The following is a 57671-nucleotide window of genomic DNA, read 5'->3' on the forward strand; positions in this document are numbered from 1 at the left end:
GAAAAGATTTTATTTTCGTTATCAAGTTTGAGCATTTCTTGAGTAACTTTTTCCCAATATAATTGGTCTACTTTTCGTGAATGCCCAAAAGGTTGCAGTAGACGATTTAAACATAGTACCAACCACTCACCACCTGCAAAAAAATCACCCAGTATTTCGCGGTTATAAATCCACATATGCAAACACGCAGCAGCAGCGTGTAAAGCACAGTATTTTTTAGCTATTTCAAATAATTCTGGTGACTGGTCGTGACCAAACTCAAATGCTGAATTAGCAATTTGTTGGTCGTGAGCGTTTACTTCTTCAATAACACACTCAGTCAGTGTAGTAATTTGCTCTAAAACTTTAGTATTTATGTTAGCAGTTTTTAAAGCTTTTAACTGTTCTAAAGCAATTTCTAATCCTTGTAAAGCATCATCAGATCCCCGTCCTACAATTTCCAGTTTTTCTGGTTCAAAAGTAGGCAATTGTTTCTCCAAGGAAAAGATTATTTCCAGACGAGATTTAATTGCTTCCATCTTAGCATAATTCCGTCTAGAACGTTGTTTTGTTAACTGACGAAACTGTAAAATTAGAGAATGCAAATTAACAACTGTACTACCATCAAATACACTAATAATTGAGTTATCTCTCAGCACTTTTTGAAACATTCCCCAGTCATGTTCTTCCCGCATATAAAAACGAGAACCTAACACCACTGAAATATTATTAATCATCGTTTCTAGCTGAGTAGTAACAAAATATTTCACCACTGCACCCCAGACACTAAATTGTCCAGGAACAACATGAAATCCTCTCGCTGCTCCAATTGTTTCACAATCACCAATTAAGATGTCTAAAAAAGCTTCAGTCAAAGTTCTGCGAGGTTGAGGAATATCTAAAACTTTTTTGTTGTAAACAACTCGATTGATCGCAAATTTTAATGTAGTTCTTAAGGCTGTGTCAGCAGCTCCAAGAGAAAAAGCTGCACACAAAGTTCTGGTAATTTGAAATCCTTTCAGAGCTACTTCTAGACCGGATCCTTCTCCCTTAATCAACATATCTTCAGGAACAAAGCAATCCTTAAAACCTATCCCACTCATATCAGAAGCACGAATTCCGTGGGTAAGGATTTTTGGTAAATTGTAGTAATTTGCTGGGTCTAGTCGGCTTTTTTCTACCATAAATAAAGACAGACCTCTAGCTCCTCCATCCTCTTGGTCTGTCTTTGCTAATATATAAGAAACTCCAGAAATAGTTGCACGATTTATCGGCCACTTTTCCCCATTAAGTAGATAACCTCCAGGAACTTTTGTTGCGTTCAAATCTCCACCAATTAGGTCTGCACCATGTTCCTTCTCTGAGTAACCAAGGCACATTGCCCCATGTTCATCTTTAATATAGGTTGCTAACTTTTGCTTTTGTTCGTCCGTACCTGCCATCCAGGTAATAAAAGACCAAAATAAGGTAGTAAAAGCAATTCCAATTGTTTGGTCGCGTCTACACAAAACTCTAACGAAGGCCACAAACTCTTCAAAAGAAGTAAACTCCCCCCCACAATTAACAGGGATATAGTGATGTTGTAGCTTCCAATTATAGAGCCATTCAATTTCCTGGTGTGGAAATTCTTCACTCTCATCAATTTCAATTACTCTCTTGAAAGACATTGTACTGTCTGGATTTTGTGGATCGCCAAGAGCACGCTCTAACTCTTCAGCTACCCAATATTGCTTGAGTTTATCCATGCTAAATCTCCTATTTATCTAGGTTTAATTTCTAGCTATTTTTCATTTGGGATGCTAATGACTCAACTTCTTCTTGTAACTTTCGATACTTGGAGGTTAGTTGAGGATTTTCACTCCAGTCAGATATCACGTCTAGGGTTCCGGCCAAAAAATTGGAACGACAAGCACGACGTTGAATCTTGCCACTAGCAGTCTTAAGAATATTTCCTGACTTAGCCAAAATTACAGCATAAGCTTGTAATTCATGGTCTTCTGAAACAGCTTGGCGGATATCATTGATGACTTTCTCCGTATCCAAATCTTGAGTGCGACGTTCTACCTCTTGAACAATGACTAAATGTTCATCACCCCTAACTTCGACTGAAAAAGCAGCACCATAATCTGGACGAAGTGCCGGATGAACCTGTTGTACTGTCCACTCAATATCTTGGGGATAGTGATTTGTACCTCGGATAATAATTAAATCTTTAATCCTACCCGTAATATACAACTCCCCATCTTTCATAAATCCCATGTCTCCAGTCCGCAAAAACGGACCCTCTCCACTATCTTTGATGTAACCTTGGAATGTTTCCTTGGTAGCTTCCGGGCGTTCCCAGTATCCTTGAGCTACACTGGGGTCCGATACCCAAATCTCTCCCACTTCATCAGTAGCACATTTTGCTAAAGTTTCTGGATTGACAATGGCTACCTGAGTTTCACAAACTAAGCGACCACAAGATGGATAAGCTCTTACCCCTGCTGCATCGGGAGAAACTTTTACAATTTTATTTTTTTCTACTAGAGCAGTTGCATCTATAGTGCAAAGTACGGGTTCTGTGAGTTTAGGTTTAGCTGAAACCAGTAAAGTATCTTCTGCTAGTCCATAACATGGAGCAAAAGCATTCCAACGAAAACCACAAGCTGAGAAAGTTTTGTAGAAACTCTCCATAACTTTTGGGTTAATAGGTTCTGCTGCATTACCTGCTGCTTCCCAATTACTAAGGTCTAAAGTAGATAGTTGTTTTGGCTTAACTCGGCGAACACAAAGGTCATAAGCAAAGTTAGGTGCTTGAGAGTGGGTCGCTTTATAATTTGACAGAGCTTGCAGCCATCTCAGAGGTTGCTTCACAAATGAGAATGGGGACATTATGTAGCATGGAGTTCCGTTGTATAGGGGTTCCATCATTCCTTCCACTAACCCATAATCATGGAAGAAAGGCATCCAGGTAATAGTTTTGCTTTCTGGTGTGTACCCACAAGCTCTCTGTAGATAGCTTAAGTGGTGAATTAAGTTTTTGTGGGTCAGCATTACCCCTTTTGGAGTAGAAGTAGAACCAGAGGTATACTGCAAATACGCTAGTGTATCGCCAGTAATACCTGGATCTTTCCATTCCTGAGCTATTTCTAAATCAACAGATTCAGTATCTATCCAGCGCATTGTCTCGAACTCAGGAAATTCATCAGCCACTTCTTCCACAAGGGAAATAATTGTGGCCGTCGTGAGAACTAGGGAAGCTTGAGCATCTTGAACTATAGCTCTGAGTCTAGGCAAGGTTCGTTTGAGACGACCTGCTTCTGGAGGAGGTACTGGAATTGCGATAACTCCAGAGTATAGACAACCACAGAAAGCTGCTATTGCTTCTAGTCCTTGTGGATAGAGTAGTAAACCTCGCTCTCCTTTGACTTCATTTTTCTGTAAAAATGCTGCAATAGCTCGTACTCGATGCTCTAGTGAAGCATAGGTAAAGTTTTCCCCTTCTTTTTTGCCGTCAACCAAAAAAGTGTATGCTAGTTTTTCTGGTTGTTCTGCTGATAAAGTCTGAAGTAGGTCTATTAGGGTGGAATATTTCACTGTCTCACTCATTAGAATAGGAGAAGTATTGGCTCATTTTATGTATTCAGATATTATTTGGTTATCTGGATTGGACTTAGGATTTTACTTTAGATGATTTATCCTGAGTAATACACCTATTATAATGTAATTTTAGTGACATTTACTTATTTTGCTTGAGCCTCAAAGCTTGATAAAGCGCTGCAATAAGTGGGTTTTCAACTATGAGGTGGTAATTTTTTTTACTATACTCTTAGCCAATCTGTTTTATTTTGGCATAAGTTGATCGACGATTGCAACTTTTAGGTTGGTTCTTTACAGAATCTTTAAGTAATCGGATAGGCTTGCAGAGAATTTTATCCTACTTTATATTTTGCACGTCAATCTTTAATACTAAAAGTAGTACGGCAAGAGCAAGAGTGGTTAAATACTTAACTTTGGCTTCCAAATCAAAAAATCCTATTCAACTGAAAGCAGGAGAGCAGGGTAGGGGAGCCATAAGTTTGACCAAGTAAGGAGGCAGTCCAAAAATCCAGGGCTATTTCATTCTTTATAGATTACCTGGGTGTTGGGAGTATGGGAAGTGTAGAGAAAAACTACAACTTTTTTATGGGTTGAATTAACTGTTTGGGGGTTTGCATTTTCCCATATCCCCCACCAACCCATACCTCTAAAACTCACTCCCCCCAATAAGTTTCAGCCTTAATGAAACAGCTATGCCAAAAATTGGATATTTAATTTTTTGTTATTTCCTGATGTAGCAGTCGAAGCAGAACTTAGGACATTCCTAAATGCTCCAACCCAGTCATAGATTACGTATGCACGGGCGAATGGCCATTCACCCGTACTGACTTCTGACTTCTGACTTGCGCGTAGGGCTATACTTGGTCAATCATCTCAATATTCTATATTTTAGATAAAAATATAGAATATTGAGAATTTATAGTAGTCGAAGGAAAGGTTAGGACAGATCAAAAGCTTAAAACTCAGACAACGTAAGATTTTTCCTTTTTTCTTCCTTCTTCCTTCTGGTATATAATTATTCCTGAGCAAATATTATCTATAATTTGATGAGTTAAAGTAAAACTTTTTTTAGATGAATAATTACAACAATAATAACTTTAAAAAAAATCCCGAAGTAGACCAGGGATATGTACCAAATGTATTGATCCCTCTATCTAATATTTTTAAGTCTATTCAAGGTTTTTATTACCAATTGTTAGAATGGTTTAAGGAACTTCCTCAATGGGCAAAAATTATAAGTTTAATTATTATTCCTCTATTCATAATCAAAATATTAGAGGCGATTATCAGTTTAGTTTCTTTGTTAATTACTATAGCTGTGTTTGGAGGAGCGATTTATATAGGATATAAATTTTTATTCTTACCTAATTATTCAGAAACAGGTAAATATGAAGGTGAAAGACAGAAATGAATTATGATTATTGCTGCAAACTATTAATAAATACTCAAAAATATAGGTATTATTGATACATTAAAAAATATATAAATAAAGACGAATACTAGATTTATTGGCAGTCTTAGTCTGAGTAAAATTTGCTCAATTAGATTAGTTATAGTATTTACCTAGTGTAGTGTGAAATAAAGTATCAAAATTAGTTTGACCACAAAACAATAATAGTATATAGTATTTATGCGATCGGTTACCAGCACTGTATGAATTGATTACAGGTTTTATCTGTTAATAAAATTTAGACATAACGGATAAGTTTGGAAAGTATGGGAAAATAAATATAGAACCAGCTTAAATGTGATATTAGCTCCTTATTTGTTCCTAGTTAGGAAACTAAAAAAAAGGGTGAAAACAGGTGGCCTTAATAGTAATACCATACTTAACGGTGCAAAATAATTAGTCTAAAAGTTGAGAATACTAGAGTAAGCACATCAATATGACAAGCCCAACTTTTGGTTCAGATATTTCAGATATCAATAATAGTAATAACACAGAGGCATCGTGGCAACAAAAATCCCAGCAATTACCTATCTGGGTCCGTAGATGTGGTGCTTGGACTACAGAAGTATCCCTGGTTGTTCTTAGTGGAATAGTTCCATTTTGGCTTGGTCACTTGGGTAATATAGGCAACAAATCTGTTCCTCTCAACCCAGTAGTAGCAACCACCACAGAAGCAATTGCCAATACTTTAGGAATTCCTTTACGAAACCGTGATCAGAAAGTAACACCTCTGGCTAATCTATTTTGGTCTGGAGCATTATTAGCTCCTTTAGCAATTGTAGGTTGGCAATTATTTTTGTTAGCTAGAACAGGTCAAACATTGCCTAAGCGTTGGTTTGAAATCAGAGTTGTGACAGCTTTAGGAACTTCTCCAGGCTTGAGAAGAACCCTAGTCCGTGAGGGTTTTGCTAAATGGGGATTACCTATGGGAACTGCCTACTTGATTTGGTATCTAACTGGGGCATTTCCTTCTTTAGCAATTCTATTAGCATTGTCAGGGTTAGCATTACTAGGTGATATTTCTTTGATTCGTTTCAATAAACTACGCCGCACAGGACACGATCAATTAGTAGACACTTTTGTTGTAGATGCTCGCTCTGGCCAATTAGATTCTAATCCTTTTAATTTTATCGATACTCAGACACAAGCTTCAATAGCAGCAATTGTTACTACTCACAAAAAATCAGAAGGTTTTCATCTTTGGCCTTGGATGCGAAAAAATCCAGGTATGACTTTACTGATGATAACTGCTTTAGGTATGGTCTCGGTTTTGGGGACAATTTTTGGTACTCATGTTTATATTCAAAATCAAGCAAATTGGCGGGAGTTTAAACAACAAGATAATGATATGTTTCTGGCTCTTGTGAATAAGTTGTCCCTGACTTCGAGTAAACCTCAGCAACGACAAGTGGCAGTTTTAGCTTTGGGTTCTACTAAAGATCCTCGTGCCATACCATTATTAGTTGATTTGTTGGGGCAAGAAAATGAACCAAGTATACTTGATGGAATTCAACAATCTTTAGTTAGTGCTGGACCAACGGTAATACCGGAACTACATCGCTTAAATCAAGCCCTCAAAAATGATCTAGATTCTCTAAGTTATGGAGGCAACTCTCAAGAACAGCTTCTGGTATCTCTGCGACTACGAGCTACTCAAAAGGCGATCGCTAAAGTCCTCAAAGTTTACAGTGGGTCGGTTAAAGAGGCTGACTTAAGTGGCGTTGATTTAGGTCAGATAACTTCTGGCCCTGCTAGCTTTACTTTGATATTAGAAAATACTGATTTGTCTGGAGTGAAATTTAGAGGCGCTACTCTTAATCAGGCTAGTTTTAAGAATAGTCGCTTTTATGGACCAGGAAAAGATAATCGCTTAGGAACTTTTGACGATTTGATTGCTGATTTGAGTGGAGCAAATCTGATAGAAACCAATTTAACGGGTGCGGTATTTGGCCCAGTGGTGATGAAGCGTGCAGACTTATTTAGAGCAATTCTAAATAAAGCAAAAATGCCTGATTCGATTCTGGCAGAAGCAAACTTAAGCAGTGCTAAGTTAATTGAAACTGATTTACAGCGAGCAAATTTAACAGAAGCAAGTTTGACTGGTGCAGATTTAGGAAGTGCTAATTTATCAGAAGCTAATTTACACAGAGCTCATTTAAGTAAAGTTAAGGCTGAAGGAGCTAGCTTTCAATCATCTAATTTAATGGAGTCTAATTGGCAAGGAGCAAATTTATCAGGGGCAAACTTCAGTAAAAGTAATTTGAGAAAAGCAGATTTGAGTTTGGCCCAACTAACTAATGTTAATTTTCGGAATGCTCAACTACAGAATGCTAATTTACGAAACGCAGATTTGAGTTTGGCAGATTTACGAGGAGCAAATTTGAGTGGAACTGATTTAAAAGGAGCCAAATTAGTAACTCCAAAACCGGCTCAATTAGATCAATTTTTGGCCAGTCCACTTGATACATTCAAATCCGATTATTTAAGGGGAGTTAATTTTAATTTTGCCAAAAACTTAGATCCTAATCAAATTAATTACATTTGTAAACAGGGGGGAATTCACGAGCAATGTACGAATAATTAATTAAATTAAATAAATTAGTGGGTTTGTTAATCGAGCAGTTAAGAATGCTAAAAAAAAATGAGAAACCCTAATTATTTTCAGGGCTTCTCATCAATTAAACTAATTAAATATTTCAGAAGCTTAAATGTAGAATTCTGATTTTGTTATCAACTAGACTGCTACAGCCTTTTTAGTAGTAGCAGCTAATTCTCCACTAGCATATTTAGCAGCAAACTCATCCAAAGTTTGAACCTTAATTTTGCTAGCGTTACCAGCAGTACCAAATTGTTGATAGCGATCAGCACAAACCTGTTTCATGTACTTGATAGAAGGCTTCATAAAGTGACGAGGGTCAAAGTTAGAAGGATCTTGAGCAGCAGCTTCACGAATAGCAGCAGTAATGGCCAAACGGTTATCAGTATCGATGTTTACCTTACGAACACCACTCTTGATTCCTTTTTGAATTTCTTCTACAGGTACACCATAGGTTTCTGGAATTGAACCACCATATTTGTTGATCATTTCCAACAAGTCTTGAGGTACAGAAGAAGAACCATGCATAACCAAGTGAGTATTGGGTAGGCGACGGTGAATTTCTTCAATACGGCTAATAGCTAGAATTTCTCCTGTAGGCTTACGGGTAAACTTGTAAGCACCATGGCTAGTACCAATAGCAACTGCTAGAGCATCTACTTGGGTACGTTCTACAAATTCTACTGCTTCATCTGGGTCTGTCAAAAGTTGTTCGCGAGAAAGGACACCTTCTGCACCATGACCATCTTCTTTATCGCCCATGCCAGTTTCTAGAGAACCTAAGCAACCTAGTTCTCCTTCGACACTTACACCAATGGAGTGAGCAACTTTAACTACTTCAGCAGTAACATTAACGTTATAGTCGAAGCTAGCAGGAGTCTTAGCATCTGCCTCTAGAGAGCCGTCCATCATCACGCTAGTGAAACCATGGCGCATAGCAGAATAGCAAGTAGAGGGTGCATTACCATGGTCTTGGTGCATGGCGATGGGAATATGAGGATATGTCTCTACGGCGGCTATAATTAAGTGACGTAGAAAAATTTCACCAGCATACTTACGCGCTCCACGAGAAGCTTGGAGAATTACAGGACTGTTTGTTTCATCAGCCGCCTGCATAATGGACTGAATTTGCTCCATGTTGTTGACATTATATGCAGGAATTCCATAACCGTTTTCTGCTGCGTGGTCTAATAATAACCGCATTGGTACGATAGCCATACCTTGTCCTCCTATATTTTTTGTTATTAGCCGATGGGTAAATTTGATTTACTTAAGTTTAAATCTTACGACAATATTAAGACAAATTGAAGATTCTGTCTATCAATATAATATTTTAGATATAAAAATTATTATGGCAAATAATATCTACCGCTTTAACGAAGTCAAAAGTCAGAAGTTATAAGTCAGAAGTGATTTTTGTAACGGGGATTTGAGCAAAGCTCCAAAAATATTTCGTCTTAAAAGACGGGGCTGCGCGACCCAATTAGGGTCTGCTGAAAAAATTGGTTGGTGGGGGTAGGACATGGGGACGCAGAGACACGGGGACGCGGAGATGGAGGAACAGGCAATGGTTTCAGCCATTTTATGTGAAGAAATCTTCTTGATTTTCAGCAGAAAATTTCAGTAAATTGATGCCAATAAGAGCCATAAACTTAGAGATAAACTGAATATCAAAAGCTCCATTACCTTAGCTATCCTGACTTTTAGCTTTATTCAGCAAGCCCCAATTATTTTGATAAGTATAAAGGCAGAAATTTTATAGAGCAGTGGTGAAGCTCTGAATTAATTATTTTTAAGATTTTAACATTAGTGGGTCGCCCGGGATTCGAACCCGGAACAAATCGGTTAAAAGCCGAGTACTCTACCGTTGAGCTAGCGACCCCTATTAATTTTGTTTTATTTCACACTTCCGCTAAGTATAGCATAGTCATAATTAATATTGCAATAGCTTTCAGAAAAAAATTTGAGATATTGTGAAACCTTTATGGACAATTTAGTTCTTCTCTATAACATAATTAAGTTCATACCTAAGGGACAAATCAACACTAATCTCACTAACTATTAAATGTAGCAGTGTGCGGTAGTATATTTACAAATTGCAGGAACTGCCCAATAGCTAAAATTCTTATATTATCGGCTTTTTATTGCCCCTATTGCCTGTTGCCTGCGCACAGCTCTATATATAGCGTTTATCAAGTTACTCAAGTACAGTTATTTTTCTTCTTTTCTATTACTTACTACCTACTGCCTGCTCTCTACTCCCGCGCAACAAACGAATTTTGTACCTCACAAGTATGGGAATTGCTATATGATAGTTCTAAATATTTGACATCCTCTCAGGCCTGAAGGGGCCGGGATTCTCCTGAAACCAGGATTCTTGGTTTGCTGAAGCAAGGCTACGCCAACAATGAGTCCACTTAAATCAGATATGCAAGTGATATCTAAGCCAGAGATGGTTTTCTTCTCAAGGGTTTGCTCTATTGCCTCCTGCGGAGGAGCTGCGCTATCAATATCCTGTGGAATTATGCCCTACGGTACAGTTCAAACCTCAAAACTTTGGTTCTCTGATACTTGATGCTTAGAGTTTTTCCATGCACAAGCATTACTGTCAAAAAAACTATAACTCTTCTCTTGTCTTCTCTTGGTCAACATTTCCTTGCGCCTGACGGCGACGCGGGGTCTGACCGCAGTTTTAAGGTGCTAGTTCTAGTATTAGTAGCTAGGTTTTTAGAGTGGTTGAATACCTTCCAACTTTTTCTAGTATAACACAAATTCTAGTATAACACAAAGTTGCCCTAAAAGGGCAAGGCTTTAAACCCAATTTTTCGGTAAAATCATTACTTGTTTACCACTACCAAATATATAATATGCAAGCATTACAAAAATGTTGCAGTGAGCCTAACTAGCATTTCACAGGAAGACCCAGGCTCTAAATCAATCAAATGAGAACCTGTATTTAGGGAATTTGGAGTAGCTGTCCATGGTTCTAAACAATAAAATTCTTCATTTTTAACCGTCCAGAAAGCCATAGTTGAATAAGAAGATGTATAACTCAGAAGAATCTTGAGACCACGACTTCGATCGTAGACTGTAGTGGCCAACCCTGTTAATTTTTCAAATATTGCATTCACTTCATCTTGATTAAGATCAAATTTACCATTATTATAGTGGACGATTCCTGTTTTTGGTTCCACATATTGCATTGAAGGGATATCAAAGTGAAGCTGATACTTGTTTGGAGCAAAGAAATAAGGATGTAGTCCTGTTGAAAATGGCATCCTTTGTGTATTGTTCAAATTGGTGTAAACTTGGAATATTTCTATAGAATTACCTTTGATTTGATAAGTAAAAGTTAATTTAAAATCAAAGGGATAAACAGTTTTTGTGAATCTATTACTGGTTAAAACTAGAGTTATTGAAGCTCGGTCTTGAGTAGACTTTTCTATGACTTCCCAAGGTAGTTCTCGTGCAAATCCATGTTGTCTGAGAGAGTAACTATTACCATTATATTTGTATATGTTATTAGGCAAGTTGCCACAAATGGGAAACAGGATAGGTATACCACCTCTTACTATTAATTCTGGATTTTCTAACCTTTTGGAATCACAGTAAAGTAGCTCCTGATTATTAATACACCAACTTGTAATTATTCCTCCTCTCTCTGGAACGACATTTATACTAGAATTAAATCCTAAATCAGAGAGGGTATAAGTCTTGTATTGTTTTTGTTGAAGTGCGATGGCAAACACAGTTTTTAATTCAGGAATTGATTATTTAATATTGGGCATAGGGTGATGATAACTAGAAATAAAAGTCAACTTTTTTGGTTATTTGCCCAATAATTATTTAGACCTCTAGTTTTTATATGATTACAGTATAGTAACTTCCGATATACCATCAATTTTTTTTAGATAATATTTTCATTTTGCACTTTACTCTACGTCATTCTATACCTCGTATTTTCATCATCATTGAACAGGAATAATTGAATAGAAAAAACAAAGTATCTAGCAATAGTTATTATAGTTATTAATGTTTGTATGATTTTAATTAAATTCTTAAACGTGGCAATTCAATAAAAGGTTCCTTGATAAAAGGTTTTTTTATAAAAGGTTCTCTTTCTTCTTTAGCAGTTGCTTCAGGATTTAATATTGGTGGTAAAGAAAAGCTATTCTGACTATCTACACTAGCTTCTCCTTCAGACAAATTCTGAGAGTCATCTGTGGAATTTTGCTCATTTTCTATACTTCTAGGTTTAGGTGGCAACTCAGGTAAAGTTGGAGTTGATAAAATATTAGAGTTCGATCTACTTGGACTAGAGTCACTACCAGCAAACTTTACAGAAGAATCGATCTTATCTATCTTGAGAGGGGTTCTCATGGGTTGATGGAAAACACTAGAAATTTGAGCAATGTGGCTGAGAATTTCCTCTCCTTTTTTACCTACAACAACTTGAGGTTGGTATTTGCTCACCACTATCGGCAAAAACTCAATCTTCATTTTGCCTGGTTTTAAAGAGACTTTCAAGATTGCTGTGTCATAATCACTCTCTTGATTAGAAGTATCTCCAGAAATCAAATTACCCAAAGAATATATAATAGGTTGCCCCTTATAAATTTCTGCCCCCTGCAATACCTTAGGATGATGTCCTACAACTAAATCAGCACCTTGATCGATTGTTGACCTAGCTATATCCATTTGCCAGTCTCCAGGATATTCTGATAATTTTACTCCCCAGTGATAGTTAACAATAATCCAGTCTACCTGCTTTCTCAGAATTTGAATATCTGTAGCTATCTGGTCTTTATGGCGACTGTTAACTCCTACTATCCCAGCATTTGGTTGAATATCTGTATCATCATAGCTTAGGTAGGCAATCTTTTGGCCTTTAACCTTAATAATCTTGGGTTTTCTGGCCTCATCTTTTGTTTTGCCCGCTCCTACAGAGTGAATATTTGCCTGCTCTAGAATATCTATTGTTTCAACTAAGCTTTGTTGGTTATTGGCCTTATTATGGTCGTTGGCCAAATTCACTAGATCCACTCCTCCAGAAGTCAAGACATTGACATAGTTAGAATCTACTGCTAGTTTATTCTGACTGTTTGTACTATTGATGGTAGAACGAGTCAGAGGATTTTCCAGATTAACCATTGCCAGATCAGCTTTTCTATACTCATCCATTTTGGCAAAAGGTAACTTATAATCCTCTTTTACTACATCAGAAACTGGATGAGATAAATTGACATCTCCACCAAACATTAAGGTAACCGTAGGGTCGTTTGGGTTTGTGAGTTTTATATCATTAATTACTCGTACTTTTCCAGCAGCAGTTTCCACTGATGAAATTGAATTTCGCACTAGCACTTCATAATAACTTACCCAACAACCCAATATAAAGGTAGCCACCACTGAACCTATTAATATGAAAGAGCGGAATATTTGAAATTTAAAATTATTACTTTTGGTGGGAATATTAGATTGATTATTTAATGTTCTTTTTAGTGGAATTCTAACAGATTGTTTCCAGAGGATATTGGGTGAACCCCTAAAACGTCCTATAATGTTTACTCTTTCTAGCAAAGGAGAATTAAGTTGATAAAGTTGCTGACAAATAAACTTGATTAATTTCTCTGTTGGAGGTTCCTTCTGAAACTCTACTAAAACTTGTAAATATCCAGTGGTTTCTTTAGCTACACGAGCTGATATCCCTTGAGGTTTTAATTCTTTATTTATCCAGTAACTAATTGCCTTAAAATCACCGGATCGTGCTAATTCTAAAAGAGATGGTGGAGTTAAAGTAGGTGTGTAAGTCATATTTTAACCTAATAGTTAAAGCTTTCAGATAGTAGGTACAAAAGTTTGAAAAAATCAACAATACTGTATTTTGTCTAAACAAGTATGTCATCCTGACTCCGGTCGTAAGTTTTGCCTAAGTCTGTATCAGTAAAATTGACATAGGTTAAACAACAATTTTAATATTTATGACAAAAATTATCTGTAGTTTAGTATGGAAGTCAAAAAAAAATATTTAAAGAATTAAATCAGGAAGATACTTAAAGATATAAATAATATAGGTAGTCCTAAATATGTAAGGATAGAAGGAAAATATCCAAAATATAGTGTGTTGATCTGATGTCAATAATATTATATCTTGTCCCAACTGTACCTCAAACCAGATTGTCAAGAACGGTAAAATTCACGGTTGGCAAGCAAAACTTTAGATGCTGAGACTTTGGCCGACAATTTGTCCAAAATCCCCAAGGAGGAGATGACTAACCAAGAAATTAAAGAGTTGATTGATAAACTCTTGCAAGAATTGCTACCCTTAGCTGCTATTGCTCGCTTCACGGAAGTCTCTGAGCCTTGGTGACAAAGATATGTGAATCACCTTGATCAAATAGTACCCATACAGGTAAAAGTGGGAGTCAAAAAAAGGACATATGACCATCCAATGTGATGAGATGTGGTCATTCGTTGGACATAAAGGAAAAAAGCAATGGGTTTGGTTAGCTATAGATTTTGTGACTCGAGATATTGTAGGAGTGTATATCGACTCCCAAGGTATTGAGAGGGCAGAAGGATTATGACGTTCGCGGAGCGTGGCGGAGTGCCCTATTACACATCTGGTAAAAATCAAAAATAAAATCAATTCTTATCCATAAATTATCAATTATTTCTCCCTTTTGCCAGATCAGCTGTTGCCTATTGCCTCTTTTCTGGATATGTCTATATGCTACCACAAGTGTATAGACAATGTGCTGTTTGTTACACAGATTTTTGGTCTGGTTATCAAGAGATTTTTCCCAGCAAGGGACATCAGACTCTAGGAAAAGAAACTCGATCAACAAGTTACATTGAGCTACTAAATAATACTTTATGCCAAAGGATTTCTCCCTTGCTCAGAAAGACTATCTCCTTTTCCAAAAAGCTAGAAAATAACATTGGAGCGATTTGTTACTTCATTCATCATAATGCATTTTTACCTGTTTAGGAATACCATAATATAAGTATATATAGCTTCAATTTATAAATTATAGTTTTGATGATTTGGCAATTATGCCTTATGAAATTTTAAGTTTTATAGTAGCCCATGAATTTAAGTTTATTTATTTTTAAGATATGAACAAATCAGCAATTAGTGATTGTATGGGCAATGATGACCATCAGTCATGCAAATGTTACCATGTTGTCCTCAGATTGTAGAATCTGACTAGGGCGTGTCATCAATTAAAGAGGTTGACATTAGAGGTATAGTGTGTTTACGAAAAATAATTACAGGAATAACATGCATAGGACTCTTTAAATGACTAAACGTTATGGCTTGCGGGACGATCAATGGGAACGGATTCAAAATTTACTACCAGGACGTCAAGGGACGGCCGGAAGGACAGCAAAGGACAACCGTCTGTTTGTATAGCAATGTGCGCTGGCATATTTACAAATTACAAGAACTGTCCAATAGCTAAAAGTTTTGTATTATCGGTCTTTTATTCCCCCAGATGAGCTGTTGCCTGTTGCCTGTTGCCTGCGCACAGCGCTATAGAAGCTGTTTTATACAGATATAGAGCTGGAATTCCGAACCAGGAACTTATATCAAATCCGGTAGCATCGGTGTAATTAGATGGAGGGATGGAGGGATGGGGGGATGGGGAGATGGGGAGATGGGGAGATGGGGAGATGGGGAAATATTTGGTAATGGTTGAAGATGGAACATTTTTTACGTGCCGAATTAAACGGATTTGATATTACCAGAAAGATTTGGGGACTTCCGCCTTATCCATACCCGTTTTAGCCGTTGGAGTCGCTCAGGGGTCTGGGAAAGAGTATTTCACGCTTTAGCCGAAGATGCAGACAATGAATATGCCATGATTGATGCTACTATCCTTCGCCCTCATCAACACAGTGCAGGAGCCGCATACAGTAGTGCAGAACAGGAAAATATTGGCCGTAGCAAAGGAGGGTTGAGTACCAAGATACATGGAGTAGTAGATGCTCTGGGTAATCCTACTCGTTTTTTTTAACTCCAGGCCAAGGATCCGACTTGGATGGGGCGGATGTTTTATTACCGATGGTAGAAGCAGAGGCAGTTTTAGGAGATCAAGCTGATGATGCTCATTTCGAGGGTAATTAGGCCTTTAACTGAGAGAGGCATAGAGGTAGTAATTCCTCCGAAAAAAAATCGCGCGTGAACTCCGTAATTACGATGAGATACTCTACAAAGCACGTCATCTGATAGAAAATTTTTTCGCGCCTTCTCAAACAATATAGAGCGATCGCTACTAGATACGATCAACGTTCCGTTAACTTCCTGGGAGCAATTTATTTGGCAGCTTCAGTCATTTTATTAGCATAGCGATCGCTATCGACCTACAGCACACAATACCCCTACTTGTCAATTTTTTAATTGATGACACGCCCTAGAAAATTAAAAAATTATCTAAAGTTAATTGAGTTAATCAGCTAAAAGCTTTAATAAGACTAAAATAGAAGTAGGTAGTTTGACTTTCATTATCAATTACTGTTGTATAGTAGAATTAAAAATAATAGACTTGTCGCTTTATAACTTAAAAATCCCCCAAAAACCTTGTTATGTAAGGATTGTAGCTATTGGATAGCAAAAAATATTGGAATTATTGCTCTGTCTAGGTTAGAGTGATTTTTTCCCTTTATTTAGCGACAACTCTAATGAAAATCAAGTATAACAGTATAGTAAATATTCTTAAATTGCATATCAGGGCAACAAGTTGTTCTAAAAACTGATATTTAAGTTACAATATCTCCAGGAGTGAATGTTTAATGTAGTAGTATTACAAACTAACAGCACTTCTTATTACCTTTTAATGTGGCAAGCTGAAAAATTAATTTCTCTTCTAATAATTCCTTGGTGGGAGTTATGTTTTGATGGTAGTCATGCTAGTCATAGACCTTAAATATAGTTTTGAGTGTCCACTAAACTAAACAAGCTTAGAGAAAAAATTTGTTTTTGCCAACATTTTCAGTAAATAGTCTTCTGTAAGTATATTTGATCAAACTTATTGACTGGGAGTATAGAAAGCCAATGCTACAACGCAAGATATATCAAATTTGTTGTGATGGTCGTGAAGTCTGTATTTTTTTGCGAGATCAGCAGCGTTGGGTTGAAAAAGCAAAGATATTAGATATAGAGGGAGATTTAGTAACTATACGCTATGAAACAGATGAAGATGATGAAATCTGTTCTTGGGAAGAAATGGTACGTTTAGAAAGTATAGGGGCGATTACCCAAAAATTAGCATCTGTACCAAGGAATAATATAGAACCTCTAGTATCTGAAGATTGTCCAGAAGCTGAAAGAATTCGCAATCACTACCCAGAATCAAATCAGCAGGAATAATATTTAAGATATGATATTAATATGTCTTTAACTGGTTTCTGGTCGTTAAATGCAAAGGTATTTTTATATAATGTAGCTTGATCAATTAATCATTTTATTCTATTTATTCAGTAGAAGGAAAATGAAGGGACTTAAACATAGGACAGTAGCCATCAGATGTTACCCTAAATCCATATAGAGCTGAAGTAGGATTTGAGCAATGTTGTCCTCGATAATATAAACAATTACCGCAACAATCTAACTCAGGAGAAATAAAGCGATCGCCAGTCTGATAAAGAAGTTGTCGTTGAGAAATCCCTCTCATAACCAACTCTTCTCCTTGCCAACGGACTTCAACAATACCTGTATCAGCAAAAATTGGCCAACGACTATCATTTGTAATGCTCTGAGGTAAAGAAACTATTACCTCTGTGTCCAACTCAGTTAATTCTCCCTCATAATTAGTTTCAGGTAATGTAGGTACTATAAATGTATCACCAATTGGTAACTCTACCAAAGCACCATTATCTGGAGAGTGGAGTTGATAACGGTTGCGTAACTCTTCAAGATTAGTCAGGTCAGCTATATAACTAGGACTGCCATGAACAAAAACTATATGTTGAGGACGTAAGTTGTGAATTAACTGTGTGGTTCCCAGTCCATCACAATGATCGGTGAGAAGATATGTTTCAGTATGAACAAAATTTAACTCTTGTGAAATTTTTCCTGGTGTTTCAGGTGCTAACACAACAAAAGAATTATCTTGATTATTTATATATTGACTCAAATCAGTATCCCGATCCGCAATGAGAATATAAGGTTTTTCTCCAGAAGGAAATTTTCCTGGTAACTGCCTCAGCACGCGGGGTCTTACCTTTTCGTCCCAAAATAAAGATTGATGTTGAGCAAAATTTTTAACTGCTGGAGGAAATTGGGGTAATAGTTGTAAATAAAGGTCACAAACTTGGGCAACTTGTTCCTCAACCCAAATATCCAGATTGCGACCTGTGAAATAGTGATGACTGCGCAGAAGCATTAACAATTCTTGTCCTAATCCTAAAGCAGGGGTAGGCAAAATAACCGACATTCCAGAAGTAATAGCTTGATATATTCTTTCTGCAAGGTGATTTTCTAACTGTCGTCGATGTGGATAACGAGCTGTACCATAACTACCTTCAATTATTAAAACATCTGGTTTTAGTCCTCGTAAATCTCCTAAAGGTAAACCTTCAACTAAACGACTATTGGATAGAAATAAATCTCCTGTGTATAAAAGCTTATAGGTTCGATGGTCTTCAGCAGTATAAGTTAGAAGAAAAGCTGTTGCTCCAGGTAAATGACCAGCAGGAAAAAGCTCTACAGTTAGACCACTACAAAGTTTTATTGGTGAGTGCCAAGGCAAAGGTTGACAGAAGTCAGGGATTTCAGAAACAGTAAATTTTGACCAATTGAGAGGTAAAAGTTTAGTTGTTGCTTCACTAGCGTATATTGGTAACTGTGGAAAAGCTTGATGAAGTGCAAGTAGTCCTTGAGCATGGTCTGAATGTGCGTGAGTACATAGAACTATATCTGCTGGCAATAGTTGTTTATTTTCATTAGTACTAGTTAATAATGAAATATCTGCAATACCACAGTCTAATAAAATCCGGTGTGGACCTATTCGGACCAGCAGACATATTCCATCATCTCCATGACCTACGCTATAAGCTAAACATTCTAAATTCATGACAAGGTTAACTGCTTACATTCAGGAATATTTTGATGATCAAGAATTTGAAAATTTGGCGATCTTGAGCTGCAAGACTTATTAGTAGAGTACTTCATCATAAAAAATAGGTTAAGTGGGAAACCACCGTCTTTTAAGCGGTGGATGGAAACGACTCGACGGGTTTTAACCCGTAGTCAAAAAAACGTGTTATTATTATTAAATAACTTAAAAAGTAGCCTCAATATCAAAATATTCTCTGATACTGCAATCTATAAACACTATTTCCGATAGGATAAGAAAGTAATTGAGATGTATAATTTGGTTTGCATTCTATCACTCTAGCGTTTCGCTTCGCGACATGAAAAGCTTTTTCGGCTACCTGACCTAGTATTTGAAAGAATTGATTAAATGCAGCATCTAACCAAGATTTATTTAACCCAGACTTGGACGATTGACCATTAGGTAAATACTTTCCATTTTCACCTTGTTTGGTTTTATTTATGCGAGTTAATCCTACTAGATTTAACTTTTCTATGAAAAATACTTTTTTACCTGTCCAAGTTAATTTATAAGTTGTTTTATACTGGAAATATTGACGACTTCTAGCTATTTTTTGATGGATTTTGCCTTCGCGTTTTGCGTGCTTTGCGTCTGGCTTTACTGACATTTTTACGTTTGTTCTTGCGTTGGGATACTTTGGTTAGTTTATCTTGATTTCTTCTTAAAGGTTTGAGAGAAGGAAATAAATTACCTTATGAAGTGGCTAAATAAATATCTTTGTCTAACACAGCATCTAAACCTATAGAGTTTTCCCAAGTCGGTTGAATATTGTCAGTTTTCAACTCAGGGATTGATTTATCCTCTAAACTTAAATTTATCAACCAGCCATCAGTTTTTTTGGTTAGTGAAACTTGTTTAATTTGGGCTAGTTCAGGTATTGTTCTATGGGTTCTGACCTTAATCAAACCTATTTTAGGGATTAAAATATATAACCATTTACCATTGATTGATGAAAATTTTAACCAAGAATCATTAGAACTCTTGAAAGTTCAATGAATGATATCTATATTTACTTTTAAACCTAGTTTTACCGCTTCTTTTGCTATTACTATCACCTGCTACAAATCTAGAAAATGTTGTTTCTACTCTTTTACAGACATCCTGCAAAACTGTTGAGTAAAGTTGGGAAAAATCCAGATATTAACTACTATGCTTGACTTTTACTGTAGCCTTTTTCAGTTCTGGTAATTGCTTCTTCTGGTTGTAATAATTTGGTTTGTCTTTTAATTCAGGTAAATGAGAAATCAGAGGATAAGCATTGATAGGACATCTGTTTTGCTCCCACCAGTTAAAACGTTCTCCTAACATTCTGTTGTACCAATAACGACAAACCCGAAGCCAGTTGTTTAGTGTTAAGTTCTGGCACGTTTGCTGGATATATACGATATTGGTATGTATATTTCATTGCTAATAGTTAAAAAGTTTTGATATATTTCTCCTGAACAATTTTTGAGCTTAATTATTATTGCTAGCTTAACTTGAATGAGAAGAAATCTAGTATATATTTCTGTAGATTTACAAAAGTTGATAATTCTTTATAATTAAGAGCTTGCTAGCAGTGTATATTCCAAAAAAGTAGAAAACTTAAAGAAATAAGCTCATAAATTTATACAATCTAAGTTCCTGGTTCAGGAATAGATTGTAGCAATGAGCCAAAATTTTTCAGTTTTGTAACTAAAAAATACATTTTTTCAGTAAACCAGATTTTACCTAGGAGATAGTTCAAATGGTTTTTGGACCAGCATCTCAATTAGGGGTTGGCCTTTTTGAAGAGACAGAACCCGTGGAACTGTTACCCGGAAGCTCATCAGAAGAAAAAGAAACTGTGATTCGAGCTGTCTATAAGCAAGTTCTGGGCAATGCCTACGTCATGGAGAGTGAAAGACTCTCTGTACCTGAGTCCCAACTCAAAGAAGGCGAAATTACTGTCCGTGAATTTGTACGTCAAGTTGGACGCTCTGACTTGTATCGTTCTCGGTTCTTTGAAAGTTGCCCCCGCTATCGTGCAATTGAATTAAACTTCAAGCACTTTTTAGGTCGAGCTCCCAATGGTTACGATGATATGAAGTTTCATAGCAATATCCTTGATGAAGGAAGTTTTGAAGCTGATATTGATTCCTACATTGATAGTGAGGAGTATGATAGTGCTTATGGGGAAAATATAGTTCCTTATTATCGAGGCTATAAAACCCAAACAGGCAAAAAAATGGTTGGTTTTACTCATATGTTCCAACTATTACGAGGTGCTTCCAGCAGCGATTTAAAAGGAAGTTTGTCTGGAAAAAGCCCTGCTTTGAATAAATATGTGATTCAAGAAACACCTTTGGCAGTGGTTCCTCCTTCTGGTGGTTCAGATGGTTGGTCATTCCAAGATACACCTTTAGGTGCTAGAAGTAGACATGGAGTAGGAGCTAGTTCTAGTGGTAAAGTTTACCGCGTTGAAGTAACAGCTTACCGCTCAAAAGTAGTAAATCGTGTTTCCAGATTCCGCCGTAGTAATCAAGTATTTTTGGTGCCTTTCGATCAACTTTCTAAAGAGTACCAAAGGATTCATCAACAGGGTGGTGTAATTTCTAGTATTACTCCTGTTAGCTAGGGCGAAAAATTAGAAAATTGTTTGCTCTTTTCCATGAATAGCTTAGTTGCTAAATTCCTAATAACTAAAAGTTAAATTAACACAATTAAGTTGTGATAATTTAGCAATATTAAGGATAAATAAAGGGTAAAATTTTTCAAGAATTTTGCAGTAATTCATGGTTGATGGCTATGATGTTTGTACTTGTTTAACTAATGGCTATTAACCATGAAAACTGCAGTCATCATCAATAGAAAAAAATCAAATTTTTTTAATTAATTAGGAGTGAAAAATGTCACTTTGGGTAGACACAAAAGAGCCAATAGAACTACGTTCTAATGCTACAGAAGATGAAATACAAGCAGTGATTAGAGCTGTTTATAAGCAAGTTTTGGGAAATATCCATGTAATGGAGAGTCAACGTCTAACTAGCGCCGAATCATTTTTCCGAAATGGAGAAATTTCTGTCCGTCAATTCGTGAATATGGTTGCTAAATCAGACCTATATTTCTCCTTGTTTTTTGAATCATCTTCTCCTTATGGATTCATAGAACTAAACTTTAAGCATATATTAGGTCGTGCTCCCCAAGACCAGGCAGAAATTTCTGAACACATTCGTATATATAACGAGCAAGGATACGAAGCAGAAATTGATTCTTATACAAACAGCTACGAGTATATTCAAAACTTTGGGGAAAACATTGTTCCATATCCACAAGGTACTAGCACTGTAGTTGGCATGAAAAATGTCACCTTTAATCGGACATTTGCTCTAGAAAGAGGATATGCTACAAGTGACAGAAACAAATCTTCCCAATTGACTTTAGATTTAGCTGCTAATATGGGTACGAAAATTACAGAACCTGTATCTGTAAGTGGACCTTATAGCAATACAGTCAAACGTTTCCAAATCTCAGTTACTAAAACTGGTATTGGTCCTACTGTAAAGCGGAGTCAAACAACTTATACAGTATCTTACGAGCAGCTAACTGCAAAAATCAACAGCATTCAGAAAACAGGTGGTCAAATCCTGAAAATTACTGAAGTTGGTTAACAAGCTATTAGCTATCAGCTAAAATCGGCGGGTTCGGCGTCCCCCACGCTTATTTGAAAAAGCGCGTGGTGTCGGTGTTCTGGGGGATTGAATCTCCCATCATACACCTTGAGAGCTGACCGCTGACCTCTGAGAGCTGACTGCTGACTGCTATTTTAAGAGGGGCCTGTTTTCAACAAACAGGTTCCCGATTAAGTATTATTCGAGATAGATAATGGATGTTGTAGAATTTGTTGAACGCTCTATTGGACACTGGCGATCGCAACGTAGTGGCCATAATTTAGCATTTAGTCATTTTGAGGAAGTCCGGTCCACAATAGATATTGTTTCTTTACCAAAAATGGCTCCAGAAGTCATAGAATTGTGTAAGTCTAGTGAAGTAGATATTGCTAAAGCTGTTTCTCCTTTTAAGATGAGTTGGCAAGGGGAGTCTGACTGGGATGATGATGAAGTTATTGAAGGTAGTTGTGTATTAGTGCCAATACCTGATGTAGATAATCTCAAAAAAGGAAAATTATTACGTTCCCAAGGTTATGCAGAAACTATTGCTGCGGTGGGAGAGTATCAGATTACTGAAGATGGTACTTTTGTTCTACATACAGAGTATGACCGTGCTGCTGCTGAAGAAAAAATTTGGTTTGGTACTCCCAATCTGAGGTTTCGAGTATCCTTGATTAAAACGAGTGATGGTAAAGGTGTATTAACTGCTTCTTTTTCATCAGAAATTCGTTCTTTATCAAAGGAAGAAGAATCATGAGTCTTATCTATTACAGTTAAGTGGGGTTTGCTGAAAAAGTCTTTTTTTTGAGGTAGTTCAATAATTGATAATGGATAATTGATAATTACCTCTCCCTAAAACGGAATTGATTCAATAAAAGGAAAATTTGTCTTTGTTTTTCCACGGTGAGTGAGAGGATTTTTAGCTCAATTATTCGGTAATAGAGAGTAGTAAAGAATCAGGAAAATTTGAGATTTGCCAAAAAGTCATTTGTAATTCAATTTGCCCAGATACTTAATATTTAATATCTATACCAAGATTATACATACTCTAAAAAAATATAATTTTATATCATGTCCGGATAATTAGTGATGAACAAACTTATCCTCTTGCTTACAGCGGTTTTCCTGTACGGTAGACCAAAGTAGGGATTTTCCATGGAACGTCCCTACAAGGTTTGATGTCTGAAGATGTGGTTCATCAATATGAAAAGCACTGTAAACAGTAAATCTTTACTATTTTTCCTACTCCTCTACTTCCCTACTCCCCCGCTCCCCTACTTCCTCCCTTCCCTACTATCTTAATAATAAGTATTCAACTGGAGATGATATTAGTCAGTTATTCAAGATTGGCGATTGAATAAAAAAAAGGGAAGGTAAAAAATGACCGAAAATTTCTGGTCTTAAGCCTCCCCTTGTTAAGGGGATAAAAAGCGGTCTCCAGATGGCGGAGCGCGGATAGCATCTGATAAGAGCAGGTTTCGGAGCCATATCTAATTGACCAAGAGAAAATGGAATACCAAGCGTGATAAGTGTTTGTTACAAATAGTAGAGGTAAGGAAGAAGGAAGAAGGAAGAAGGAAGAAGGAAGAAGAAGGAAGAAGGAGAAAAAAATGGAAAAAAGGCAAAAACAATAGATATAAATATCTAAAATGAACGAAAGCCACTATTTTAAGCATATATGATTGAGAGGCACTTTTTATAGCATTCTTTTTTCACGCTTGGTAGAACTCCGTATTTCAAGCCTCCTGCTTTCCTACTCAATACTGCGCAAACAGATTTGAAGTACTGATAACTGATAACTGATAATTGATAACTGATAACTGATAACTGAAATGACTATTTCCCATATAGAAAATCAGACAAAATCAAAGGATATAATTACTCTAGCTAGTTGGATGGCAGGGTGCTTTAGTAACCAAAAACAAGCTGCTGCCAATCGAGTTCTTTATGCTCATATTTATATTTATTTCCGACCTTTGCCATATCAATTTTTTTCTGGCATAGGTTTCTATTCAGAGCAAGTTTATGACTATGACCTTTGGAGTCCATATCGTCAAGGAGTTCATCAACTTATAGATAAAGGCGACCATATTTACATAGAAAATTATAGTCTCAAAGACTCTATTCTTTATGCAGGTGCAGCAAGAGAACTTGATATTTTACATACTATTACTCCAGAAAATATAGAACGTCGTTATAATTGCTCAATGGTTTTTAAACGAGATGGAGAAAAATTTTTAGGGAGTGTTGAACCGGGAAATAAATGTTTAATTAATAAGAGAGGATGTGAGACTTATTTAGTTAGTGAAGTAGAATTAACTGAGCAAACATGGGAAAGTTTAGATATAGGAAAGGATGTTAATACACACGAACAGGTTTGGGGTTCAAAAGCGGGACGTTTAAAGTTTGAAAAACAAACAAGTTTTGCTGATGAATTACCGATAAAAAATTGAAGGCAACAAATTATCAAAAAGTCTTGAGGGAGGACTAATAGAAAATGTTGCCACCAATAGCAGAAAAAAAAATGCAAAGCTGGATTAGAAGCAGACATTTAATCTGTTCAGGAAATTTTTTCTTGTTTGAGACAGTAGAATATTCTACAGTTGATAGATTTGCAGAATGTGTTGAAACATTGGGCGGGAGTTTGATATCTGTCAAACCTATTAAGAAAATTTGGATTGGTAATCATAGAAAAGTAATTCTTTATCAAGCAAAGGCAAGTCTTCATACACCTCACCACGATTTGAAACAATACTGGATCAAAAACGGCGGTTTTTATACAAGATTTGATGAACGGGGTTAGATTTAATAATTAATAATTAATAATTAATAATTAATAATTAATAATTAGGGCTTGCTTATGGAAAGTCTTTTTGCTCTTTGTAGGGAGTAGGGAGTAGGGAGTAGGGAGTAGGGAGTAGTTAGGACGTAGAAGGAATGGGAATTACAGATTCAGTGGCCATTCACAATAGTCAGAGTGATTTTTCGGCTGCGTGCAGGGCGTGAAAATCCTCACTTTTTTAACCTACGTTTGCTGAAAAGCGATCTACTTTTTCCAGACATAAATTGCCTCAAACCAATATCAGTCAATGCTTTGATATTGAATCAGCAAGCCCTAATTACCTCTCCTGGAAAATAAGGGGATTGACTAATAATGAAAATTTTTTCTGATCTTGGTGGATGGTCGGCCAGGGAGGAGAGTGGCTTTGTCAAGAGTGGGTCCGAGGGCCATCCCTCAACCGCTTGTTTCTCCTTGAAAGGAGAGGCTTTAAACCTTAATTATTCGGTTAGTCACTTCAGTTATCAGTTAGCCTCATAACTCACATTCCGCACTTCAATTTGTAACATGAAAATTAGTATAAAATCCTAGCTTGTTTAAATATTTATACTATATAAATTATCTTCATTTACCTCGATCAGAAGTCAAATTCTTCGTCAAATATTAAGCATAAATACTTACTGAATTGTTGATTCCTATTGACCACTATAATTTTTTTCTTACTGTTGACTTTTGACTTATATTTTATGCTACATTTTGTCGCGCGGAATGTAGGTCATAAGGTCGGAACTGCGGACTTCAGTACCTTCTGTAATAAGGAGGCGACGAAAATACGGAATCTTCTTTTCTCTTGGTCTCATAGATATAGCGTAGGTTTCGGAGTCATCCCATCCTACGGGAAGCTCTGAAGATCGACCGCTTTTTATCCTTTCGTTGACTATCCATAAGCAATTTTTCCTTCTGCTCAGTCTTTTCTGCCTTCTGCCTTCTTTAAGGGAATACCATAATTAATTAAGGAATACCATTAAACGGTATACTAGAAACATTATGGTGGCCAAGGAGATTTATAATGGCAAAAAAACGTAGTGGTGCCACCTCATATTCAGAAAGCAAGGTTAAAGTCGGCGTGTCTCTGACCCCCACTAGCGCTGAGAGGCTCAAGGAGATAGCAACTGGACTTGGTTTATCTAGGTCTGAGTTAATTGAGCGCATTGCTAGAGGGGACCTTGCAATTTTGAGAGAGGCGGCACAGTTCCAAGCAAATCTGGAAAATCAATCGGAGACGGTAGATAATGCTCTGAAGACAAATGAAGTATCTGATGAGAAATTGGATATAGTAACAGTCCCAGAACCATTAGTTGAGTCTGTAGAAACACAAAATCAGTTATCGGAAAGTTATCAAGCTTTACAACAAGAGTTGGCATCTCAGATGACACAGGTTAAACATTTGGAAGAACAAATGAGTGCTATGGTGTCAAGAGAAAGTTATGAAACTTTACAGAAGCAATTAGAAGAAGGTAAAAAAGCGATTGCAGAGTCTCAAGGACAACTTGCTCAACTCAAGCAACTAGAGGAGCAAGTTGCTTTGATGGTATCTCAGGAAAGTTATCACACTCTCCAGCAAGAATCTCAAGGACAAAAAGCTCAACTAAAACAACTAGAAGAGCAAATTGCTTCGATGGTATCTAGGGAAGTATATGATTCTTTGCAAGACAAATCACAGGAGCAGATTGCTCAAGTTGAGCAACTAGAATCTCAGATTGCCTCCATGGTCTCAAAGGAAGTTTATGAGAATCTTCAGCAAGAATCACAAGAGCAAATGGCTCAATTAAAAGAGCAAGTTGCTTTGATGATATCTAGGGAAGTATATGATTCTTTGCAAGACAAATCACAGGAGCAGATTGCTCAACTTGAGCAACTAGAATCTCAGATCACCTCCATGGTCTCAAAGGAAGTTTATGAGAATCTTGAGCAGGAGTCACAGGAGCAAATAGCTCAATTAAAAGAGCAAGTTGCTTTGATGATATCTAGGGAAGTATATGATTCTTTGCAAGACAAATCACAGGAGCAGATTGCTCAAGTTGAGCAACTAGAATCTCAGATTGCCTCCATGGTCTCAAAGGAAGTTTATGAGAATCTTGAGCAAGAGTCACAGGAACAGCAAACTAAACTTCAAAAACTAGAATCTCAGATAGCTTCAATGGTATTGCGGGAAAGTTATGAGACCTTGCAAAACCAGTCAGAAGAACAACAAGATAAGTTGCGAAATCTAGAAGCACAAATTACCACAATGGTTTCTAGAGAAGCTTATGAGACCTTGCAAAATCAGTCAGAAGAACAACAAAATAAGCTGCAAAGTTTTGAAGAACAGACTGATTTAATGGTGTCAAAAGAAAATTATGAAGCTTTGCAGCACCAGTTACAGGAACAACTAAATAAGTTGCAATATCTTGAATCTATAGTTGCTTCAATGGTATCAAAAGAAAATTATGAAGCCTTAGAAAAACAGTCAGAATTGCAAAAAGAAATAATTGCAGATTACCACAATAAACTGACTAAATTGCAACAAGAATTTCACGATCAAGTAGAGACAGTAAAGGTTTCAAGAAAGCAAATTTCTGAGTTACAAACTACATCTATGATTGCAGAAAATCACTTCCTTAATAGATGGCAAAATCGTACTTTTTCTAGATAAAATTCAACAAATTTGATTCTTCTGATAGATTCCTAAATTTGAAATTTTTAGTTGGGAAAATCAAGAACAAATCAGGGATAAGAAGGTAATTATTTATTTCCCAAGCGACAAATACTCTCCGCTAATTGCTAATTAATATAGAGATTAAATATTTAATATTCTATAAGGAAGAGCGGAGAGAACCTAAGTCGCATACATACATAATTTTTGATAACTATCAGGTATAGCAGAAGGAAGAATGTTTTAGTTATTTAGGCGATTAGTTATCTAGGGGAGAAGGAAAAATTTTGCATTTTCTGACTTTTTAAGCTAGCGTTTTTATCTGGGATTTGGAAACTAAGTGCTATGAAAAAGGTCATTTCAGTTATCAGTTATCAGTGATCAGTACCTCTAGCTGTTTGCGCAGCATGACCTAGGAAAGCAAGAGGCTTGAAGTACGGAATTATTTTTTTTTATCTCCTTAAAAGGGGAGGCTTTAGACCACGATTTTTCGGTAATAGTAAAGGAGGATAAACTGTATTAAATAGCAGCAAACACAAGGATATAAGGTAATCAATCAGGGTGGTTTTTGATCAAAAAAACATCAATCAATTTATATTGACATCTCAAATAAAAACACTATATTTGAAATTGAAAAACAAGGTATAGCAGGGAATAGGGAATAGGGAACAGGGAACAGTAGAAAAAGTATTTATCTGTCTTACGGTTTATCATCAACATAAGTCAAACACCAACTCGTTCCTTGCTATATCAAAAAATATATCTGATATTAAATATAGCGCTGTGCGCTGCCATATTTACAAATTACAAGTTACCGAATAATTAACTAATTAATAATTAAATAATTCTGGTTTAAAGCCTCCCCTTTTAAGGGGAAAAAAGCGGTCGAGGGATGGCGAGGTCTCCTTGCTGTCTGACCATCGACCAAGAGAAGAAATAATATTTCCTTATATTCAATCCTCTCGGTTGTAACCAGAGGTAATTATCAATTATCCATTATCAATTATCAATTAATGAAAAGAACTGTCCAATAGCTAAAATCTTATATTATCGGTTTTTTATTTCCCCAGATGAGCTGTTGCCTGCGCACAGCGCTATACCTACAAAATCTTTGGAAAGTACTACAATATAACTAGGACTTGCTGATTAAATCTCAAAATTTTTACTGGCAAATGTTGCAGCCTTTGCAGGTACTAATATCATGTTCGGTTGAATAGTTATGATTAGGATATAGATGGAAGAGATATCTCAAACCCCTGAGATTGCTTCCTTCCACGCTGTTACCGTCGCAATGACTTTATAGTTAGTGTTTATCCGAACATGATATAAGGGAGTAGCAGCTTTTAGGTAATTCCAGTTCAAAAATCTAGGATTTTGGGCATTTAGAGGGGTAGAACAATCTTGGGAAGATTGTTCTGGCTACCTCTTCTATGATGATCATTCCTCCTGGATTCTGGATTCTGGATTCTGGATTCTGGATTCTGGATTCTGGATTCTGGATTCTGGATTCTGGATTCTGGATTCTGGATTCTGGATTCTGGATTCTCCTCTGAAAAAAAGACTTTTTCAGCAAACCCTAACTAATTAATTTCCATTAACTTAGAATCAATAATTACATAAAAATATGCCACCCAAAATAATTATAAAAAATCTAATTAAAATTTATGGCAAAAAACATCTTGCTGCTCTTAAGTTGTTTCGGGAAGGTAAGACAAGAGATTATATACTGCAATCTACAGGGAATGTATTAGGATTGGCCGATATATCTCTTGAGATTAATCAAGGGGAAATATTTGTATTAATGGGGTTATCGGGTTCAGGAAAATCTACCCTGGCTCGATGTATTAATCGTTTGATTCATCCTACTAGCGGACATATTTATATTGATGATGAAGATGTTGCTCATGCTGATGAGACACGAATGCGAGAAATACGACTGAATAAAGTTTCAATGGTGTTTCAACGCTTTGGGTTGTTTCCTCATAAAACAGTTGTTGAAAATGTAGAGTATGGACTAAAAGTGCGGGGAGTTGAACGAATTAATCGTCGCCAGAAAGCACTAGAAACTTTAGAAGTTGTGGGTTTAGCTAAATGGGCAGATTATAAACCAACCTCTTTGAGTGGGGGAATGCAGCAACGAGTGGGTTTGGCCCGTGCTTTGGCTACTGATGCAGAAATTTTATTAATGGATGAAGCTTTTAGTGCCCTTGACCCATTGACTAGAGGAGAGATGCAGGATGAATTATTGCGACTCCAGAAAGAATTACACAAAACTATTGTGTTTATTAGTCACGATATTCAAGAGGCTTTGAAACTAGGCGATCGTATTGCTGTAATGAAGGCAGGGGCAATTGTTCAATTGGGGACACCAGAAGAATTACTCACTCAACCAAAAGATGACTATATTACTGCTTTTATCCAAGAGGTAAATCCTGCCCAATTTATTACGGTAGGTTCTATTATTAATAAAACTGTTTCTCTGAGGATTGGTCAAGATTCTGTTGGTTCTGGGCTGAAAAAAATGTTAGACCATAATCTCCAAGTTATGTATGTGGTTGATGGACAGAATAAACCTATTGGTTTGGTCAAAAAAGAACATTTAGAAACGAGTCTTAAGCAGGAATATGTGGTTGATAAACACAATAAACCTATTGATTTGGTGAAAAAAGAACATCTAGAAACGAGTCTCAAACAGGAAAACGAAGATATTATGGCGATTATAGAAACTGATTTTCCTATAATTGATGCTTCTGCTCATCTAGAAAATATTTTTCACCTTTACAAACAAGGATTTCCTGTGGCGGTAGTTGATGGAGAAAAAGAGTTTAAGGGTATGGTAGAAGCTTCTGATGTAGTTACAAGTTTGAGATGAAAAATTACTTAAGAAACATCAACTACTCCTTAACAAATTTCTTGAAAGCTCTTTAAGAAAAAGAAAGGGTAGTTTTGCATCTGTAATATTTAAGAGCAAAATTTGGTATTTACCCAAATATTTATTATCCCAAAATACTATCTAACTAGATACGGTCTCGGGGTCTCCCGTTATAATCTGCGATTTAACGGGAGGGGAATTGCCGACAGTGAATGAAACAGGTGTCCATTGCTGTTCAAATCTAGCGCTAAATAGTAGTATAAAAATTATGATAATTACTCATTGCTACAAAATTAAGCCCACTCCTGAACAGTCAGTCAAAATTGATTATTGGCTAGAACTGTTGCGAAGACATTGGAATTATGCTCTAGGTCAACGTTTAGACTGGTTAAATAGAACCAGATGTCAAATTGACCGTTGTTCATTAATTTCATGTCCTATTGGTGAAATTTCTAGTAGGCCAGATTATTATTTTCAGCAATCAGCACTTAAACAGACAAAAAAGTTATTTCCTGACTACAAAGAAATATATTCAGAAGTTCAACAAATTAATTTACAAAGACTAGATAAAGCTTGGAAACGTTGGCTAATACCTGACAAAAAGGGTAAACGTGGAGGAAGGCCAAGATTTAAAAAATTAGGGTTTTTAAAGTCATTTTGTTTCAGTAGAGTTAATCATCCCAAGGCAGCAATAAAATTTGATGGAAAACAAATAATTATTAGTAGGTTTGGTACTATGAGAGTCATAGTTCATAGACCAATACCAGATGGGTTTACGATGAAAACTGCAACTATAACCAAAAAAGCTGATGGTTATTATGTAAGTTTTAGCTTAGAAGATAAGTCAGTTCCTAGTTTGATTTCTACAGATAATATCAAAACAGGTGTAGGTATTGATGTAGGCTTAAAAGAGTTCTTAACTACCAATACTGGCGAGACAGTTTCTGTACCTAAATTCTATAGAAAATCTCAATCTAATTTAGCAAGAAAGCAAAAAAAAGTATCTAGAAAAGAAATAGGGTCAAATAACTGGAAAAAGGCACAGAATAGAATAGCTAGACTACATCAACATATAGCCAGACAAAGAGAAGATTTCCACTATAAGACTGCTCATAAATTAGTTAAAGAATATGAGTTAATTGCTGTTGAAAACCTTAACATTAAAGGTTTAGCCAAAAACACGAAACTATCAAAATCAATTTATGATGTAGCCTGGGGAGCTTTTATTGAAAAGTTGAATGCAGTGGCGGTAAAACGCGGTGTTCATATAATAAAAGTTAATCCTCACAATACATCACAAAATTGTAGTAATTGTGGTCAAAAAGTACCTAAAACTTTGTCAGTTAGAACTCATTCTTGTCCTAAATGTCAAGTAGTTTTAGATCGGGATGAAAATGCAGCAATTAACATATTAAATAAAGCGTTAAACGAGGTGGGTATCATCTTGTCTGCTTGTGGAGGCTTAGATATTGATCGGCCTGTGAAACAAGAAACTTCTTTGTTTGAGAAGCTCCCGTTATAATCTTTGATTTAACGGGAGAGAACTTCACAATACTATCCAAAGTAAATTGAAAAATTAGGGAAAAACACTATATCTAGTAAACAAAAACTATAACGTCTTATATATGTAGCGTTGAAGACTCAAAAAATTATCTGTTTTGAGCATTGATGCCAAAATATTACCCAAAATAAATGGAAAAATCAGGTAAAAACACTATATCTAGTAAAGAAAAACTGTAACGTCTTATATATGTAGCGTTGAGTCCTCAAAAAATCATCTGTTTTGAGAACTGATGCCAAAATATTAATTTCAAGCCAGAGTAATATAAATATAAATTAAATAGCTTCCTACAGACTATTTATCAACCACTTTAGGAGGAAGATATCTGTAAGTCCCTGCTACCTAAAGATTTTAATAAAACCTAACAGGAAAGGAGTTAGTAAATAGTGTTCAAATTATTTCCCATATCAAATTACTTTATAACCACAACTCAAGGAGGATTAGACAACATATTTAATCCTTTCCAGTTTTACACTTTACCCTTAGACGAATGGGTTAACAATACTGTTAATTTTCTAGTTGACAACTTTCGTCCCCTATTTCAAACCATCAGCTTACCCATAAAAAATACTCTGGAAATAATTAAATCTGGTTTTCTAGCTATTCCCCCCTTGATTTTTCTCATAATTATTGCCCTGCTAGTCTGGCAAATAGCAGGAAGAAAAATAGCCATCTACAGCATCATCGCTCTTTCTATAATTGGTTTTTGTGGCGCTTGGGAAGCAGCAATGGTTTCCCTGGCCCTAGTTCTAACAGCCGTAATATTTTGTATGTTAGTGGGTATCCCTTTAGGTATTCTTAGCGCCATTAGCGATCGCTTCAACAAAATATTACGTCCCCTCCTAGATGCCATGCAAACTCTTCCCAGTTTCGTCTACCTAGTACCCGTAGTAATGTTATTTGGAATTGGAGAAGTTTCCGGTATTATTGCCACATTTGTGTTTGCAGTCCCCCCTCTAATTCGTCTGACAAATCTGGGCATTAGGCAAGTTTCTCCAGAAGCAGTAGAAGCAGCCTTAGCTTTTGGCTCAACTCCCCAACAAGTCTTATTAGAAGTACAAATTCCTTTAGCTTTACCTACCATTTTGGCTGGCACAAACCAAGCAATTTTATTAGCCTTATCAATGTCAGTTGTCACCTCAATGATTGGGGTAGAGGGATTAGGACAAATGGTATTGCAAGGTCTGGGTCGTTTAAATGTTGGATTAGCTGCTGTAGGTGGTTTGGGTATTGTTTTAATTGCGGTGATGCTCGACCGTATCACTCAAGCTATTAGTCAGGGAAATGTTCTTTCTTGGCAAGAGCGAGGTTTAATTGGATGGTGGCGGTCTCGTGGCTTTTCCAAAAAAAAAGGCACAACTCTAGGGATAAGTATTTTGGTTGCTTTGCTGGTTGGTGTTACTGGCTGGCAATTAATGTCCCAAACTACTATAAACTCAAAAAATCAACCATTGCCAGGGAATGGAATTATTGTCCGGTCTACTTCTGGTCTGGAAACATCCGGTATATTTATTACAGAAATTGTGAATATTGGGCTGAAGAAATTAGGCTATCAGGTGAAAGGACCAAAACAATTGAATGTTCCGGCAATGCACATTGCTGTTAGTAATGGTGATGTGGATTTTACTGGTGTCCATTGGCAAGTTGGGCACAAAGAATTTTTTGACAAGAATGGTGGAGAAGATAAGTTAGAACGGGTTGGAACGCTGACTTCTGATTGTCAAGCGGGGTATCAGATAGATAAACAAACCGCTGAGAAATATAATATTACTGATTTATCACAACTTAAAGATCCAAAAATTGCTAAACTTTTTGATTCAGATGGTGATGGTAAGGCTAATTTAATCGGTTGTACTGCTGGTTGGATGTGTGAAAGAATAATAAATCATCATTTACAGGTTTACGGACTTGAAGATACTGTTGAGCAGATTGAAGGAGATTATTCTTCTTTAATGATAGATGCTTTGACCCGTTATCGAGAAGGTCAACCAATTCTTTATTTTACTTGGACTCCTCATTGGTTAGCTTCAATTTTAAAAGTTGAGGAGGATGTGGAATGGTTGAGTGTTCCTTTTACATCCTTATTAGAAACTCAGGGAAACTTCACCGTAGAAGATACTTCAGTTAATGGAAAAAATCTTGGTGTTCCAGTCGATAGAGTTGGGATATTAGCAAATAAGAATTTTTTGCAGGATAATCCAGTTGTTCAAAGTTTATTTAAACAGATTGAAATTCCTCTAGAGGATGTTAATTTTCAACAGGAAAAAGTTAAAAATGGGGAGAATAAACCTGTAGATATTCGCCGTCACGCTGAAGAATGGGTTGCTAGTCATCAAGAACTATTTGATAGTTGGTTGTCAGTAGCTTTAAACTACCAGGCATCAAATTAAACATTTATGATGCTGGCTTTTCGTAGCCCTCCAGTATATCCCACCTAATAAACCAGATAATTTAACTAATACCAAATCCGCTTGTTAAAGTGCTACTTTAACATTTTTCTCTAGTTCTTCTTGTTGCCTTTTGCCTGTTGCTTCTCTCAGCAATAACGCTTCTAATTAAACCAAATTTAATATAAAAGACAAATAAGCAATCTCCTGGATTTTTACTCTAGTATTCGAGCAATTTTGGAGAGTTAACGATGAACCACCGATGGATCAAATACCCCCTTGTTTTGTTGTGCGTCTTGTTGATTTTTCTGACTGTCACCCCTGCTGCTTGCGCATTTTGTGGCTTTTTCGTTGCCCAGGCAGATAGCCAACTTTACAACTCTTCCTCTGAAGTTATAGCAGTCGAAGCAAAGATTAGGACATATTAAAAGGTTAAAACTCAGATAACGCAAGATTTTTCCTTCTTGCTTCTTCCTTCTTCCTTCCTTGTTCTGCTATATCATTGCCGACGATGGAAAGCGCAATGTTTTTTTCATGGCGAATGATTATCAAGGAGATGTCCAAGAGTTTGCCCAGATTGTTCCTATTCCAGTTGTCCCAAAACGGGAACAGGTGCGAGTTAGCAATAATGATGTTATACAAGCACTGGACAACTTTACTGCCCCTCGCCTGGTGGAATATGTTGATGAACCTTGCAGTGCAGAATATACATTATATTTATGGTTGGCGGGAATTACTACTGTAATTTCCATATCCATCTGGTTGATTCGCAACTGGGGATGGGGAGTATTTTTAACTATATGTTTCTTGCTCGGTTTACTGATTACCGTTAGTTTACCTTCTTTATTCTTAACTCAAGCTAACAAAGGTGGATTTAGCGGTGAGCAAGCTTTGAATGTTGTTACTGTAGAAGACCAATTTACTGTTGGAGAATATGATATTGCTATTCTCAGTGCTATTGAGTCTAACAGTCTGACAGATTGGTTGGTTAACAATGGTTACAAAATCCCAGCCAAGGCTGAACCTATGCTGCAATCCTATATCCAGCAAGGGATGAAGTTTTTTGTGACTAAAGTCAACTTGGAAGCTTTTCAGAAACAAGGCTATGGGTTTTTACGGCCCATCGTATTAGATTATAAATCCGATCAATTTATGCTTCCTATTCGTTTAGGAACCCTAAATGCAGTAGCTGACCAAGATTTAACTGTTTATATCCTTTCACGAGACACGAATAAATTTGCAGAAGTTGCCAACTACCGCACACTTTTAATTCCAACCGATGCTAAATCAAAGTCTAATCAAATATCAACAGAAGAGTTGCCAGAATTTATTAGAGATGATTTTGGCAACTTTTATCAATCCCTATTTCAGAAAGAATATGAGCGATCGGGTCAAAATGCAGCATTTTTGGAATATGCTGGCCCACTACCAATTAGGCGTAGTCTGAAATGCGATCCGTGTCTTTCCCCACCCTTATACAAATTTTTAGGGTTACCAGAGTTATTGAAGCAGGAGAGTTTGGAAGACTTCTATACAGTTACTAGGCTGCATATCCGCTACAATGAGCAAAATTTTCCCCAAGATTTGATATTCCGGGAAGTCAGTGACCAAGATATCTTATTACAAGCGAAAGAAGAGGGTAAAATTTTTAGTTCATCGCCTGTTTTGTTTCAGGGGCGTTATGTTATTCGTCGGCCTGCTGATGGTGCTTTTTACCTTTCAGGATTCCACTATCGCAGTTTTAGAAACCAGTGGGCAGATAATCTCGCTAAATTAACAGGCTGGAATTTGCAAGAAATCAAGAAAAAAATGTAATAGAGACCAGGGATTTTGGTTAATTTTTTATGGGAAATTTTTTATTGGAAATTATCTCTAGCAGCATTTTTTTGAATCATTTCCTCTAAATTGTTTGTAATACCATTTTCAAAAAAGAATGTTACGAATAATAACCGTGATTAAAATACTTTAAAGGAGATGTCCTTTGACAGAAAAGAGAATTTTCTAGGTCAAAACTGGTATTGAAGCCATTCCCATACGACTCCTGAGGACTGACTCCTAAGAAATATCCTAACTACTTGTAGAAAAAATTTATCAATTTGTATAAGTAATACAATGACTCTCAGAGCAATAATTCATCAAAATTCACACCATTTATTAAACCCCCCCATAGCAATTTTAAATAATTTGTAAAAAATCCCGAAATAAATTAAAAATTAGAAAGTATGACCCCGGTTTTATGTTTCCTAATTCGATATTAGACTTGTGGATTGATATGGTAAAAAATTGCCAAAACTCTTGGCGTAGTTTGAGCGTTTTTTTCAATCTATTTAGCAACAAATCTATTGTTTAGGATGAGATTCTAGCAGAATTTTTTTGAATCATTTCTTCTAATTGTTTGCGAGTAATACAACGACGTTCGGAGCAATAGGCCATCAAATTAACACCATTCATCATTCGCACTGTACTAACTCTGACTCGAAAATCATCTGTCAGAAACCAACAACGTTCTTGTCCTTGGTTTCTTTCATATTCTGTGTCAATTGTCAAGACTCCATCCGTGGCAAAATGATATCTACCCACTACAGGAATACCTTCAACATAACCACGATTACGCAAAAATTTTCCAGTTAAGCCTGTTTGAGAATCAGGAATATCTACTAAAATAGCAGCATAATTTGGATTAGGTTCATCATCATCTAAATTATCTTGCCAGTTAAAACTTGCACCACCTGTTGCTAAAGCTGGATTTAAATTTTGTTGTTCACAAACTTCCAAAACTTTAGGGTCATCTTTTGTTAAAACTTTGACGATTAAATTAGATTTCCCTGACTCATCTTGAACAGAATCAAAATGATGAACAGTACGTTGAGAAAACCATATTCCCTCACTTTTGAGAAAAAAATCCATCATTGTCATTGGTGGTGTGAATTTCATTTTTTTTGTCTCTAAATTTTTGTTAACATCTCAGATATTTATTAGTTAAGGATAAATCAATAAAAATCTAATTGAGAGTCATAAAATTATAGGATAAATCAAATAGACATCTCCTCCACCCATAGGGAGTAGGTCGTAGGGACGTTACATGCAACTACAGAGTAGAAAAAAATAATTGATAATTTCTGTGCAATAGTTGATTTTATTTTTTATGGCCGGAGATTTCTAATATATACTTTAGCCTTTTATAGATATAGCAATCACCGAATCGGATGTGATAATTTTATTGCTTCAGTGTTTCTCATTGCCAGCTCCGGTATTCCCTAAAAATCTACAATATCTCACAACTCAAATAAGATTGATATATCTAATTAATATATAATTAACTAAAATCTTTATACATAGCAAACTCTCCTCAAACAAAATGCAGTTTCAATCAGCTACAGAAATTATTCAAGCTTATCAACAAGACAAAAATCTGACAGGTAGTAACCTACAAGGTATAGATATCAGTAAAATTGAACTATATCAAGTTAATCTGAGTCAAAGCAATTTACAACAGGCCAATCTAAATAATACAATCCTCATTGGAGCTAACTTGAGTGAAGCAAACTTAAGTGGAGCAAATCTTAAAGGTGCTGATTTACGAGGGGCAAATCTTCAGGGAGCAAATTTGAGTGGAGCAGATTTAACTGATGCATATCTCAATAGAACTGAATTACAAAAGGCTAACTTGACTAATGCTAATTTGGCAGGAGCTAAATTACAAGTAGCTTACTATAATAGTGAAACAATTTGGCCTGAAGGATTTGCTTATAAAAAATCAGGAGCAGTTGGACCAGGAGCTGATTTGAGTGGAGCTTTTTTAAATACAGCTTACCTCCGAGGAGCTGACCTTCAAGGGGCAAATCTGCGGGGTGCTTATCTGAGTGGTACTGACTTGACAGGTGCTAACTTGCAAGGTGCAGCTCTTAGTGGTTCTAATATGAAGGGAGTTTTTTTATTAGGTGCTAATTTGCGTGATGCTCGACTTAATGGGGTAGAGTTAGAGGGGGCAGATTTGCGTGCTGCTGATTTGACTGGGGCGAGTTTAGATAATATTCCTAGTATTGCTGGAGTTGATTTTACTTTGGTACAGGGATTGAGTGACTCTGCTAGAGCTATGTTATGTGCATATTCTGGCAAAGATTTGGGAACCTGGAATTCTTTTACTCGTACTAATACTAAAAGTAGTTTATTCTCTAATTTAACTGATGTTTAATCTAGGTTCAACAATTAATAATGAATAATTAATAATTAATAATTACCTCTCCTTGAAAAGAAGAGGATTGACTAATAATGAAAATTTTTCTTTATTATCCCCTTAAAAGGGGAGGCTTTAAACCACAATTTTTCGGTAAAAAAGAAGGAAGAAGAAAGAAGGAAAAACCTGGCTTTGTCTGAGTTTTAAGCTTTTGATATTTTCTCACCTTTCCTGAGACTGCTATATCAAATATTTATCTAATTGGAACTATGCTGCTGAACTATTTGATCCTAAGTAAACTTTTAATTTGCTGATTAATTTGATTTCTTTTATTTTCAGAAAAGTAAATTTTTAGTGACTTTGGTAGTAATTTGAATAAAGGAGTATTTAAAGGATATCTCAGACGAATCATCTGAAACCAAGGTACTGCTTCAATATCAAATATCATAGATGGTGATAATTCAGATTGCCATTGATTAATGAGTTTAGGATTTAAAGGTTGTCTAATATTAATTTTCCAAGGTTCTCTGTCAACATTAACTAAATTGTTATTTATTGTATGAAATTCTAGCATTTGTGCCTCAAATTCAACACCTATAAAATTGCATATTTTTTTGAGTGTTTGTTCTGGATAAAGTACCAGTTTTTCATAATTTATCGTCATAATTGAGTATTTTATATGAGTTGGTAAGTTGTCGATGAGGATCATATTTCTATGCCATACTCGTGTATCATCTATGACATTTCCACTAGACCAAGGAACTTTTCGCCAAGAATTAACAACAGCTCTAGGATCGCGGACAATATGTATAAATAATGCTGAGGGAAAAAACTTGTAAATCATTTCTATATATCGGAGATGCTCCGGGGTTTTTTCTCCTACTATTGATGTTTTTTTTAATTCCGCAAATTTTTCTAATAAAAGATTGAATAAACTACCATAGTCTCTTGTGATACTCAAAGCTGCTTGACGAAAATCATCTGCATTAAGCCCCATTTCTGCAAATACGGGCTTTTTAACTATATCATAAATTAATTTATGATAATTTTGGTCATTAGATAAGTTTTTGTATAATCTTCTTTTTCCCCAAAATTTTTTCACAAAATTAGTTTCAGGAGCGATCGCTATCTGGGAATGAGCATTTAATATTTGTTGTAGCAAAGTTATTCCAGAGCGCGGAGTACCCACTAAAAAAATCCTTTTTTTTACAGTATGCTGATTCATTGATTTTATATTTAAAAAAATTAGTTAGTCTCAAAATTATACAATGGAAAAATTTATACTTTTATAGCAGTTGAAAGAAAGGTTATACCAGTTTGATAAATATTTTCTACAAATAGCTAGACTATTTCTTAGGAGTCAGTCCTCAGTCCTCAGTCCTCAGGAGTCACACGGGAATGGCTTTAATATCATTTTTGAGGTCGGAAGTTATCTTTTTAATCAACAGGACATCTCTCAAAAAGTATTTTAATTACTCAAATTATTCGTAACATTCTTTTTTGAAAATGGTATTAGAACATATCAAAAGCTTAAAACTTTAGACAACACAATGTTTTTCCTTCTCTCCTAGATAACTAAAGCCTTCTTCCTTCTTCTTTCTTCTTTTCTTTACCGAAAAATTGTGGTTGAAAGCATCCTCTTTTAAGAGGATAAAAGCGGTCGTTAGCGTAGCTTCCCGTAGGGTGGGATGGCGAGGTCCCCTCGCCATATCCAATCGACCAAGAGAAGAAAAATTGTCATAATTAGTCAATCCTATCCGTTTTAAAGGAGAGGTAATTCTAAATTCGCGCATTCTTAATTCTAAATTATTGAATTCTTTGACACAACAAATCTCATTCCTCCCTTAACTCTTGAAGTATCTTCCTGATACCGAGGGATAACATGAATATTTGTGTGCATCATTTTTTGTCCTCCGGCACGATTAACATTTATCCCTACATTAAACCCATCCGGATTATATTTTTCCTGTAAAATTTTCTGTACCTGATTTACCATTAACCAACAGTCTAATTGTTCTTCTACAGGTAACTCAAAATAATTTGCTAGATGACGCTTAGGTATAACTAAAGTATGCCCTTTTGTAACTGGATAGCCATCAAGTATTGCATAAGTTTTTGCTGACTCTGTAATTAACTGTAAATTTTTACGCGGGTTACAAAATAAGCAATTGTTTGTGGAATTTTTTTGCTGATTATAATGAATATATTCATAAATTTCACACAACTCATCTGTGTGGATAGATTTAAAAGGTAAATTAACTAAACACTGATAAGTTGGTTTTTTGTGTATATAATGCTCTCGAAAACCCTCACGCTTCAAACCTCTTCTAACAGAGTAATAAGCTTTACCTCCAGGTTTTAATAATTGTGAAACTTCCATCAAAACTTGAGTTTGTGCTTGGTCAAATAAAACATTTAATACATAAAAACAGAGAATAGTATCAAATTTTGTCTGGGGATATTGTGGAAAATAATAAGGGTCATAACCAGTGACTGAAAAGTTTTTTTGTTGTAGTAGTTTAACATCATTACCAAAACCACAGCCAAAGTCGAGAATTTTACCAACTAGCAGATTTTTATCTAGCAATAATTGAGCTGGAAATGAAATAAATTTACGCTCTTTAGCAGTAAGGTGGCTATATTGGTTTGATTGTTTATTGGTAAACAAGGATACTTTTGTGATGAAGTAATGCAGAATACAATAATTGTAGTTGGTAATTGGTAATTGGTAATTGGGAAGGCGCTAAAACAACTTCGCTCTTTATTGAATGGCAGAGAATGTCAAACTTCTCAATAAAATCTGAGTACTGAATCCAGATCACAACTGATTATTTAGAATCAATTAGCAATCCGGAATGATTTATGAGAATTTTATTACTTCGGTATTCCCTGTTCCATCACAGATAACAGGAGTACCCTACCAGGTGCGTCTGTCGCATCCCACGGGGTCACACCACTATTCCTGAAAAGTCTAGAATATTTCACAATTAAAATAAGATTGCTATAGATTTTTGACAATCTAATGATTCTCAAAAAAGGAATAGAAAATGGTGGATGGTTGAAAATAATTTTTGTGATTAAAAATGACAATAAATTTTGAGTAACTCATCGATAAATACTATATTTATAGCATGGTGATTTCATTCTAGATTTTGGCAATGAATTTATTGATTTTCAGACGGCGAAATATAGATTTCCTCAAGCTTGGAATAACGTAGTTTCGTCAATACATAAAATCGCACAGTTTAGAATGAAACAGCTCAGTATTTATAGAGAATTTTAACAGTATATGGGTAATCGAATTATAGGTTTTTCATTAAAAAACTTCATAAAGAATAAAAATTACATTTTACCGAATAATTAATGATTAATGATTAATCATTAAATAATTCTGGTTTAAATCCTCCCCTTTCAAAGAGAAAAAAAGCGGTCGATCTTCGTAGCTTCCCGAAGGGTGGGATGGCGATCTTCGGAGCGGGTCTGCCAGAACGGGTCTCCTCGCCATATCCAATCGACCAAGAGAAGAAATAATATTTCCTTACATTCAATCAAGGACGGTTTTAACCAGAGGTAATTATCAATTATCAATTATCAATTAATGAACGCCTTGGTATTTACAAATTACTCAAAGCTTTATTTAGTCAGATTTTTCCCTAGTATACCTCATACCAATCCGATGGCTTTTCTAACCTAATCTTAGCCCATAGCAATATAAACAACATACGGCAATTGATGAATCAGTAAACAAACATAAAACAAAATATTCTTGCTTATACTTATCTATATAATTTGTTCAATTATTTGAATATAGCAGTCTACAGATAAATTAAACATAAGCATCTGCATAGAATTAGTTACCTACTCTAATTTTCTGTAAATTTTGTAGCAAAAAGGTTTGAATGACGGAAAATGTGCAATTAATTTTGTTTAATTCCTATTAAGAATTTTCCTCAACTAAAAAAATCCCAATCAATGAATAAGAATTAATAACTAATTTTAATACCAACTTATAATATATTTTTCCTATTTCCTATACCCTTTCAGCAATCACAATATATTTGAAGGTTAAGCCAATGGAAGACCCCAGAAAAAGCTGGTTCCATATAATTTTTGACTTTAAAAGTTCAGTCATTCCCAATATTTGGCTCAGAGTATTGGTAATCATGGTATTTGCCCTTTTAGTTACTATAGCTCATGGTAATAATTTGCCCATGAATCAGCCAATTTTAGGTAGTATTATTCCAGGAATAGTCCTTGGTTTATTGCTAGTTTTTAGAACTAATACTGCTTACGATCGCTATTGGGAAGGTCGGAAATTAATCGGACTTATTTCTAAAAATTGCTGCATTATGGCAAAAAATATCATAGTGTTTGTTCCTGATAATAACAGTGAAGATTACGCTCAAAAAATATCTTACATCAAACTATTAATTGCTCTTTTTATTGCGGTCAAACTTCAAGTCAGAAAGGAAAAAGTTAACGAAGAAATAAAAAAATATCTCTCTGAAGTTCAGTGTTTAGAATTGAATAGCAGTAATAATATGCCTCTACAAATTACTAAATGGTTAACAATATACTTTGATAGACTTGCAAAAAATAGTTCTATCAATGAATTGACTTTAATCAGTTGGAATCAAAAAATAGAAGAAATTTTTATCGCTTTTGGAGGTTGTCAAAGAATTGCTACAACACCTATTCCGAAAGCTTATTCTATTCATTTAAAGCATTTATTGCTCATCTATTGCTTTGCCATTCCTTTTCAATTTGTTGCAGAATTAAGTTGGTGGACTATTCCTATGTCAGGTATTATTAGTTTTGCTCTATTAGGAATAGAAGCCATTGGTCTAGAAATAGAAAATCCTTTCGGTTATGACAGTAACGATCTTCCTATAGATAATATAGGCAAGAAAATGACAGAGGATATTTTAGAACTAATCAACTCTGGTTCTTTTAATAATTCTGAATTATGGGAAGGTTGGGTAAGTTTGCAAGAAATAAGTTAGATGATTTGTTTGTAGAGAACAAGCAAGAAGAATTAACTTTTCCTTTTGGGTAATATAGCAATCCGCGCATAGGTTGCGGGTAATCAAAAAGTAAATAAAAAAACTGAAACTCTTACCAGTTAAGTGTTCCCAGTTAAGTGTTCCCTAAAAAGCAGTAAGATTTTTGACACGAATAAAATAGGATTGCTATAGCTAAAGATCGTAATCATTATCATTTTCTTTGTGGGTTTAATACCCCACCGTCAACGGGGGTGTTCACGCATTACTTGGGGGAGCGTAGACGCGGAGCGGCCCTTCGTTGACTATCCCCATGTAATTTTTCTCCTGTCTCCTGTCTCCTGTCTCCTGTCTCCTTCTTCAATTTTCATAAAGTGATGTAGCAATCACTACTAAAATCATCATAAATAAAGTTTAAATAAATCAGAAACTTTAGGATTTTAGGCTGGAGATGGTGAGATAAAATATTAAGTAATAGCTCCCATACCAACTTAATTTGTAATTGGTTTTAGGAGTTAGTCAAAAAACTGTATTTGTTGTAGTTAGATATTAATCAGAGGTTAAGCCATGACTAGCATCGTCAAATCTCCCCTAAACAAAGAACAAACTACAACCTGGTTAAGAGGACTAATGACCGTTGCTTATGCTGATGGGGAATTAGATGTGACAGAGAAAGATTTATTTGACCACTTTAGTCACGAAGAGTTTGCTTCTAAAATTGAAATCTCAGAATTACAACCCATTAATCCAGATGATTTAGCTAGGGTACTGGGAGAAAATCCTACCATAGCAGAAAATTTTATGAGAACTGCGGTAATGGTAGCCTTGGCAGATGGAATTTATTCTATTACTGAGGATGACATACTTCATAGATACTGTAACGCTTTAGGACTAAAGGTTAAAGCTTTAGATGCCCTGAGAAAAAATCTGGAAAAAGCCAAGGAACAAGCAACAGAAGATGATTTAGACAGTTGGATTGAAGAAACAGAACATACTGGCACTTTCATTATTCCCCACGACCCCGAACATCATCAAACTGTACTCGCTCCGATCAAAGACTGGTTGGATGGATGGGATATCCATGACCCAAAAGTGGCTCACATGGTATGTAAAATGATTCCCCCTCAATGTCCTTTTGAGCGAGATATTGTGATTTTTGGTAAGAAAGTAGCCCACATTCCAGCTATGTGTAAACTTAACCCACTTTACGACCAGTTGGTTGGTATACGTTTTCGTGCTTTATCTTATTTGGCAGATGAATGTCAGGAGGATGTGTCTAAGTATTGTTGATGAACTGACAAGAAATTTTCTTCCTCTGTTCCTTCTTTTTTCTTATTTCCTACTGACTCCTGACTTCTGACTTCTAGCAAAAAACTGAATCGCCGACAAAGATACGGTCAGGGGTTCTATAGATATATCGAAGCGATCGCTCAACTAACAAATCACCTTACCCAAATCTCATTGTGTGAAGCTCTAGAAAAAAAGGTGGAATGTGGTGTTGCATCTCCAAAAAAATTAGTATAAGATATAATCATTGGGGGTAGTTCGCCCCTACACATGATTTTTTATTCAACTAAAAATCAGCAGGATTAACCTTATAGATATATATAGCGATCGCTCAGGTGACAAATCACCTTACCCAAATCTCATTGTGTGAAGCTCTAGAAAAAAAGGTGGAATGTGGTGTTGCATCTCCAAAAAAATTGCGATACAATATAAGCATTGGGAGTCGTTCGCCCCTACACATGATTTTTTATTCAACTAAAAATCAGCAGCATTAATCTATAGATATATATAGCGATCGCTCAACTGACAAATCACCCCACTAGAATCTCATTGTGTGGAGCTCAAAAAAAAGGGTGGAATTTAGTCTTGCATCCCGAAAAAAATTGCGATACAATATAAGCATTGGGAGTCGTCCGCCCCTACACATGATTTTTTATTCAACTAAAAAGCAGCAGCATTTCCTATAAATATGCAATTCATCGATCAAGCAGAAATTCAAGTAGAAGCTGGTAAAGGTGGCGACGGTATGGTTGCCTTTCGCCGAGAAAAATATGTGCCTGCTGGAGGCCCATCTGGTGGAAATGGTGGCCGTGGTGGCTCCGTGATTTTAGTAGCGGTTGAAAATCTTCAAACTTTGCTAGATTTTAGATTTCAGCGTATTTTTAAAGCAGAAAATGGTAAGCGTGGCGGTCCAAAAAATATGACTGGTGCTTCAGGGAGCGATCGCTTAATTGAAGTGCCTCCTGGTACGATGATTTATGATGCGGAAACTGAGGAATTATTGGGAGATTTGGTTAAACCCGGACAAAGTTTTTGTGTTGCAAAAGGTGGTAAAGGTGGATTAGGAAATAAACATTTTCTCAGCAATAGTAACCGTGCTCCTGAATATGCTTTGCCTGGATTGGAGGGTGAAACTCGAATGTTAAGATTGGAGTTGAAGCTGTTAGCTGAAGTGGGAATTATTGGGTTACCAAATGCGGGAAAATCTACTTTAATTGCTGCACTTTCTGCTGCCCGTCCGAAAATTGCTGATTATCCTTTTACTACTCTAGTACCAAATTTAGGTGTTGTGAGAAAACCGACGGGAGATGGTACTGTTTTTGCTGATATTCCAGGATTAATAGAAGGTGCTTCTGCTGGTTTGGGTTTGGGGCATGAATTTTTAAGGCATATTGAACGAACTAAATTATTGTTGCATTTGGTCGATCTTACAGATATTAATCCGGTGGATAATTTTGAGACTATTCAAAATGAGTTAAAGGTTTATGGGCGAAATTTGGAAGATAAAAATCAAATTTTAGCTTTGAATAAGGTTGATGCTGTAGATTTAGAAAGTGCAGAAATTCAGGAGTTAGTGAGTAGGTTTAGAGAGATTAATAGGGGAAAAGTTTTCCTGATTTCTGCTGTTGCGGGTATTGGTTTAAAAGAGTTGATGGAAGAAGTTTGGCAGGTTTTGGAATTGGAGGAAAATGTTATATCATGTCCGGTTAAACAGTGATAAATAAATAACTACGGAGTCCTCAGGAGTCAGGAGACAGGAGACAGGAGACAGGAGACATGGATCGGGAGCGAGGAAGTAGGAGCGGGCGTTTTGTAAGAATGATTTTTCTGCCCAACTATGCGCCTAAAATACGCTCCTTTTTGAGCGTTTTAGACTGAAACAGGCGCACTTTTTTCGTTCCCAAAAAGGCACTTGTCTTTATATAGCAATGTGCGCTGGGATATTTACAAATTACAAGAGGTGTCCAATAGCTAAAAGCCTTATATTATCGGTTTTTTATTCCCCCTTCCGGAGCTGTTGCCTCTCTTGGTGCGCATTCCCTTGCGACTGGCGTCGTCGCGGGGTCGCACCGCTGTTGCCTGTTGCCTGCGCACAGCGCTATATGTCATATCAAATCCGTTTAATTGGACATAAAAAAAATCTTCAATCGTCATAACTACCATCATCTTTGTAATTCTTTCTCCTCCTGACTCCTGTCTCCTGACTCCTGAGGACTCCTAACTTAACCATTCTATGGCTGTTTAACCGGATTTGATATCAATGCTTTTATATTTAATCAGCAGAGCAATAATTATCATTTTCTTTGTGGGTTTAATACCCCACCGTCAACGGGGGTGTTCACGCATTACTTGGGGGAGCGAATCCCCATGTAATTTTCCTCCTGTCTCCTGTCTCCTGTCTCCTGTCTCCTTCTTCAAGGCATTGCATAATTGCGGGATGATTTTGTCAGAGAGCAGAAATCATAATCCCTGTGTCCCCATGTCCCCGTGTCTCCGTGTCCCCGTGTCGGCCTCAATTATCCCAGTATTCAGCAACGCCTTAATTATGGTGTTGAGTTTCGCTTCTCTCAACCCAACCTACAAATTCTACTTCACCATTACCATGCAGGACTACCTAATTTTTTTCTTTTTTCCCTTCAAAGAAAAGGCTTTATACGTTAATCTTTTGATAATGTAGGTTGGGTAGAACGGTAGTATTAGCGGAGCTTGTCCGTGAGGATAAACCTAACACAATAATGGAGGGAAATTAGATAATGTTGGGTTTCGTTTCTCTCAACCCAACCTACTATTTTAATAGCAATATTTTCCGTCTAAAGCTTTGGCATGGTCTTTTCCAGTTCGGACTACCCCTAATAGGGTGGAAATAATCACGCACCTTTTTGGTTTGTCTTGGTTCTGGTGTTTTATGCCAATACGCCCTTTTGCTTGGATGCTAGTTTGTGTACATTGGTCAGTAGGTTTGTAAACTGGGCAACCTTTGTAATTAAAAAGGGCACGGTAAATGGGGTCTGTTTTTTTGGTAGTAACTGTATTGGTATCGGGTTTAACTATCCGGAGGGTAGTTTCATACTTGCCTTTGTCATTTGTCTGATTGTCGTCTATCTCAATACCAGGTTCTAGATATTTCCAACTTGAGGTTGATAGGTCATTGGGAGCGATCGCTGGTTTATGTAGCGCATACCTAATTACGGGTTGCCCAATAATATTGGTGGTTTCTTGGAAACTTGCCTGCCAAGCAGTTTTATCTCGTATGGCATTACGACGAGCTACAAACATGGCCTGATATATTCTGTCAGTTGAGGTGCGGAGACGGTAGTTATTGATGAATGCTAGCCATCCAGGAGTGGCGATCGCTGCCAGAATACCAATAATTAGTAAGACTAATGTTAATTCTGTGAGGGTATATCCTGCTTCTTTTTGCTTAAGTGATTTTTCTGATAGATTTTTTGCAGTAACTTTAATAATAGTTGATATTACGGAGTTTAATATTTTTACGTTCATTTCAACCCTGATTTACTGTTTTTCAATAGTTGTATCTCTCTTTACTATTTTAACAATTCATAATATCAAATCCGTTTAATTGGACATAAAAAAAATCTTCAATCGTCATAACTACCCTCATCTTTGTAATTCTTTCTCCTCCTGAGGACTGTCTCCTGACTCCTGAGGACTCCTAACTTAACCATTCTATGGCTGTTTAACCGGATTTGATATAGCAATGAGCGCTGGTATATTTACAAATTGCAGGAGGGGCAAAATAGCTAAAAGTCTTATATTATCAGCAATTTATTCCCCCTTCCGGAGCTGTTGCCAGATGAGCTGTTGCCTGCGCACAGCGCTATAATTGAACGTCAAACATGATGAATATTTTTTTGCATAAAAAATTTGCCCTGTCGTTTACCTGAAGATTTGACAGGGAAGTTATTTTGTGGTAAGCATCGGCTTAAATTAGCTAAATCGCCGATTCATCTCACGCCATAATCGCGAGATTTGGCGCGAGATGAATCGGCGGTAAATTAATGGGACGTTGAGTCCCATTAATTTACAAATATTATCCTCAAGTTTTGGTCTTTAAAAAAAACTCGTGCTATTGTGTTTTATAACCAGGGAAATTTGCCGTTATGCGGACTGCCTATCAATACAAGCTTAAACCCAACAAAGACCAAACTGCCACAATAGAGTTGTGGCTGGAATTGTTGCGTCGGCAGTACAACTATCGTTTGGGCGAGAGGTTTTTATGGTGGGAAGAGAACCGCTGTCCGGTTAATGCTTGCCCGTTAATAAAATCAATTCCTCAGCTAAAAGATCACCCAGATTATTTTTCTCAGAAAAGAGATTTAGTCAATACCAAAGACAAGTTTCCTGAGTATAAGCTAATTCATTCTCAGGTATTGCAAGATTGCATTAAGCGAGTCAAGGTAGCTTTTGATAGGTGGTTAAAAGCAGATAAAAACGGGCAAAAATTAGGAAAACCCAGATTTAAAAATAAAAGCCGTTATCGTAGTTTCACTTATCCTCAAATAAAACAGGATTGCGTTGTTAATCAAAGAATTAATCTCCCCAAAATTGGTAATGTAAAGTTAATTCAACATCGGCCTTTGCCAGAGGGTTTTCAAATTAAAACAGTCACAATTAGCCGTAAAGTGGATGGGTATTATGTAACTTTATCCATGGAGGATAAATCGGTTCCCTCATTAAATTCTCAAGTCAAACCTACATCAGAAAATACTCTGGGAATAGATATGGGACTGAAGGAATTCTTGACGACAAGCTCAGGAGAATCAGTTCCAATTCCTCAATACTATCGAAAATCTCAGCAGCGATTAAAGACTCTACAAAAACGTTTATCTAAGAAGAAAAAAGGTAGTAAAAGATGGTTGAAAGCAGTCAAAGCATTAGCCAAACAACATAAAAAGGTAGCCGACAAGCGTAAAGATTTTCATTTTAAAACAGCCAATGAATTACTATCAAAAGCGAATGTTATTGCTTACGAAAACTTAAAAATCAAAGGGCTGGCGAAAACCAGATTGAGTAAATCAATTAATGATGCTGCATGGGGACAATTTCTAACTATTTTAAATGTCAAAGCCGGAAATGCTGGGCAGAAAACTATAGCTGTGAACCCTAAAAATACTAGCCAAGATTGCTCAAATTGTGGTGAAAAAGTCCCTAAAGAATTATCCCAAAGAATTCATTCTTGCCCGCATTGCGGCATCGTAATAGATCGGGATGTAAATGCGGCGATAAATATAAAAAATAGGGCGGTAGGGCATTCCGTCTTGAAAGCTCGTAGCCCGATGCAATAGCAGGGCAGGGAAACGAGAAGCCCACACTATAGCGTCAGCTTAGTGTGGGAGTATGTCACATTATGGGCATCCTGTTCCTGTTGATTCATCAAATTCTCCTTCTGCTGTTCTCATTCCACCTAAGAGGGTTTCCACAATTGTACATCGTTTGAGTCTACCATCTGGTGTAGAAACACTAACAGCAAAAGGTAGTTCTTGGACTGGATCATCTATTTCCACTGCACCTAGATAGTTAAATTGAATTTGAAAATCTGCATCCTCTTGATAAGAGGTACATTTACCATCAGCGTCTTTGGTCTCACATTCTTGTACAAATAATTTAACCATTCCTGCCTTAATTTCACCATTAGCATTTAATTTCTGCTCAATACCTCCAGAAGTTACTGTTGGTAGGTTCACAGTAATATTAAACTCAACATTTACATCTTTCTTTTTCAACTTAGCTTGACTTTGTGCTTTCTGTAAAGCTTGTAATACTAAACTATTTACTGTACGAGTACGCTGTCTGGTGACAAAAGCATCCCAAGCAGGAGCAGCGATCGCTGATAATATTCCTATAATCAAGACTACTACTACTAGCTCTATCAGACTAAAACCAGCATCAACCTGATTATTGTGCTTAGATATTCTTGGAGAAATATGCTGTAAAAGCTTTGACAATATTGTTATTTTCATCTTACTTTAATATTTTTTATTAGACTCGATTGAATTATACTAATTGACTTCTCCGCACTTTAAAAAGACGCGGATTCTAAGCGGATGCTTGGGACGGGTTAAAACCCGTCGCGTTCGACGACCATTGGTTTCAACCAATGGCTAACCCTCACTCTTTATTTTTAGGTTTTCTCTATTATTCTTCTTCATCTTCTTCTTCAAAACCTAGATTACTAATGCTTCCCACTTGAGCAGTTACAGTTGGGCAATAGGGTGACGTTAGATCGGTTTCACAATCACTATCTTGAAATTGGCCTGGTATACGACTTTTGCTGTTACCTAAAATAGTTACCTTAGCCAGTTTATTACTAGAAGCTTCAACATCAAATTTTTCTATATGATTTACTAATACATTTCTTGCGGGAAAATCTCCATCACCCTTGATTAAGTTTTCTGGATTTTGTATCTCTCCTAAATTCTGCTCATAAAAACCATTATCGGGTGCTTCTTCCCCAACATAATTACCACCTAAATATTTGGGGTTATTACTTATTTCTACTCTTGCTATGCGCGATGATGGGCAAGGATCTTGTTCACACCAAACAGAATTAAACTCATCTATTTGATAATAAGCGACTAAGGAAAACACAAAGGTATCATTACATTGATTGGGATTAGCATCACAATCAACTGAATCATCATTATTCAGAGGAACTGCATCTTCCATATACTTACGTTTCCAGAATACAAGTTTTGGAGTACCATCATCTGTAGGTATTGCTGGAGTTGCAGCATTAGATATATCCTCAACCTGATCTGGAGTATAGATGTAAACTGCCTGACTCATCTCTTGAGCAATATAGTCTATAGCTGCTTGAATCTCCTGCTCAGTACTTGCCTTTGCTTGTTCCTTCACATCTCGGTTAAGTATATCTACAACAAAACTCAATAGAGGAATAGTGATTAAAAAAGCAATAATTGTTCCTACCAGGAGTTCTATCATTGTAAAGCCACCAGTAGATTTAGATAAAGGCGATCGCCTTTGCTGGTATTGTATTTTTAGGAGCGAGTCGAGTAAAGTTTTCATATTATTTCATCTTAGTATTTATCATTTTCTTTGTGGGTTTAATACCCCACCGTCAACGGGGGTGTTCACGCATTACTTGGGGGAGCGTAGACGCGGAGCGGCTTGTCGAAGACTATCCCCATGTAATTTTCCTCCTGTCTCCTATCTCCTGTCTCCCCTCCTGGGAGGGGTTATATCAAATCCGTTTAATTGGACATAAAAAAAATCTTCAATCGTCATAACTACCCTCATCTTTGTAATTCTTTCTCTTCCTGACTCCAGTATAGCTGTCTCCTGATATCATGTCCGGTAGCATCGGTCTTGTATAGCAAAGGTAAGGAAGAAGGAAGAAGGAAGAAGGAAGAAGAAAGAGGGAAGAGGGAAGAAGGCTACCCTCGCAAGAAAAAACCATCATTTCCTGTAGATATTCACCCTTGGGTTTACACAAACGATATAAACGGACATGATATGACTCCTCCTAACTTAACCATTCTATGGCTGTTTAACCGGATTTGATATTAAACGGATTTGATATTAGACATCTCCACCAAATGAGGCAGTAGGCAGCTTTGCTGTAGGCAGTAGGGAAACCACCCTTCGCCCCTCCTGAGAGGGGAAATAATATCATGTCCGGTTGAACAGTTATAAATAAACGACGAAGGAGTCAGGAGACAGGAGACAGGAGACAGGAGGGTAGAAAGAATGAAGAAGGAGAAAGTTTTTTGATCACTAATTATCCGGACATGATATAATTGATAATTTATGTGCCATAATTGATTTGATTTTTTATTATTGGAGATGTCTATTAGATATATTTCAGTTTTTAATTTAAGCGATCGCGATACTTTTGGAATAAGTTATCACCACTTGGAGCAATTTCTGTCCTAGTTGTAAACAAGGGTTTTTCTCTATTACCACTTCTGGTTGCTAATCCCGTATTACTCACAGAAGTCGATATTAACTGCCTTGACAATTTTGCCCCTTCTACACCACTACCTCTGTAAACTCGTACAAATAATTCGTAGCCATTATCAGCATTTCCGGTATTATTAAATCCTAGAGCATACACAACCATATCCGTTAATCCAGTACAGTCGCCTCCATCTCCTCCATCAACACAATATAGGGCAGCATCAGCACCACCAGCATTTACAGTTGTGGTACAATATGCATTTTGATCTGGTGGATTTGGACATACCAAAGTGGCTGGACCGCCTATATCATCAGCAATAGAAGATGGCAGGACAGCAGCCATTTCTGGAGCAGGAATACTACCCGCTCGCACACCATCTATATAACTTCTAGCCGCCTGAGCTGCCAGTTCTATTCGTCGCGCCTGAACGCGAGTTCCTACTGATATAGCAATCACAGGGGCGATTGCACTCATCAGTGTAGCGACCACAATCATCGCTACCAAACTTTCCATGATGGTATAGCCAGATTCTGATGAGTGGGGTTTTGGCATTTTTATATACTTAATCATGATTAACCTCCAGTTTTACTACTACAAAAGTCTGTTGTCGGACGAATTTCTTCATCAACAGCATTATTATTATCTTCTGTCTTAGAACATAACAATGTTTGTATCCATGGGTCATCTAAACCAACTTCTCGATAATATTGCTTTGTTTTGTCAGGGTCTAGAGTGCTTAATTTGGAAGCAAACAGGTCAGGAGATTGAGATAAGAAACCTACATCATAGCTCCACTGTCTTGTAGGTGGAGTTGAAGCGGGTGCTGTACCTTCTGTTTCTCCAGCGTTGTACCTACCGTAATCATTACCAAAAATTTCAGCAGGTTCATTTTGTAGGATATGTTGATAAGGACCTGTAGAATAAGCACTCCGTCTGAGTTGCACAAATGCCCCAGAAATTTCGGAAGTTTGACCTTGCCAGTTTTCGATAAATCTCGGCAAGTTTGGTAAACCTCCATTGGTTTCACCAAAACCAGCTTCTATCACCCTGGGAGGTGTGTCACCTGTTGCCATCATTACGTTTACTTTAGTGGTATTTGGTGTATCTGAATCTGGATCTGCTGTAGCTGGCATTTGCCATCTGGTTTGATCTTCTACTTCGTCACCTTCTGGAAAGTCACCTCCTGGATTTGCTGTTGTCGCATGAATCTGCAATGCTGGTACTAATTGTGGTTGGAGGATTGTTCCATTTAGTTTATCTTCGTTTTTGTAAAATAAAGGTTGATTGTTGTTCCAATTGTCGTCTCCTGTCTTAAACCATAAAGCGTTGTCTTGTGTTCTAGGAAAATCTCCTCCCCCATCAGGATATCTTTTGATCTCCGTATCACTTTCTATACCCAAAGGAATTGGTAAATCATTTTCTAGCTTTATTACATTATTGTTGGCAGTATCACGTTCAAAAGCTATACGACGTGGGAAACGTTGATATTCTGGTCTTGGAGCTAAAGCTGTTGTACCTGAACCAGCAACAGAATCAGTATATTTCATAGGAGCTTCGATTTTTCCAATTATCTCTGAAGCTTTCTTTTGCTCATCACTATCATCAATAACCACCCAATCTCCCGGTTGACAAGCTGAAACTGGCAACTTCAAACAAATTTCCATTAAATACTCATTGAAATTAGCCCGTCGCTGAACAGGAGTAATAAAATTATTAAAGTAGGAACTATTAACAGGAGCAGCTCCTGTGTTTACCCTGTATTCTGCATCTGTATAATTTTGAGTGTCTGTGTCATCTATTTCCTCTATAGTAAATTCAGCCTCACTACTCAGACCATTAACAGCAAAGTCGTTAGCATAGAAACCATTAATTAAACGAGCTGCCTTTGTTGTTATCTCTACTTCGTCAACAGTATCCGTGTTATCATTTATTTTTCCATTGCCATCAAGGTCAATGTTATAGGTACTCTCTATAAGTCCTGTATTAGAAGCAACTGTATTAGTAGTACTTCCATTCCCATCTAAGTCATAACCACCAATAACCACATTACCCGCATTATTTCTCAAGTCAAAATCTCCCTCATTGCGGAAACCAAAACGAAAACCATCAGAAAGTATAGTCAAAGAATCCGACATAATCTCCACCGGACGCCACTTATCTCCACCACCAGCTCCACCACAGTTACCAGGTATCCTAGGGTCTCCACCACGACAAGCAAATTCTGGACTTGGAACCTTGTTTGGATTGTAATAAGCATTAAAATCCCAATCAATACCGCCCCCCTCAAACTCATAGTGGTCGTGGAGGTTAAAATCACCCTTGATATAAGTAGGTACATTACTTACCAAGATCAATCCTTTTTCTTTCACCACATCTTCAACTGTACTAACGCTGTTGTTACCACCCCGATTTAACTCTTCACCATTGACCAACATAATTCCATTGGGGCGACGAGTAGGGTCTAACTTATAATCTGTGGGACTCAATAATTTACTACTTTCCTCATCAATGCCATTGGTACCATCTGGAGTCCGATCACTCCTATCTGGCAGCGCATCATCTCGACTAGCATAAACCAGACCACTATATGGCAGTAAATATTCTGGGTTTAATGCTGGAATATCTCCCCCTACTTCTGTGTTATCAATGTCTTTCATCCGCAGAACATTCATATCTATTTGAGTTGCCCGAATTTCTAGAGGTTGTCTTTCCTCTAGGGGTAACTGATATTTTCCTGTCAGATTAGCTGGTGTTGCTAGAGTACTACTCAAGGTGAAAGTTTCATCATTAGGGGTCTCTTGATCGTCCTCATCTATCGCTTTAATTTCCCGTGGATTCAAAAATGCTACTTCTTTAATAGCGCCATGAGGAATGATTGAATTATTAGGAGTCAAAGTTCCATCTAAAATTTCTAAAGCACATTGAGTAGAATCTATAGCAGCTTGGTCTGCGATGCTTAGTGAATTATTATTACTATCTTTTATCAGTGCATCCCGTAAAGGTTTGTTGGCAAACCGACCATCAGGGAAAACCAGATTTGCCTGATCTACCAAATTAGCAGGCGTACCAGAAAGCAGTTTAGTTGCAGGATCAAGTGTTACTGTAATGCCAGCCGCCCTAATAACTTCTTTTAGCTCACCATAAACTATACCGTTATTTGATTTTCCGAATTCATGTGATGGAATATCATCCCCATAGTAGTCTTTGAGACCTGCCAAATTCTTTCCTGCGTAGGTAGCTCTATTTTTGCTAGATCTTTCATCACTAGGATCGTAGTAGCTACTAACACAAGCGATCGGTTCTTGATCCAAATCGTCACCTGTTGCATCTTCATCAATTCCACTCTGAGCATAGTGATAAACTGCTGTTGCTCGCATTCGCAGGTCGCCCTTCGCATACTGTTCTGTGTAGGGGTCTATAGTATCTATCAGTGGTGAGTCAGGGTCTTTAAATAAACTATTCCAATCATCGATTTCTTCTATCAGTGTTGAACCTGGTATTGGTGACATTGGCATCATATCAGACCATACCATCGGAAATTCTTCTGTCTCAGTAGTTGCTGGATCATCGTAGATACCAGGTGGTGGTAAAAACGAATTTTCCCGCTCATAAACTCCTGCACCTGTAATTACCCTTAAACCACCATATCCCTCAGTAGCACTCTGTGGTTTTCGTGCTGCTGCCAATTCCCAGAAACTATTTCTATCCACATTACCCACATCAGCAAAAGCAGTTATTTGAGTTTCGCGCCAACGACATTCATTGCCTGCTTCTTCACTATTCTCACAGTCATCTTCTTCTGCATTAGTCCAAGGAATACCACCTTCAGTTAGATACTGCTTTGCATCACCCTTTAAAAATGGTATTTCATCCTCATCATCTAATTCTTCTAATAATTCTTCTAATTCTTCGTCATATCTCAAAGCAGGCAAATTATTTCCCACCTTGATACGATCGCCCAACAGTTCTTCTATACCCAACTCCCCTAAATCTGATGGTCTTGTAGCAGCAGGCTGATTTTCATTTAAAGATAAACCCGTTGTTGTGTCTATTGTAGCTATTTGAGCATTTCCTTCAGTAGGTAACATCCAATCATCTTGTGGTCTCAGAGAATTTCCACTATCTTCAATCCCTGTATAACCATCTAGTGCATCTCCATTAAGTCCCACTTCTGCAAATGGAACTTTTCTAGTACGGTCTTTAAAATAATTTTCCAATGCCTCCTGACGAGCTTTTTCTTCAGTTTCTCCTTCATCTATCCTGTCATTAATTATCTTGATCACTTTCTGTGGATCTCTATCTTCATAATCTCCTGAAGCTATTTGATCGATCACCATTTGATTTATGCGTTGAGCATAAGCATTATCATTGAAAACTACATCTAAAGACTCATCACTTACTGATTCAGCATCTCCATCTATTTTCTCTATCGCTGGATTTGCATCTTTCCCCTTAAATAAATGTACCTCAGCTTCTAATCCCACAGTGTTTCTACGACTACGACCGTGGATTAGCTCACCACCCACCAAAATTTTGCTATTCTCAGCTTCATAAAAACAGGAACTCCTACCACTAACCTGATAAAATTTCATTGGAGTATTAAAGGAAGTAACCATCA

40 protein-coding genes, 1 tRNA gene and 2 pseudogenes (2 of these 43 cut by a window edge) are annotated in these 57671 nt (G+C 36.7%); 23 read left to right on the forward strand and 20 right to left on the reverse strand.

The genetic code is table 11. The features are described from left to right. Both F6K18_RS00260 and F6K18_RS00265 read right to left on the reverse strand, forming a co-directional pair. Positions 1-1724, reverse strand: partial view of an acyl-CoA dehydrogenase gene (locus tag F6K18_RS00260; protein ID WP_287517553.1) — the 5' portion only. The gene continues 79 nt to the left of window position 1, outside the view; the window shows 1724 of its 1803 coding nt (coding positions 1-1724); it begins with the start codon at positions 1722-1724; its stop codon lies off the left edge, out of view. Between the two features lie 31 nt (positions 1725-1755). Then, positions 1756-3570 carry a fatty acyl-AMP ligase gene (locus F6K18_RS00265; RefSeq protein WP_287517555.1) on the reverse strand — a complete coding sequence of 605 codons (1815 nt, stop codon included), beginning with the start codon at positions 3568-3570 and terminating at the stop codon, positions 1756-1758. Positions 3571-4633: 1063 nt separating this feature from the next. On the opposite strand from F6K18_RS00265, the gene F6K18_RS00270 reads away from it, so the two are divergent. Both F6K18_RS00270 and F6K18_RS00275 read left to right on the forward strand, forming a co-directional pair. Next, positions 4634-4972, forward strand: a complete 339-nt coding sequence (locus tag F6K18_RS00270) for a hypothetical protein (protein WP_287517557.1) — start codon at positions 4634-4636, stop codon at positions 4970-4972. Between the two features lie 475 nt (positions 4973-5447). Next, entirely contained in the window at positions 5448-7595 is a 2148-nt protein-coding gene (locus F6K18_RS00275; RefSeq protein WP_287517559.1) for a pentapeptide repeat-containing protein, read from the forward strand. 150 nt (positions 7596-7745) lie between these two features. Here F6K18_RS00275 and fba read toward each other — a convergent pair whose 3' ends face one another. From fba to F6K18_RS00295, 4 genes are all read right to left on the reverse strand, one after another. Next, positions 7746-8825 carry a class II fructose-bisphosphate aldolase gene (gene fba / locus F6K18_RS00280; RefSeq protein WP_124143977.1) on the reverse strand — a complete coding sequence of 360 codons (1080 nt, stop codon included), beginning with the start codon at positions 8823-8825 and terminating at the stop codon, positions 7746-7748. Between the two features lie 592 nt (positions 8826-9417). Beyond that, positions 9418-9489, reverse strand: a tRNA-Lys gene (locus F6K18_RS00285). 994 nt (positions 9490-10483) lie between these two features. After that, positions 10484-11356 (reverse strand): aldose epimerase, encoded by an 873-nt coding sequence (locus F6K18_RS00290; protein ID WP_287517561.1) that lies wholly within the window; start codon positions 11354-11356, stop codon positions 10484-10486. Between the two features lie 301 nt (positions 11357-11657). Beyond that, complete coding sequence (locus tag F6K18_RS00295; protein WP_287517562.1) at positions 11658-13421, reverse strand: CapA family protein; 1764 nt, start codon at positions 13419-13421, stop codon at positions 11658-11660. Between the two features lie 332 nt (positions 13422-13753). Between F6K18_RS00295 and F6K18_RS37195 the strand changes: the two are divergent. The 4 genes and pseudogenes from F6K18_RS37195 (at position 13754) to F6K18_RS00330 (ending at position 16980) form a co-directional block, all read left to right on the forward strand. Next, a pseudogene (locus F6K18_RS37195) lies at positions 13754-14598 on the forward strand (IS1 family transposase). A 748-nt stretch (positions 14599-15346) separates the two neighbouring features. After that, complete coding sequence (locus F6K18_RS00320) at positions 15347-15628, forward strand: hypothetical protein (protein ID WP_287517568.1); 282 nt, start codon at positions 15347-15349, stop codon at positions 15626-15628. 768 nt (positions 15629-16396) lie between these two features. Next, a complete protein-coding gene (locus F6K18_RS00325; RefSeq protein ID WP_287517571.1) occupies positions 16397-16537 on the forward strand; it encodes a hypothetical protein in 141 nt (46 codons plus the stop codon). 128 nt (positions 16538-16665) lie between these two features. Further along, the gene (locus tag F6K18_RS00330) at positions 16666-16980 is read left to right on the forward strand and encodes a DUF6679 family protein (protein ID WP_124143973.1); all 315 of its coding nucleotides are present in this window, start codon (positions 16666-16668) and stop codon (positions 16978-16980) included. 103 nt (positions 16981-17083) lie between these two features. Here F6K18_RS00330 and F6K18_RS00335 read toward each other — a convergent pair whose 3' ends face one another. The 5 genes and pseudogenes from F6K18_RS00335 to F6K18_RS36300 form a co-directional block, all read right to left on the reverse strand. After that, positions 17084-18685, reverse strand: coding sequence for an MBL fold metallo-hydrolase (locus F6K18_RS00335; RefSeq protein WP_287517574.1), 1602 nt, complete (start codon positions 18683-18685; stop codon positions 17084-17086). Between the two features lie 226 nt (positions 18686-18911). Next, the gene (locus tag F6K18_RS00340) at positions 18912-19334 is read right to left on the reverse strand and encodes a hypothetical protein (protein WP_287517576.1); all 423 of its coding nucleotides are present in this window, start codon (positions 19332-19334) and stop codon (positions 18912-18914) included. An 85-nt stretch (positions 19335-19419) separates the two neighbouring features. Beyond that, positions 19420-19632, reverse strand: a complete 213-nt coding sequence (locus tag F6K18_RS00345; RefSeq protein WP_287517578.1) for a hypothetical protein — start codon at positions 19630-19632, stop codon at positions 19420-19422. A 235-nt stretch (positions 19633-19867) separates the two neighbouring features. Beyond that, the gene (locus F6K18_RS00350) at positions 19868-20035 is read right to left on the reverse strand and encodes a hypothetical protein (RefSeq protein ID WP_287517579.1); all 168 of its coding nucleotides are present in this window, start codon (positions 20033-20035) and stop codon (positions 19868-19870) included. Positions 20036-20038: 3 nt separating this feature from the next. Continuing rightward, a pseudogene (locus tag F6K18_RS36300) lies at positions 20039-20125 on the reverse strand (hypothetical protein); the annotation flags it as partial. 328 nt (positions 20126-20453) lie between these two features. On the opposite strand from F6K18_RS36300, the gene F6K18_RS00355 reads away from it, so the two are divergent. From F6K18_RS00355 to F6K18_RS00405, 11 genes are all read left to right on the forward strand, one after another. Beyond that, entirely contained in the window at positions 20454-21323 is an 870-nt protein-coding gene (locus F6K18_RS00355) for a phycobilisome linker polypeptide (RefSeq protein WP_287517580.1), read from the forward strand. A gap of 271 nt (positions 21324-21594) precedes the next feature. Then, a complete protein-coding gene (locus F6K18_RS00360) occupies positions 21595-22356 on the forward strand; it encodes a phycobilisome rod-core linker polypeptide (protein WP_287517582.1) in 762 nt (253 codons plus the stop codon). Between the two features lie 214 nt (positions 22357-22570). After that, positions 22571-23113 (forward strand): phycobiliprotein lyase, encoded by a 543-nt coding sequence (locus F6K18_RS00365; protein ID WP_287517584.1) that lies wholly within the window; start codon positions 22571-22573, stop codon positions 23111-23113. Between the two features lie 737 nt (positions 23114-23850). After that, positions 23851-24009 carry a hypothetical protein gene (locus F6K18_RS00370; protein ID WP_287517586.1) on the forward strand — a complete coding sequence of 53 codons (159 nt, stop codon included), beginning with the start codon at positions 23851-23853 and terminating at the stop codon, positions 24007-24009. Between the two features lie 179 nt (positions 24010-24188). Then, positions 24189-24809: a chromophore lyase CpcT/CpeT gene (locus tag F6K18_RS00375; protein ID WP_287517588.1), complete on the forward strand. Its 621-nt coding sequence runs from the start codon at positions 24189-24191 to the stop codon at positions 24807-24809. Positions 24810-24853: 44 nt separating this feature from the next. After that, on the forward strand, positions 24854-25159 hold the full coding sequence (locus F6K18_RS00380; protein WP_287517591.1) for a CpeR family transcriptional regulator: 306 nt from the start codon (positions 24854-24856) through the stop codon (positions 25157-25159). Between the two features lie 1045 nt (positions 25160-26204). Continuing rightward, entirely contained in the window at positions 26205-27830 is a 1626-nt protein-coding gene (locus F6K18_RS00385) for a ribbon-helix-helix protein, CopG family (RefSeq protein ID WP_287517593.1), read from the forward strand. Positions 27831-29454: 1624 nt separating this feature from the next. Further along, the gene (locus F6K18_RS00390) at positions 29455-30702 is read left to right on the forward strand and encodes a glycine betaine/L-proline ABC transporter ATP-binding protein (RefSeq protein WP_287517595.1); all 1248 of its coding nucleotides are present in this window, start codon (positions 29455-29457) and stop codon (positions 30700-30702) included. Between the two features lie 268 nt (positions 30703-30970). Beyond that, positions 30971-32224: a transposase gene (locus F6K18_RS00395; protein ID WP_287517598.1), complete on the forward strand. Its 1254-nt coding sequence runs from the start codon at positions 30971-30973 to the stop codon at positions 32222-32224. Positions 32225-32649: 425 nt separating this feature from the next. Then, positions 32650-34653: a glycine betaine/L-proline ABC transporter substrate-binding protein ProX gene (gene proX, locus F6K18_RS00400; protein WP_287517600.1), complete on the forward strand. Its 2004-nt coding sequence runs from the start codon at positions 32650-32652 to the stop codon at positions 34651-34653. 483 nt (positions 34654-35136) lie between these two features. After that, positions 35137-36465: a DUF2330 domain-containing protein gene (locus F6K18_RS00405; RefSeq protein WP_287517603.1), complete on the forward strand. Its 1329-nt coding sequence runs from the start codon at positions 35137-35139 to the stop codon at positions 36463-36465. A 531-nt stretch (positions 36466-36996) separates the two neighbouring features. Here the strand turns inward: F6K18_RS00405 and F6K18_RS00410 are convergent. Beyond that, positions 36997-37584: a phycobiliprotein lyase gene (locus F6K18_RS00410; protein WP_124144600.1), complete on the reverse strand. Its 588-nt coding sequence runs from the start codon at positions 37582-37584 to the stop codon at positions 36997-36999. A gap of 424 nt (positions 37585-38008) precedes the next feature. Here F6K18_RS00410 and F6K18_RS00415 point away from each other — a divergent pair, with 424 nt between their 5' ends. Continuing rightward, the gene (locus tag F6K18_RS00415; RefSeq protein ID WP_287517605.1) at positions 38009-38845 is read left to right on the forward strand and encodes a pentapeptide repeat-containing protein; all 837 of its coding nucleotides are present in this window, start codon (positions 38009-38011) and stop codon (positions 38843-38845) included. Between the two features lie 262 nt (positions 38846-39107). Here F6K18_RS00415 and F6K18_RS00420 read toward each other — a convergent pair whose 3' ends face one another. The 3 genes from F6K18_RS00420 to F6K18_RS00430 form a co-directional block, all read right to left on the reverse strand. Then, a complete protein-coding gene (locus F6K18_RS00420) occupies positions 39108-40052 on the reverse strand; it encodes a sulfotransferase (protein ID WP_287517607.1) in 945 nt (314 codons plus the stop codon). 313 nt (positions 40053-40365) lie between these two features. Next, positions 40366-40620 carry a hypothetical protein gene (locus F6K18_RS00425; protein ID WP_287517609.1) on the reverse strand — a complete coding sequence of 85 codons (255 nt, stop codon included), beginning with the start codon at positions 40618-40620 and terminating at the stop codon, positions 40366-40368. 8 nt (positions 40621-40628) lie between these two features. Next, on the reverse strand, positions 40629-41495 hold the full coding sequence (locus tag F6K18_RS00430) for a bifunctional class I SAM-dependent methyltransferase/HIT family protein (protein ID WP_287517610.1): 867 nt from the start codon (positions 41493-41495) through the stop codon (positions 40629-40631). 1405 nt (positions 41496-42900) lie between these two features. On the opposite strand from F6K18_RS00430, the gene F6K18_RS00435 reads away from it, so the two are divergent. From F6K18_RS00435 to obgE, 3 genes are all read left to right on the forward strand, one after another. Next, positions 42901-43830, forward strand: coding sequence for a bestrophin family protein (locus tag F6K18_RS00435; protein WP_287517776.1), 930 nt, complete (start codon positions 42901-42903; stop codon positions 43828-43830). Positions 43831-44394: 564 nt separating this feature from the next. Further along, positions 44395-45117, forward strand: a complete 723-nt coding sequence (locus F6K18_RS00440) for a Mo-dependent nitrogenase C-terminal domain-containing protein (RefSeq protein WP_287279334.1) — start codon at positions 44395-44397, stop codon at positions 45115-45117. A gap of 685 nt (positions 45118-45802) precedes the next feature. Then, positions 45803-46831: a GTPase ObgE gene (obgE, locus tag F6K18_RS00445; protein WP_287517613.1), complete on the forward strand. Its 1029-nt coding sequence runs from the start codon at positions 45803-45805 to the stop codon at positions 46829-46831. 1073 nt (positions 46832-47904) lie between these two features. Here the strand turns inward: obgE and F6K18_RS00450 are convergent. After that, positions 47905-48615, reverse strand: a complete 711-nt coding sequence (locus tag F6K18_RS00450) for a Tfp pilus assembly protein FimT/FimU (RefSeq protein ID WP_287517615.1) — start codon at positions 48613-48615, stop codon at positions 47905-47907. 620 nt (positions 48616-49235) lie between these two features. Here F6K18_RS00450 and F6K18_RS00455 point away from each other — a divergent pair. Next, positions 49236-50420, forward strand: coding sequence for a transposase (locus F6K18_RS00455; protein WP_287517616.1), 1185 nt, complete (start codon positions 49236-49238; stop codon positions 50418-50420). A gap of 60 nt (positions 50421-50480) precedes the next feature. On the opposite strand, the gene F6K18_RS00460 is transcribed toward F6K18_RS00455, so the two are convergent. Both F6K18_RS00460 and hpsC read right to left on the reverse strand, forming a co-directional pair. Next, entirely contained in the window at positions 50481-51095 is a 615-nt protein-coding gene (locus F6K18_RS00460; RefSeq protein ID WP_287517618.1) for a type II secretion system protein, read from the reverse strand. A gap of 175 nt (positions 51096-51270) precedes the next feature. Continuing rightward, positions 51271-52161 (reverse strand): hormogonium polysaccharide secretion pseudopilin HpsC, encoded by an 891-nt coding sequence (gene hpsC / locus F6K18_RS00465; protein ID WP_287517621.1) that lies wholly within the window; start codon positions 52159-52161, stop codon positions 51271-51273. Between the two features lie 300 nt (positions 52162-52461). On the opposite strand from hpsC, the gene F6K18_RS00470 reads away from it, so the two are divergent. Beyond that, entirely contained in the window at positions 52462-52656 is a 195-nt protein-coding gene (locus F6K18_RS00470) for a hypothetical protein (protein WP_287517624.1), read from the forward strand. 307 nt (positions 52657-52963) lie between these two features. On the opposite strand, the gene hpsB is transcribed toward F6K18_RS00470, so the two are convergent. Further along, complete coding sequence (hpsB, locus tag F6K18_RS00475) at positions 52964-53623, reverse strand: hormogonium polysaccharide secretion pseudopilin HpsB (RefSeq protein ID WP_287517626.1); 660 nt, start codon at positions 53621-53623, stop codon at positions 52964-52966. A gap of 2 nt (positions 53624-53625) precedes the next feature. Then, on the reverse strand, positions 53626-57671 hold the 3' portion of the coding sequence (gene hpsA, locus F6K18_RS00480) for a hormogonium polysaccharide biosynthesis protein HpsA (protein WP_287517628.1). Its footprint extends 1000 nt past the window's final position; 4046 of the gene's 5046 nt are visible here — the last part of the coding sequence; its start codon lies off the right edge, out of view; it ends in the stop codon at positions 53626-53628.

Source organism: Okeania sp. SIO2C2, from assembly GCF_010692625.1.
In the GTDB taxonomy this organism is placed as follows: Bacteria; Cyanobacteriota; Cyanobacteriia; order Cyanobacteriales; family Microcoleaceae; genus Okeania; species Okeania hirsuta.

Excerpts from the sequence above, each read along its gene's own strand:
- hpsC (WP_287517621.1), bottom strand. The coding sequence starts at position 52,161 with ATGAAAACTTTACTCGACTCGCTCCTAAAAATACAATACCAGCAAAGG.
- F6K18_RS00335 (WP_287517574.1), bottom strand. The coding sequence starts at position 18,685 with ATGAATTTAGAATGTTTAGCTTATAGCGTAGGTCATGGAGATGATGGA.
- F6K18_RS00455 (WP_287517616.1), top strand. The coding sequence starts at position 49,236 with ATGCGGACTGCCTATCAATACAAGCTTAAACCCAACAAAGACCAAACT.
- F6K18_RS00390 (WP_287517595.1), top strand. The coding sequence starts at position 29,455 with ATGCCACCCAAAATAATTATAAAAAATCTAATTAAAATTTATGGCAAA.
- obgE (WP_287517613.1), top strand. The coding sequence starts at position 45,803 with ATGCAATTCATCGATCAAGCAGAAATTCAAGTAGAAGCTGGTAAAGGT.
- F6K18_RS00360 (WP_287517582.1), top strand. The coding sequence starts at position 21,595 with ATGTCACTTTGGGTAGACACAAAAGAGCCAATAGAACTACGTTCTAAT.
- hpsB (WP_287517626.1), bottom strand. The coding sequence starts at position 53,623 with ATGATTAAGTATATAAAAATGCCAAAACCCCACTCATCAGAATCTGGC.
- F6K18_RS00325 (WP_287517571.1), top strand. The coding sequence starts at position 16,397 with ATGTTTAATGTAGTAGTATTACAAACTAACAGCACTTCTTATTACCTT.
- F6K18_RS00270 (WP_287517557.1), top strand. The coding sequence starts at position 4,634 with ATGAATAATTACAACAATAATAACTTTAAAAAAAATCCCGAAGTAGAC.
- F6K18_RS00295 (WP_287517562.1), bottom strand. The coding sequence starts at position 13,421 with ATGACTTACACACCTACTTTAACTCCACCATCTCTTTTAGAATTAGCA.
- F6K18_RS00425 (WP_287517609.1), bottom strand. The coding sequence starts at position 40,620 with ATGCGCGAATTTAGAATTACCTCTCCTTTAAAACGGATAGGATTGACT.
- F6K18_RS00355 (WP_287517580.1), top strand. The coding sequence starts at position 20,454 with ATGGTTTTTGGACCAGCATCTCAATTAGGGGTTGGCCTTTTTGAAGAG.
- F6K18_RS00415 (WP_287517605.1), top strand. The coding sequence starts at position 38,009 with ATGCAGTTTCAATCAGCTACAGAAATTATTCAAGCTTATCAACAAGAC.
- fba (WP_124143977.1), bottom strand. The coding sequence starts at position 8,825 with ATGGCTATCGTACCAATGCGGTTATTATTAGACCACGCAGCAGAAAAC.
- F6K18_RS00435 (WP_287517776.1), top strand. The coding sequence starts at position 42,901 with ATGGAAGACCCCAGAAAAAGCTGGTTCCATATAATTTTTGACTTTAAA.
- F6K18_RS00395 (WP_287517598.1), top strand. The coding sequence starts at position 30,971 with ATGATAATTACTCATTGCTACAAAATTAAGCCCACTCCTGAACAGTCA.
- F6K18_RS00365 (WP_287517584.1), top strand. The coding sequence starts at position 22,571 with ATGGATGTTGTAGAATTTGTTGAACGCTCTATTGGACACTGGCGATCG.
- F6K18_RS00410 (WP_124144600.1), bottom strand. The coding sequence starts at position 37,584 with ATGAAATTCACACCACCAATGACAATGATGGATTTTTTTCTCAAAAGT.
- F6K18_RS00275 (WP_287517559.1), top strand. The coding sequence starts at position 5,448 with ATGACAAGCCCAACTTTTGGTTCAGATATTTCAGATATCAATAATAGT.
- F6K18_RS00340 (WP_287517576.1), bottom strand. The coding sequence starts at position 19,334 with ATGTCAGTAAAGCCAGACGCAAAGCACGCAAAACGCGAAGGCAAAATC.
- F6K18_RS00440 (WP_287279334.1), top strand. The coding sequence starts at position 44,395 with ATGACTAGCATCGTCAAATCTCCCCTAAACAAAGAACAAACTACAACC.
- F6K18_RS00460 (WP_287517618.1), bottom strand. The coding sequence starts at position 51,095 with ATGAAAATAACAATATTGTCAAAGCTTTTACAGCATATTTCTCCAAGA.
- F6K18_RS00350 (WP_287517579.1), bottom strand. The coding sequence starts at position 20,035 with ATGTTAGGAGAACGTTTTAACTGGTGGGAGCAAAACAGATGTCCTATC.
- F6K18_RS00450 (WP_287517615.1), bottom strand. The coding sequence starts at position 48,615 with ATGAACGTAAAAATATTAAACTCCGTAATATCAACTATTATTAAAGTT.
- F6K18_RS00420 (WP_287517607.1), bottom strand. The coding sequence starts at position 40,052 with ATGAATCAGCATACTGTAAAAAAAAGGATTTTTTTAGTGGGTACTCCG.
- F6K18_RS00265 (WP_287517555.1), bottom strand. The coding sequence starts at position 3,570 with ATGAGTGAGACAGTGAAATATTCCACCCTAATAGACCTACTTCAGACT.
- F6K18_RS00385 (WP_287517593.1), top strand. The coding sequence starts at position 26,205 with ATGGCAAAAAAACGTAGTGGTGCCACCTCATATTCAGAAAGCAAGGTT.
- F6K18_RS00375 (WP_287517588.1), top strand. The coding sequence starts at position 24,189 with ATGACTATTTCCCATATAGAAAATCAGACAAAATCAAAGGATATAATT.
- F6K18_RS00330 (WP_124143973.1), top strand. The coding sequence starts at position 16,666 with ATGCTACAACGCAAGATATATCAAATTTGTTGTGATGGTCGTGAAGTC.
- F6K18_RS00380 (WP_287517591.1), top strand. The coding sequence starts at position 24,854 with ATGTTGCCACCAATAGCAGAAAAAAAAATGCAAAGCTGGATTAGAAGC.